Source organism: Ruegeria sp. YTSA072 (assembly GCF_059610285.1).
Genome location: NZ_JBXWNI010000015.1, coordinates 1 through 54,584 on the forward strand (window position 1 = coordinate 1; position 54,584 = coordinate 54,584).

A 54,584-nucleotide genomic window follows, 5' to 3' on the forward strand; every position below is an offset into this window, starting at 1 on the left:
GTCTTGCCGTGGTCAACGTGGCCAATCGTGCCGATGTTGACGTGCGGCTTATTACGCTCAAACTTTTCCTTTGCCATTCCTCAGGCGCCCTTTTGCGATTGGGGGGACCCGTGGTCCCGTGGTTACATCTGCGCGCGCGAGATATTGGGTTCAAAGGAGAAAATCAAGCACATCCTGCGTGAAAAGCTGGTTAAGACGCCGGATTTTGGGTGACCTCGACGGGTTCCAACGGCTGGATCAAGTCGGGACGCTTGTCGAACCAGCCGTTGTCCTTATGTTCCTCGGCCAGCCATTCCTCGACACGATCGGCAACCTTGAGGGCCAAACCGTCCATTTGCTCTTCTCTGGTGCGGGTATGCCCGGATCCTGTAAGTGCGCTTTCACCAGTCGTGTCTTCAAGAACCTGGAACTGTTTGCCTTTAGCCAGAAACTCTTTTTTGCGCACGTCGTAAACATTCACCAGAACGATTGCCGTGCTTTTGGGATTGTAGATCACCGGCACACCCGGAGGGGCCAACATAAACCCCTCAAGACTGATTCCTATGTCGTATTCCTGGGCACCCTCATACCTGCCAAGCCGAATATTGACGGCGTTCTGAATGGCGTCTTCCCACTCTTTGGGCGTCGCTTCCCGTGACACTGGCCCCTTCCGGGCCTTTTCAGCAAAGGCATAATTCACGCGCAATTTGAATTCGCCCAGCGACTCAGGCTCTTCGTAAACCTGTGTCTGCGTACACGCGCCCATCAGGGCCAGTCCGGTAATCAGGGTCAAAGCTCGCAACATGTTCTCGTCTCGATATGCCTGTTTTTCTTTGATCTAGCGCAACGATACGGCTTGTGCCAAGCCGTATCGGCAGAAATCCACTTGCCTGCGCGCTTACTCACGAAAATTTATAGTCGCGCGGGAAACCATAAGGCGCTTTTTTCCCAACGCTGGCCCGTTTGGCCAGCCACTGTGACATGTCCGCCTCGTGCCGGGTCTTGTCACCGCCCATGGACCACCTCAGCCCCTCTTCCCAGTTGAAGGTCGTGATGTCGGACAGGCCACCATCCAGTTCCAGTGTCCCCTGTCGGCCGCGCGCCATATTGTATTTTTGCAGGCGTACGCCCTTACCGCGACCCATTTCGGGCAGCTCTTCCACTGGGAACACCAAGAACTTGCCGTTCTGCGACACAACCGCGACGTGATCGCCCGAAACGGGCTTACAGATCATCGCCGTCTCATCGGCTTTGACGTTCAGCACCTGCTTACCGTTGCGGGTCTGGGCCAACACGTCATCTTCGGGCACCATGAAACCGTTACCCGCGTCTGACGCCACCAACAGCTTGCGCCCTGGTTTGTGGATCAGGATGTCGATGATCTGTGCCTCATTCGGCAGGTCGACCATCAGGCGCAGCGGTTCGCCCATACCGCGCCCACCCGGCAGATTGGCGGCGCTGAGCGTGTAGAATCGTCCGTTCGAGGCAAACACCAGCAAGCGGTCAGTCGTCTCAGCGTGGAATATGAAACGCGGGCCGTCGCCGTCCTTGAACTTTAGCTCGCGCTTCAGGTCGATGTGACCCGTCATGGCGCGAATCCAGCCCATCTGAGAGCAGACAACCGTGATCGGTTCTTTGTCGATCATTGCCTCAAGCGGCACTTCTTCAACCTGCCCGGCTTCGGCGAATTGGGTTCGGCGCGCACCACCTTCATAGTCTTTGCCAAAGGTCTTCTTGGTCGCTTTCAACTGCTCGGCGATTTTGGCCCATTGCAGGGCCGGGTCGGCCAGCAGGTCTTCGAGATTGGCGCGTTCCAACATCAATGCGTCACGTTCGCGAACCAGTTCCATCTCTTCCAACCGGCGCAAGCTGCGCAGGCGCATGTTGAGGATCGCATCGACCTGAACCTCAGACAATTCGCCCTCGCCCGGCTTGGGCGACACATAGTCCGCCTCGCTGGTGGCGCGGATATGGTCGATGCCCCAATCCTCGCGCATCAACGCGGCTTTGGGGTCGTCGTCGTAGCGGATGATGTCGATCACACGATCCAGGTTCAGGAAAGCGACGATAAAGCCTTCCAACACCTCCAACCGGTGGTCGATCTTCGCCATGCGGTGACGCGAACGGCGCAGCAGCACCTCTTGCCGGTGATCAAGGAAAGCGCGCAGCACTTCCTTCATCGAGCAGACCTTGGGCGTCACCCCGTCGATCAGCACGTTCATGTTCAGGCTGAATCGAACCTCAAAGTCCGAGCTGCGGTAGAGCATGCCCATCAAAACCTCAGGGTCCACGTTCTTGGAGCGCGGTTCGAGGATCAGGCGGATGTCATCTGCGGATTCGTCGCGTACGTCGGCAAGGATCGGGATTTTCTTGGTCTGGATCAGTTCCGCGATCTTTTCGATCAGTTTGGATTTCTGAACTTGATAAGGGATCTCGGTGACAATGATCTGCCACTGGCCGCGGCCCAGATCTTCGACCTCGTATTTGCACCGCAGACGGAAAGACCCACGCCCGGTTCGATAAGCCTGCGCAATATTCTCTGGGGGCTCGACGATAATGCCACCGGTCGGGAAGTCCGGACCCGGCACATAGTTCAGCAACGTATCATCGCGGGCATCCGGCACCTTGATCAGACGCAGACAGGCATCACACAGCTCGGCAATATTGTGCGGTGGGATGTTCGTTGCCATGCCCACCGCGATCCCGCTGGACCCATTGGCCAGCAGGTTCGGAAACTGCGCCGGCAGTACGACCGGCTCGGACAGCGTGCCATCATAGTTGTCGCGGAAATCGACGGCGTCTTCGTTCAGCCCTTCAAGCAACGCTTCGGCCACGATGGTCATCCGCGCCTCTGTGTAACGTGAGGCCGCCGGGTTATCACCGTCGATATTGCCAAAGTTACCCTGCCCGTCGACCAGCGGGTAGCGAACGTTGAAATCCTGCGCCAGACGCGCCATCGCATCGTAGATCGCGGCATCGCCATGCGGGTGATAGTTACCCATCACGTCGCCGGAAATCTTCGCGGATTTACGGAACCCGCCCGTTGCGCTGAGTCGAAGCTCGCGCATCGCATAGAGGATTCGCCTGTGCACAGGCTTCAGCCCATCGCGCGCATCGGGCAATGCCCGGTGCATGATGGTGGACAGCGCATAGGTCAGATAGCGTTCGCCAATCGCGCGGCGCAGCGGTTCAGCTATCTCGCCCCCATTGTCGGGGGCCTCCATATTGGGGTCGTCGATCGTATCGTTCATATATGATGTGATACGCCGCAAGCGCGCGCTGGTAAAGCAATCAGCTTAGATTTTGCTGGGGACAAGTCGCGCTTTTTGCAACAGGGGGAGACAAGTCCCGGAATTCCCCCAGTTTTCGACTCGGACCGCGAAATATGGTAGGCTGTCTTCATTAGACTGCTGCCAATTTCTTGTACCTAACGATTGACCTGGGGGATGCGCCATGACGCGCCTTATTATTTTGACTTTCACCGCACTTGGCTGGTGTTTTTACGTTGTGAGCGGCGGACCAGATTTCGAACCGCGCGGCTTGCGGAGCGATCAACCCGTACGCGTTGCTTCTGCATCCCAGCCTGCGGCAGTAGCACCCGCCCGGGTTGAAGAACTTGTGACCAATGTGGCCGTACGGGCCCCAACGGTGCGTGCACAACCCCAACCTGAACCCGAAGAGATCGTGCAGATCGTGGCCGAACCAGCCAGCCTTCAGTCTCTGTCCGGCATCTCGGTGTTCGATGATCAGAGCGCAAACATCACGCTTGCTTCGCTGGAAGACGGCGTGGCGGGATTGCGTCAGACCGATGATGCGCCCCTGCCGGAAACATCAGAGGCCGCGGCGATTCCCGAACCTGAAAAAGACATCCGCGAAATCTCGGGAACGCGGGTGAACATGCGCGATGGACCGGGCACCATATACCCAATTGTCGGCAAAGCGGCCATCGGACAAAAGGTCGAAGTACTGAGCGATTCCGGAACCGGCTGGCTGCGCCTGCGCGTGTTGCCCGCGCAACAGGTCGGTTGGATTTCCGCCTCACTGGTTCGAAAAATTCAAAACTGACGCTGCACCGTCATTGTCCTGACCCACACCTCGCAATAGCTTTGGCCTGAATTGAAGGTCAGGAAGATCATGCAGAAAACCATTCTTATCACCGGCTGCTCATCCGGCATCGGTCTGGACGCGGCACACGGTATGCGTGCGCGCGGCTGGCGTGTCTTTGCGTCCTGCCGCCAGCAGCGTGATTGCGACCGGCTGCGCGCGCAAGGCTTTGAAAGCCCGCGCATCGACTATACCGACGCCGCAAGTATCGCCTCGGGCCTGACCGAAGTGCTTGAGGCTACCGGAGGCACGCTGGATGCGCTGTTCAACAACGGAGCGCACGGCTTGCCCGGCGCAGTTGAAGATCTGCCGACCGAAGGGCTCCGCGTGATATTTGAGGCCAATTTCTTTGGCTGGCATGAACTCACCCGGCTGGTGATTCCGGTCATGCGCGCGCAGGGGCACGGGCGAATCGTTCAGAATTCGTCCGTACTGGGTCTGCTGGCCATCCCATGGCGCGGTGCCTATGTCGCCACGAAATATGCCATTGAGGGTTTGACCGACACGATGCGCCTTGAACTGGCCGACACCGACATCAAAGCGATCCTGATCGAACCCGGCCCGATCACATCGAAAATCCGCGAAAATTCGATCCCTTTCTTTGAACGTTTCATCAATTGGGAAAACTCAGCCCTGCGGGAAAGGTATGAGTCTTCGCTGTTGAAAAGATTGTACGAATCGTCGGGGCCGGACCGGTTCGAACTGCCTGCATCTGCGGTGACAGAAAAGCTGGCCCACGCGGTCGAATCAAAAAGGCCTCGCGCGCGCTACTATGTCACTACGCCAACCTATATCGCCGGATATCTGCGCCGTCTTTTGCCCACCCGCACCATCGACCGCATTCTGTCGGACGTCTGAGGCGAAATTACCCGTTCGCTTTTCAGGTACATGAGGCTAGATGATAGCCAAACGAAACAAGAAACGCGGACGGTGTGCTTATGGACCTTTTGATGGTCATTTTGCTGTTGGCCATGGCGGCGGTCGTCGTCGTGCTGGCGATCGGCATCTCCAATTTCGGCAAAAGCGGCAAAGCTGCTGCGATGAAAAGCAACAAGATGATGCGCCTTCGCATCCTGTTCCAGTTCATTGCTGTGGTGCTGATCGTGCTCTACGTCTACCTGCGCGGACAAGGAACTCAATAAATGGTCGTTCTGAACAAGATTTACACCCGCACCGGCGATGATGGAAAAACTGCGCTGGGCAACGGCGAACGGGTCGCCAAGTATTCTGGTCGCGTGGCCGCGTATGGGACCGTTGACGAACTGAACGCTTTTGTTGGCGTTGCTCGGACCGAGGCGGAAGGCGACGTCGATGCCGCCCTGGCACGCATTCAAAACGACCTGTTCGATCTGGGCGCAGATTTCTGTCGCCCCGACATGGAAAAAGACGCCGAGGCGGACTACCCGCCCCTGCGCATCGTTGCATCTCAGATCGATCGGTTGGAGGCGGAGATTGACGTGATGAACGAAACTCTAGAGCCGCTGCGCAGCTTCATCTTGCCCGGCGGGTCGCGTCTGGCAGCGAATCTGCATGTCTGCAGAACCGTATCCCGCCGCGCCGAACGCCTTGCGGTCGAATTGACCAACATGGAGCCCGTGAACGCAGTCTCAGTGAAATACCTCAATCGTCTGAGCGACTGGTTTTTTGTTGCCGCCCGCTGCGCCAACGAAGACGGCACTGCGGACGTTTTGTGGGTTCCGGGCGCAAACCGCTGAAGTTGGCGCGGGATCCGGCGAACCCTGCAGCGACCAACAAAGCAAAACCCCAGCCAAACGGGTGGGGCCCAAAGCTCTGGCACCGGCCACCAAAGCAACAAAATTTCACGCCGTTGCGTCAAAATACATGAAACGCGACGTCTCAAGTTCATGACGTGACGATTTTGCCCTGTTGCAGCGTGAACTGAGACGCTATTCAGTCCCCCGAGAGCATTGGTGGAGTCGCTTCGCGGCTTACCGTTTTTTGTGAGGAGCAAGCGCAAAATGAAGGTACTCGTGCCTGTCAAACGCGTGATTGACTATAATGTGAAAGTTCGCGTGAAAGCGGACGGTAGCGGTGTTGATCTCGCCAATGTCAAAATGTCGATGAACCCGTTCGACGAAATCGCTGTGGAAGAAGCGATTCGCCTGAAAGAAGCAGGCAAGGCTGACGAAATCGTTGCGGTTTCGATTGGCGTCAAGCAATCGCAGGAAACCCTGCGCACCGCACTGGCCATGGGCGCTGACCGCGCCATCCTGGTTGTTGCCGCCGATGACGTCCATCAAGACATCGAACCGCTGGCCGTTGCCAAGATCCTGGCCAAAGTGGTCGAGGAAGAGCAACCCGGCATCGTTTTGGCTGGTAAGCAAGCGATCGACAACGACATGAACGCTACCGGTCAGATGCTGTCGGCCCTGCTGGGCTGGTCGCAAGGCACCTTCGCATCCGAGCTGGACATCGAAGGCGACAGCGCCAAGATCACCCGTGAAGTTGACGGCGGCCTGCAGACCATCAGCGTCAAGATGCCGACCATCGTCACTGTTGACCTGCGCCTGAACGAGCCGCGCTATGCGTCTCTGCCGAACATCATGAAGGCGAAGAAAAAGCCGCTGGACGAGAAAACCGCCGCCGATTACGGCGTCGATGTCACGCCGCGTCTGGAAATCGTCAAAACCGAAGAGCCTCCGGCACGTGCCGCAGGTATCGTCGTCGGATCGGTTGATGAGCTGGTCGAGAAACTCAAAGAAGCGGGGGCTGTGTAATGGCTGTTCTTCTTCTCGCAGAAGTCAACAACGGCGAACTGGCGATGGACGCCACCGCCAAGGCTGTCACTGCCGCAAAGGCACTGGGTGACATCACCGTTCTGGCCGCGGGCGGTTCTGCCGCTGCTGCCGGTGAGGCCGCCGCCAAAATCGACGGTGTGTCCAAGGTACTGGTTGCCGAAGACGCGTCGCTGGGTCACCGCCTGGCTGAATCGACCGCGGCCCTGATCGTCGGTTTGGCTGATGGCTACGAGCACATCGTTGCTCCTGCCACCACCGACGCCAAGAACGTGATGCCGCGCGTTGCAGCCCTGCTGGACGCGATGGTGATCTCGGATGCATCCGGCGTGGTTGACGGCTCGACTTTTGAGCGTCCGATCTACGCGGGTAACGCGATCCAAACCGTGAAATCGAACGACGCCAAGAAAGTCGTCACCTTCCGTACCGCGTCCTTTGACGCGGCTGGCGAAGGCGGCTCGGCCGCAGTCGAGACCATCTCGGTCGGCGAAAACCCGGGGCTGTCTTCGTGGGTCGAGGACAAAGTTGCCGCGAGCGACCGTCCGGAACTGACTTCGGCTGGCGTTGTTGTCTCGGGCGGCCGTGGTGTCGGCTCTGAAGAGGACTTCAAACTGATCGAAGGTCTGGCTGACAAGCTGGGCGCCGCTGTTGGCGCATCGCGCGCCGCCGTGGACTCGGGCTATGCACCGAACGACTGGCAGGTCGGTCAAACCGGCAAGGTTGTTGCACCCGACCTTTATGTCGCGATCGGCATTTCGGGCGCGATTCAGCACTTGGCTGGTATGAAGGACTCGAAAGTCATCGTTGCGATCAACAAAGACGAAGAAGCGCCGATCTTCCAGGTTGCGGATTTCGGGCTGGTTGCAGACCTGTTCCAGGCCGTGCCAGAACTGACCGAGAAACTCGGCTAACCGCTGGCTTAGCTTTTTCATCGCGAAATTTGGAAAGGCCCGCTTAAAGGTGGGCCTTTTTATTAATGCAGATTGCGTATTGGCCCCATCAAAGCTACCGCAATCGCCCGATGGGCAGCTGGGCCAATCATGTGCTCTGCCATTGGATGTTGCAGTGTACCGAACAACATGTCCTCAATCTCGTCAGACTGGCCGCACACACGGGTTTTGACGTCGACGATATCCGTGCAGGATTTGCCAACGAACAGGATCATCTGATCCGTTACGTCGACATCAGCGAAGTCAATGTGATGCGCGCCCTGCTCTCCTCGAAGGACCTGCAGCCGCAAGAGGATCACCGGGGTTTCCAGGCCTTGCAAAAATTCACCGATCTTCCGAACCCAGTTTCGACGCAGTTCGTCCAGAACAACTTCGATGCGCGCGTCGCGAGCCTTTTGCAGGCAGGTCATCAGGTGGCGCACGAAATGAACCTCGGTGAAGTCAATTTCGGGATACAGGCTGATCAAGTCCTTCGTTGGCGCCAAAAACCGGTCGTTGCGCCTGGAATGAACGCGATAAAAACGATTGGACTGCCCAAGAAGCCCTGGCGCCTGCATGACGCACAGATCTGCGCCTCTTAGCAAATCGCGCACCCCCATGTCATCGCACAACGCGTCAACGCCGCTGAACAGGCATCCAAAGTTCAGAACGCGTCTTTCAAGCCGGTCTTCGAGAATTGCTGAGAATGGCCGGTCGACGAATCGCCCAAATGTCTCATCACCGCCAACGCAAGCTGCGTAAGGTTGATCCAGAACACGCCGAGCACCGCGAAACCACAGCCGCGATCCTTCATATTGGCAAACCTCATGCCCGGGTCCCCCCGAGCCTGTTTGATGATAGCTCATATCACTCACCCATATTTCACCCGATTGCCATCGTGCAGCCGCAAGTCTTGAGAAAATCCTAATGTGCGCATTTGAAGCAAAATCGAACTGTCGGATCCCCTTGCCGCCCGCCCCGATCTGTCGATACTGTCGCCGTATCCCGAGACACAAAGGCACCTGAACATGGATGTAAAATCGGTCGGAGTGATTGGCGCAGGTCAGATGGGCAATGGCATTGCTCATGTTCTGGCGCTGGCAGAGTATGACGTTCTGCTGAACGATGTCTCGCAGGACGCGTTGGACAGCGCCGTGGCGACGATTGAAGGCAATCTGGCCCGACAGGCATCAAAAGGCAAAATCTCGGACGAAATGATGCAAGCCACACTGAGCCGAATCAACACAACCTTGGAGCTGCCCCAGTTGGGTCAGACCGATCTGGTGATCGAAGCCGCGACCGAGCGGGAAGCAATCAAACAGGCGATTTTCGAAGACCTGCAGCCGCATCTTCTGCCCCATACGATTCTGACATCCAACACGTCCTCAATCTCGATTACCCGCCTGGCCAGCCGAACGGATCGTCCGGAACGCTTCATGGGGTTCCACTTTATGAACCCGGTGCCCGTGATGCAGTTGGTCGAGCTGATCCGGGGGATTGCCACGGATGAAGATACGTTCAAATCGTGTAAAGCGGTTGTGGACCGGCTTGGCAAAACCGCAGCTAGCGCGGAAGACTTCCCGGCCTTCATCGTGAATCGCATCCTGATGCCGATGATCAATGAGGCCGTATATACTCTCTACGAAGGGGTCGGCAGCGTGCAGTCGATTGATCAATCGATGCGGCTAGGCGCAAACCATCCAATGGGTCCGCTGGAACTGGCTGATTTCATTGGGCTGGACACATGTCTGGCGATTATGAACGTGTTGCACGACGGGTTGGCAGACACCAAGTATCGGCCCTGCCCACTTCTGACAAAATACGTCGAAGCCGGCTGGCTTGGCCGCAAGACCGAACGCGGGTTTTATGACTACAGAGGTGAAACTCCGGTTCCAACGCGCTAAAGGGGGCCACCCCCCTCGCCCGGGATATTATGAGCCAAATGAAGAGCGGATCAGGAATCGCGTGATTTACCAAGCGCCATTGTGCGTTTTCTGAGCCACGCCATGAAACCGCGCGGATCACTTTCCAGCAGCTTCATATCCTCGTCCGAAATCGGCTCGCCGATCACCGGAGATTGCGGCTTGTTGCAAGAGCGTACGATTTCATGCAGCAGCAGCCCCTGTCTTAGGATCGGCGACAGCTTGTTGGCAATCTGATAGGCGCGTGAATTGCTGCCCGGAAAGAAAATCGGAACCACCTGCGCGCCGGATCGGCGGATCATCTTGGCGGTAAACACATTCCATTCCTGCTCTTGCGCAGGACCGAACCAGTCGTCCGAGGACATCACCACACCCGACGGGAACAGCGCAACCACGCCACCTTCCTTCAGGTGTTCCATCGCCTTGCCACGCATCTCAAGCATTTTGGCTTGCGCTTCGGGGTCGTGTGGAAAAGGAACCGGGATCATGAACGAGGTCGCGGCCTCATCCAGTCCGGTTAGGACCGAGCGGGTCAGGATGCGGTAGTCATTGCGAACCTGCCCGATCAATTCGGCCAGTATCATACCGTCGACCATGCCATGCGGGTGATTGGCCACGACGATTACAGGCCCTTCTTTCGGGATATTTGCATATTGGTCCTGCGGCGTAGTCAGGTTGATTCCCATGACCTCAAGCGCACCGCCCCAGAACCTTTGACCACGATAGTATTCGTTCTTTTTTTCGAACTTATTGACCATCCGCAGAATGGTTAGCTTACCCGTACACCATTCGATGGCGCGGATAGCTGTAGACGTCCAAGCATCGTCGAAGGAATTCGCATAGGTCAGGGTTCTACGATCATAGATTTCGCCCTGATCTTCCGTCCCGTCCACCACCGGGCCTGTCTTGGTCTCGTGCGTCGTTTGCGCCAATTCCTGGTTTTCCCGTTCTTCGTATCGCGACTGGCAGGATTAGAACCCTTCCCCGAACTTTCCGTTCACAAGGGTTTCCAATGCATCCGCCAACGCCTCAGCATCCGGTCCGGACGTCTCGACGTCAATAGTCGTTCCGCGAGACGCTGCCAACATCAAAAGACCCATGATGCTGTCCCCTGATGCAGAAAGTCCGTCTTTGGACACCTCTGCCTGCGCGTCAAACCCCTCAACTACTTCGACCAGCTTAGCCGAGGCGCGGGCGTGCAGGCCTTTTTCATTGATTATTTTCAAGCTTCGATTGGTCATTCTTAATCAATCCGGTCTTAATCTAACGTCACGTTTTGGGCATTGATATATTTGCGTCCAGCCTCCATCGCCCGCCGGACCGCATCCCCGATCGGCAGGTGGCGACTTTTGGCCAATTTAATCAGCATAGGCAGATTTGCACCGTAAAGAATACGCCGATCCTGCGGCGCACAGGCCTTCAGACTTAGATTCGACGGGCTGCCGCCGAATAGATCCGTAACGACAACCACACCGTCGCCGACATCGACACCGTCAGCGGCGGTGCAGATTTCTGACTGCTTGGCTTCCCGGTCGTGGTCAGCCTCAATCGAGATTGCGGCCAGGCCCGGTTGATTTCCGACAACATGCTGCATTGCGGCCAGATATTCCTGAGCCAGCCCGCCATGTGCTACGAGTACGATCCCGATCAATCCAGCCTCTCATTCAACGATCGACGTTCCATTTCGCGGTGCCTAATTGCCACTTGCTGCCCTTCCTGTGCAAGGGCCTTTGCGACCGCTTCTGCAGTTGCGACCGATCTGTGTTGCCCGCCGGTACACCCGAAGGCCACCGAGAGATGCGCTTTGCCTTCGGCGCGGTAGGCCGGAAGCAACAACTTCAGCAGATCGACAACGCGGTCAAAAAACGGCGCGTAATTCGCGTCAGACTGTACATAGCGCGCCACGTCTTGGTTTCGACCATCTTCGGCTCGCAATTCCGGACGCCAGTAAGGGTTCGCCAGAAACCTGCAGTCGAAAACCATATCCAACCCGTGCGGCAAGCCGCGTTTGTACGAAAAAGACTCGATAGACACCGCCAGATGTCGACCGCCTTCCGGAGCGAACCAATGCTCGACCTCCTTGCGTAGCTGGTGAACGTTAATCTGGCTGGTGTCGATTAGAATGTCCGCAATTTCTCGGATCGGGGCCAACAGCTCTTTTTCCTGCAATACACCGGCTTCAGGACCTGCATCGGCCGCAACCGGATGGCGCCTTCGGGTTTCCGAAAACCGCCGCAGGAGCACTTCGTTTTGGCAATCCAAATAGAGAACCGTCAGCTCGACCTGCTCGGTCCGCCGCAGCCGCATAACAAGATCAATGAACCCGATGGTCGAGAAATTGCGATTTCGGGCATCGATACCCAACGCCATTGGCCGATCGTTTTCCGGACCGTCCAACAAGCGCATCAAAAGGCCCATCGGCAAATTGTCGATGGCTTCGAAACCCAAATCTTCAAGAACACGGTTCGCCGTTGTCCGCCCAGCACCCGAAGGGCCGGTGATCAAAACGATCCGGCGCTGTAGTTTCACTTGCTGGGCCATTCCGGGTTCACACGCCCCATTTTCATCAGTTGCATCAATGCTGAAGCCAAGTTGGGGACGCCGCGCCCGCGAAGCAAGGGCACAGTTTGCCTAAGGGCTCGGATCGAGATCGGATCTGGCAAACGTGCTTCTTCCCGCTGGTCCAAATCCAACACATAGAGTAAGCTTACTGGTCCTACGGGTGACGCGCGCAACAATCCGATACCGCGGGCCTCAATAACGCCGCGGATATTTGGGGCCGCATCAGCAGTCACTTTACCGCCGCTATTAAGTAAAGCCACGCGATCATCACCGACAAGTTCCGCGCCCAGAGCCATCATCTGCAAAACCAGCGCGGATTTTCCCGCTCCTGACGCGCCAACAACTAGCAGGCCGCGCCCGCCAACAGCCACGCAGCTGGCGTGGAGTATGGCACTGTCCTGTTTCTCCAGATCGTAGATTGACGGGGGGCTCATGATTTACACGGGCAAGCCAACTACAAAGCGCGCGCCTAGCGGGTCCGAGGTGATATCGGCATCGGTTGGCCGGATGTTTTCGGCCCAGATCACACCACCATGTGCTTCGACAATCTGCTTTGAGATTGCCAGCCCCAGGCCCGAGTTGTTTCCAAAGTGCTCGGCGGGACGCTCGGAATAGAACCTTTTGAAGACCTTGGTCAGGGCCTGTTCCGGAATACCGGGGCCTGTGTCTTCGACCACGACCAGCACCCTGTTTTCGCGCCGCCGGACCCAGACACGGATCGCATCGCTTTCCTCGCAAAACGAGGTGGCATTGGTGATCAGGTTGACAAAGACCTGCGCCAGTCGCGCCTCCAGCCCGTTGATTATAATCGGGTTATCCGGCAGATCGGTTATATAGTCGATCCCCTTGGCCCGTGCATCTTCACCCAGATACTGGCTGATATTGCCAACCAGCTTCACCAGATCAAACGGCTGTTCTTCTTCCTTGACCAGTTCGGCATCCAGGCGGGACGCGTTCGAGATATCGCTGACCAAACGGTCCAGACGGCGAACATCATGTTCGATCACACCCATCAGTTTTTCACGTTGGTCATCGCGTTTGACCATTCGCAACGTTCCCACGGCAGACTGAAGGCTGGCCAGGGGGTTCTTGATCTCATGCGCGACATCAGCGGCGAACTGTTCGTTCGCGTCAATTCGGTTATAAAGCGCGGTGACCATACCTCGCAGCGCGCGACTGAGCAGACCGATTTCATCCGGACGCGCGGTCAGGTCGGGGATGCGGATACGGCCAGGGTTCACTCCGGCACCCCGGTCCTTACCCAGTTCGGCGGCCGCCGCAAGATCCGCCAACGGGTTTGCGATGGTTGACGCGAGAACAAGGCTAAGCCCGATCGACACGAGAAGCGCGACAACAAACATCTGAAGGATGCGCTCCTGCTCGCGACGGGCGAGGGCGTCAATCTCTCCGGATGGACCGGCCATGGCAACGGCCCCTACCGCGACGCCATCCTGCAGGATCGGGGCGGCTGCAACGATAACCGTTTCGCCAAAATCATCCTTGACGGCCTGCACCTGCATCTGCCCCTGTAGCGCGCCGGGAACTATGGTCTGAACCCGTTGCGCCAGTGTAGGCGCTTCGCTGGGTTCTGTGGCAGTGAAAACGCGTGACAATCCCGTCCACACGGCGTTCAACGCGTCGCTGATCAAAGTACTGCCGGTTTGAATCTCGGACTCGGATGCCAACAGCGCCTGCTCGGACGCCGCGCCACGCGCCCATCCAATCAGAGTTCCCCTCGCGTCATAAACAAAGACTTCGCCCCCTTGGGGCAGTGTGAGGCCTTCCAGCGTGTCCTTTACGTCCAGTATGCTGGCATCCCGCGACAGGCCGGATGCTGTCTGACGCAGCTGTGCTTCAAACACGTTGCTGACCAGCTGCGCATCCCCGATCAAATTGCGCGCGGTCTGTTGAACCTGTTCATCACGGGAATCGTCTAGATACAACAACCCGGTGACCAGGATCACCAAGGCGATCAGGTTTAGCGTAATGATTTTGCGCGCCAGCGGCGAGCCACGCATTGCGAACAGGCCACGGCGGCGGCGCGCGTGCCGAAGTTCGGCTGACTCGGGATCCTGCGGGATGACCCAGTCATCCCCCAGAACGACATCACCGTCCCGCAATTCGCTGGTTTCTTCTGTATCGCGCACGAGACCCGGTTACCCCTAGTATATGGCCACGCCTATTCTTCGTTGTACCTGTACCCAATTCCGTACAGTGTTTCGATCGCCGAAAACTCGGAATCTGCCGCGCGCATTTTCTTGCGCAGTCGCTTGATGTGACTGTCGATCGTACGATCGTCAACATAGACCTGATCGTCATAAGCCACATCCATCAGCTGATCGCGGCTTTTGACAAAGCCCGGACGCTGAGCCAACGCTTGCAACAAAAGGAATTCGGTTACGGTCAAAGATACGTCCGAGCCCTTCCAGCTGACCGCATGGCGCAGGGGATCCATCCGAAGATCGCCGCGCTCCATTACCTTGGCGTCACCTGTGTTGGCGGTCGTCACATCGTCAGTTGTCGCCTCTTGCCGGCGCAGCAGCGCGCGGATGCGTTCAACCAATAGACGCTGAGAAAAAGGTTTCTTGACGTAATCGTCCGCGCCCATGCGCAGGCCGAGAACCTCGTCAATTTCGTCATCCTTGGATGTAAGGAAAATCACCGGCATCTGGGTTTTCTGCCGCAGCCGCTGCAACAGGTCCATCCCGTCCATCCGCGGCATCTTTATGTCCAGAACAGCCATATCGGGCAGTTTCTTGTTGAAAGCGTCCAGCGCTGCCTGCCCATCATTATAAGTCTCAACCTCGAACCCTTCGGCTTCGAGCGTCATGGATACGGACGTCAGAATATTCCTGTCGTCGTCCACCAATGCAATCTTCGACATCGGGTTAACCCCTATTCCTGCTCACTCACGCAATAATTCTCTTATTAGTAGGGCATCTTTGTCGTTTTTATGGCAGCGAATCAATCCGTATCTGCGATTCGTGCGATTGTTGTCACACAGATGCGGCAAAAAAGCCGTTAATGCGCGTAAAAGCGCCTTGTTTTCTGGCGGGAAATTAGTGGTGGCGCTAAACTTTGACTTGGTTGCGCTAACTGCGCCAAACCGTCCTGTTCATGCCCCAAACGACCATGTTAAGACCCGCGCATCCGCCGGTTTTTCCCGGTATACTGCCCCAAGAGCGCCCCCGGCCCAACTGCCGGCGCGCCGCCACAGGAGAAGAAACGCATGACATCTGGACGGGTTAACCCGCAATTCCGCCTCGAAGATCAGGGCATCGAGGGTCTGGGCAATGTCTATTACAACTTCATGGAACCGGCGCTGATCGAAGAGGCGCTGAAGCGCGGCGAAGGCACTCTTGGCAATGGCGGAGCCTTCCTGGTTACCACCGGCAAATTCACCGGTCGTTCGCCCAAGGACAAACACGTCGTCAAAACCGACAGTGTTGCGGATACCATCTGGTGGGAAAACAACGCCGCGATGACCCCCGAAGGTTTTGACGCGCTGTATGTCGATATGCTCGAACATATGAAGGGCCGTGATTATTTCGTGCAGGATCTCGTCGGCGGCGCCGATCCCGCCTATTCGATCAATGTGCGCATGGTCACCGAACTGGCATGGCACAACCTGTTTATCCGCCACTTGCTGCGCCGTCCGGATCGCGAAGACCTGGAAGAGTTCATTGCAGATTTCACCGTCATCAACTGCCCTAGCTTCCTGGCCGACCCGGCCAAGCATGGCTGCCACAGCGAGACCGTGATTGCGCTGAACTTCGACCGCAAGATGATCCTGATCGGCGGTACGGAATACGCGGGCGAGAACAAGAAATCGGTTTTCACCCTGCTGAACTACATGCTGCCTGAAAAAGGCGTGATGCCGATGCATTGTTCGGCCAATCACGCCGTTGGCAACCCGGTCGACACCGCCGTGTTCTTTGGCCTGTCCGGCACCGGCAAGACCACCCTGTCGGCAGACCCTGCCCGCACGTTGATCGGCGATGACGAGCATGGCTGGTCGGATCGCGGCACCTTCAACTTCGAAGGCGGTTGCTATGCCAAGACCATCAATCTGAACGCCGAAGCCGAGCCGGAGATCTACGCGACCACCAGCAAATTCGGCACTGTGATCGAGAACATGGTCTTCGACCCCGAAACCAAGGAACTGGATTTCGAGGATGACTCGCTGACCGCCAACATGCGCTGCGCCTATCCGCTGGAGTATATCTCGAACGCCTCGAGCAGCGCGCTGGGTGGGCACCCCAAGAACATCATCATGCTGACCTGTGATGCATTTGGTGTTCTGCCTCCGATCGCGCGACTGACACCAGCACAAGCGATGTATCACTTCCTATCTGGCTTCACGTCGAAAGTCGCAGGAACCGAGCGTGGCGTCACCGAGCCTCAGCCGACATTCTCGACCTGCTTTGGCGCACCCTTCATGCCGCGCCGCCCGGAAGAATACGGCAACCTGCTTCGAGACAAGATCGCTCAACACGGTGCAACTTGCTGGTTGGTGAACACTGGCTGGACCGGCGGCGCCTATGGCGTTGGCAGCCGGATGCCGATCCGCGCAACCCGCGCACTGCTGACCGCGGCGCTGGAAGGTTCGTTGCGCGACGCAGAGTTCCGCAAGGATGCGAATTTCGGCTTTGACGTCCCGGTCTCGGTTCCCGGCGTTGCCGAAGTTCTGCTGGACCCGCGCCGCACTTGGGATGATCAGGCAGCATTTGACAAGCAGGCTGAAAAACTGGTGCAGATGTTTGCCGAGAACTTCGAGCAGTATCTGCCCTTTATTGACGATGACATCAAAGCCGTCGCAATCGGTTGATATCAAAGGGGGCGGTTTTCGCCCCCTTCCTCTTCCCACAGACGAGTAACTTCGCGGTAATCTTTTTGTGGTTGTATAATGCACCTTGCATATACAAATTCATTGCCCGCTGCAGCAGATTGCAGTACTCCACTGTGTCATTATGACGTAAAAGCCCGGCGCTTTCGCACCGGGCGGGAAGTAAAAAGACCTTGGGGACACTCAATGAGCGCGCACTCACATTCGCGATTTGAGCAACCTAATCAGATATCTAGTGTAATCCATCGGGGATGGGTGTCAACATGAGACGTGCTGAAAAAATTCAGTTTCGGCGAGATTCTAACTTTCGCTTTAGCGCGAAAGGCGACAGGGAAAACGACAGGTAAACAAATGACAGAAATCTCGAAACTGACCGAACTTCGCAAATTGATGCAGAGTATGGAACGGACGCTTGGGCTGGAACAACTCTCTCCGGTTGAGCGTGACATTTACTACGCGGCTGAAGAATTGTCGAAAGCCGATCAGGAAGTCCGTACGTTCGGTTTGATCGAGCATACCCTTGTTCAAAGCGTCTCGCGCCCGACATTTTTCCGTGCGCTGAAATCGCTGGTCCAAAAAGGCTATCTGTCCCAAAGCGGCAACGCCAACCGGGGGCGGTATATCGTACATGCGCCCAGGTGACACCGCCAACCTGCGTGTTGATGGCTAATCATCGTGCGCAGATGGGCCTCTGACACTTTCTTCGCCTCACTGGCTTACATAGTTGCTTCATTCCTCACTTTCGAGGTCTTGATGCCGCTGCAAAACGTGTTCTTTCCGGAATATCCAAGCCGGGCCAGCCTGCTGTTCCTACCTCACGGGGTTCGGGTCCTGGCGGCGTGGCTGTTAGGGTGGCGCGCGATTTTCGCATTGTTGCCGGGCGTCTTTGCAGTCTTTGCATTCCTGGGGGGCGCGGATGTCTTTTTACCCAGCCGCTTGTTGGCAATTGTCATCGCGGTCACAACGGTTCCCACCGTGTTCTACTTGCTCAAGTGGGCAGGTTGGGACTTGTTCCCCAGACCCGATCGCAAACCCTGCTGGTTGTGCGTCATGGGTGTCGGCGTGATCACGTCGTTCCTGGCATCCGCTATGACAAACATGAGTTTTGGCAGCGCAGGGGTAGAGTACATCGCCTTTCTGATCGGCGATATCTCGGGGCTGTTTTTCCTGATGCTGGGGCTTTACTTCGCGTTTCGGTTTATGGACCGCAGAACTTAACCCATCAGACCGCGGCGCAGCAAGTTCAACCCAGCGGCCAACAACACAACCAAAGTCACTTTTCGAAACAACGCCTGATCGATTCTCGATTGCAACTGCATGCCCACCCACATCCCGATCACCGCCGGAACGATCAGGGCAGCCGAAAACGGCGCGGTGTCGGCCCGCAGGATACCTGATCCCATATGGGCGACCATCAGGGCAATTGCGCCCAGCCCATAGATGACCCCCTGCACCTGCATTTGCACGGCTTTCGGTGTGTTCAGGGCCGTCAGGTACGCCACCGTTGGCGGCCCCCAAATACCAGACATACCACCGACAAATCCTGCGACGGCCCCTATGAGAACTTCAACACGGGCCGATGGTTCTTTCAGCAACAGTTTTACACCCAGGACCTGGATCAAGGCAAAGAACGTGACTGGAACGCCGATCATCAACAGGAAGGTCGATGTCGGCACCAAAGTGACCAGCTTGGCTCCGGCCAGAAGGAACACCAAGCCCACAATCAGAAATATACGAAACTCCCTGACCGACGACACGGCCGCGGAAACACCCTGTCCCAAAGCCTGAAAGACATTAGTTACCAGTGTCGGAAGGATCAGGCCCGCGATGGCCAGCTCGGGCGGTAGAAAGACACTCAACCCTGAAACCATAACCATCGGCATGGCGAAACCGACGATGCCTTTGACCCACCCAGCCAGAAACGCAACGCTCAGAGCCAGCAGAAGATCCTGTGGAGGTAGTAAAGAAAACAATGTCATGGCCCCCTGATATCATTCCTGACGGGCGCTGCACTGCAAAAACGCTCGAGAAATATTAGAACTTTTTCGCAACGTAATACGTATTTTTGTTGCGCTGCACGTGCAGCATGATATGACCAGACGACACGAGAAAAGGACACGATTCATGGCCCATGACGGACAGGATATGACCCAGATGACGACACCTGCGATTTTGCCCGATCTTCTGAGGCTGACCCGTGCGGCCGCACCCGCCGTTGAAACAGTGTTTGAGCGTGCGCGTGAGTCGGTGCGCGGTATGGTTTCCGCTGATGGCCGTGTATCCGGTGCCTTGATCGAAGCCAATCAAACTGCCGCCCATGGCTTGTCATGGCTGGCCACATATTCTCAGTCCCTGAAACAGATGCAACGCTGGGCCGAGGCGCTGGAGGCCGAAGGCAAGTTCGGTGAAATCGAACAGTTGCTGCTCCAAATCGCCTTTGGCGAATACCTGCACCAGGTTGCGGGCGGCATTCCGATGAACCAGGGCGAAGTCGTGCGCCTGCAGGACATGGGTCTTGGCTGGGACGCGCTTTCCGGTTTTCAGATCCCCGAAATTCAAACGTTGATGGCGCAGGCCAATTCTCAGGCCGCCCGCAGCCGTCTGGTCAAGCTGATGGAAGATCAGGCAGGTGCCACCATGTTCGGTGCCTCGGGTCTGGACGAAGAGCTTGAGATGATCCGTGACCAGTTCCGCCGCTATGCGGTCGAAAAGGTCGAGCCCCACGCTCATGACTGGCACCTCAAAGACGAACTGATCCCGATGGAAGTCATCGAGGAACTGGCGGAAATGGGTGTCTTTGGCCTGACCATCCCCGAAGAATTTGGCGGCTTCGGCTTGTCCAAAGCCTCGATGTGCGTCGTGTCCGAGGAATTGTCGCGCGGTTATATCGGCGTGGGCTCTCTTGGTACACGCTCCGAGATCGCGGCCGAGCTGATCATCGCGGGCGGCACCGATGAACAAAAAGCCAATTGGTTGCCTAAACTGGCCAGCGCCGAAATTCTGCCGACAGCCGTTTTCACCGAACCAAACACTGGCTCGGATCTGGGCAGCCTGCGTGCACGTGCGGTCAAGAACGCGGACGGTGACTATGAGATCACCGGCAACAAAACCTGGATCACCCACGCGGCACGTACCCATGTGATGACCCTGCTGGCCCGGACCAACCCGGACACCACCGATCACCGCGGTTTGTCCATGTTCCTTGCGGAAAAGACCCCGGGCACAGACGAGAACCCCTTCCCCACGCCCGGCATGACCGGCGGTGAGATCGAAGTTCTGGGTTATCGCGGAATGAAGGAATACGAGCTGGGCTTTGACGGCTTCAAGGTCAAGGGCGAGAACCTTTTGGGCGGTGAAGAAGGCAAAGGCTTTAAACAGCTGATGGAAACCTTCGAAAGCGCGCGCATTCAAACCGCTGCCCGCGCCATTGGTGTGGCCCAAAGCGCGCTGGATATCGCGATGCAATACGCGCAGGACCGCAAACAGTTCGGCAAGTCGCTGATCAACTTCCCCCGTGTGTCCGGCAAACTGGCCATGATGGCGGTCGAAATCATGATCGCACGTCAGCTGACATATTTCTCAGCCTGGGAAAAAGACCACGGTCATCGCTGCGACCTTGAGGCCGGCATGGCCAAGCTGCTTGGTGCCCGTGTGGCCTGGGCTGCGGCGGATAACGGTCTGCAGATCCATGGCGGAAACGGTTTTGCGCTGGAATACAAGATCAGCCGCGTTCTGTGTGACGCGCGCATTCTAAATATTTTTGAAGGGGCTGCCGAAATTCAGGCACAGGTTATTGCACGGCGTTTGCTGGGCTAACCGGAATTAGGCATCCCGTTTCCCCAACTAGACCCGGCCTTGTGCCGGGTCATTTTCTTTACTCCGTACCCCAGTTTGAAATTCATGCCGCCTGATCTGTGACAGGATAGAGACCTTTCTGATCCTCAATCGAAAAAACTTCCCCCTTTGCTTTTTGTTGAAACCCCTTTAGGGCACGCTGCGACCCAAACCGGGCCCAAGGATGGTGATGACAGAATGACCCGACTATTTTTTGCGCTTTGGGCGACCGTTGCAGCCCTGATACTGGGCGGATGCGCCACAACCCAGCCTGTGGCGGGCTACACCGAGGTAGACGAGCTGGCACTGGCGATCGAAAACCTTGGACCCCAAGTCGATCCTGCCGAGGCACAAAAGGCCGCCACCATCGCCTACACCTATTCGCAGCAACTGAAGCGGGATTGGAACGTCACAGACCCGGCGATTATCCATAACGCCAAGGTCATCAACGGGTTCCGGGAAAAGGGATTGTGCAACGACTGGGCGCAGGCCATGACCCGCCGCCTGCAGCAGGAAAACTTCCGAACTTTGGACGTGCACTGGGCTACGTCGCCCCCAACCGCCTTTCGGATCATCCACCATTCTGCCGCTATCAGCGCCAAAGGAGACACGATGAAAGATGGCATCATCCTTGACCCATGGCGCAACAGCGGTGCGTTATTCTGGGATCAGGTAAGCGAGGACACCAGATACAACTGGAGGCCACGCCTGGACGTTCGCGAAGAACTTATCAGCGGTGAGATCCCCTACTAATCTGGCTTCGCCGGTTCCCTCGGCACCAGTAAGAAAGTAAGACACCCGAATGATGCGTCTGATCCTGACACTGCCTTTGATTGGCCTGTTTCAATGCGACAGGGACGAATCTGTTGCCGCCTACGGCGCCGCGGACCAGACTTGGGTGCTGCAGGAAATCGACGGACAGCCTTTCCAGGCCAGCGCCATGTTGCGGTTCCCCGAAGAGGGCAAGATTGCGGGGAACGCCCCTTGCAACAGCTATAGCGGCACCCTGAACGCGCCCTACCCCTGGTTCGAGATTTTGGACCTGACGGCAACACGCGCGGCCTGTGCCGGGCTTGAGGCCGAAGGGTTCTATTTCGCTGCGCTGATTGCGATGACGCAGTCCGAAGTATCCGGCGACCTGTTGATACTGCGCAATGATGACGGGCACGAAATGGTGTTCAAAGCCGCCGAGTGAACTGATCCACAAATCTTGCCCGCGCATCCGGCAAGGGGTTATGCCCCAGGGACGGGGCTAGATGGTGTTCCAGAAAGTAACCGGTGGTTTTCAACCCTGCGGCAATCTCAGCGTCCGGCGCTTGCCCCTCACCGCGCAAACAGGGTGGCAGGGGCAACAGCTTATCCGCCCATTCGCCAGCACCATCGGCGCTAACGGCTCGACCAGTCTTGGGGGAGACATAGACCAACCCATCCGCCGCCCCTGTCACAGCACAGGCCGACAGGTCCAGGCCAAAGCCCAGTTCTTCAAGCAACGCCAATTCCCAGCGCAGGTAAGCTAGCGGCCAGATTTCGTCCTGCCCCAGCAGATCCAACAACTGTTCGGTCTGTTTGTAGATCGCTGGATGCGGTTCACGCTCGGGCAGGCAAAAGGACAACAGCGCAACGGACGCGTTCAATCCTGCCAACGCCATCCGACCCGAAAATGCCGCTGCTGCGCGTGAACGCAAAGGTTCAACCTGAAAAGCGCCAAGATGTTCTTCCAACCGCGCCCGCCACAAAACATCAAGCTGCGCACCGGGTTGCAGGATCGGGGCGATCTTGCGGCTGGTGCCGCCGCGTACGACGCCTGCATGACGACCGTGGCCTTCGGTGAAGACCTCGATAATCGCCGCCGTTTCGCCATGCCGACGAGACGTCAGAAGGATGCCGTGATCGCGCCAGTCCAAATCAGGCTCCTTTCGTCTCAGGCTCGCCCCCGGTTTGTAACAGACCGCAAGGCGGAAACATCCGCAAGGGCGCAGGCATCCAACTGGTCTTTGGAATTAGAACCGGGCCCTGAAGGCCACCCCAACCAACGGCGCGGTTTCATAGTTTTGGCGGCTGAGTTCCGTGCCGTTCGCATCATCCAGTGTAAGGCGCCCATCCAATTCAGCACCTGCGAAAACGTTCAGCGAAATGCCGGGATTGGGATTGTAGCCAAAGGAAACCACCACTGGAATACTTTTGTCCTCACCTATCCCGTTTGGGGCCAGCCCTTCCTCGTCAAGCCGGAACCGAATGCGCTCAGAGCGAGCAGAAAGGCCGAGGGTCATCGTGTCATTCAGCGCATAGCTGAGTGTCAACCCCGGCCCCTGCGTTGCGCCAATCCCCGAGCCGGTATTCAGGTTCCAACGGTCATTGATATCCCAATCCACCAGAAGCGCCGGAAAAAAATCGATATCATCGTCTTCGAACTGCGAAAACGCTCCAAACGCAGGGCCGATGGTCAGGCTCTCGCTTAACTTCCAGGCAATACCAGCAAAGACACCATAAGTTCTGCCGTCCGCCGCATCAGCGCCGCTCTGGTAGTCCCAGCGGACCTGCGGTGACACGAAAACGCTTGCAGTATTGCCGGCACGAAATCGAAGTGGAACAGAGATTCTGATGTCGCGGATGTCCTCCCACGGTTGGTTATCCGCCTGACTAAAGTTGTAATCGAACCTGCCGATGCTTGCTGACAGCCCAACCGAGGTTCCACCATTCAGATTATACAAAGCGGTTGTTCGCAAAAACGCGCGACTGGCCGAGAACTCCCCGCCTTCACTCAGGTCCGCGTTGCTTTGATAAGCGGCCAACCCATCGATTTGATAAACCCACCCCAACCTCTGCTGCGCAAAGGTGGGCGAAGTCACCATGCCCAAGACAAGGATCGTTGAACAGCAGGCCAAAGTGAAGGTTTTCATCTTTTTTCAACTCGATAGGGGCAAGGACACATTCTCAGATAGCATTCTGTCGGACACGATCAAATGATTGAAGGGAACTGAATTGTAGAGTGTGACAGCGAAGTCGAAGACAAACCCTGCGTACTGGCTTTTGCTCACCACCGAAACGATGGCCGCCAGAAAAGACCTGAGATTGCGCTGTAACTCCCATCTATGGTCAATATGTTACCAACCTCGTTTCCTTGACAACGCGGGGTTGCCACCCTTTATTTAACAACATAGTTAAACAGGAGGTCACGATGCGAGGCATAACCATTACATATTCCTTCGATGGCAACGAAGCCGAATGGCAGGCCACCATCCGCACATTTATCGAGGCAATCAACGCCGACCCCGAGGCGGCCGGAAAATTCACTTATCAGGTTGCGGTCGCTGATGACGGAAAGTCCCGGGTTCACTGGGGCCGCTGGGACAGCGCCGAGACATTGGCTCATGTGCAGTCGCAACCCTATTTTCAGGCCTTCGCACCCAACGTAAAGCAATTCGCCGGTGAAACATTGACCACCACCGGGCACAACATCACACTTAAAAGCAGCGGCTGGTGACGTCTTGGCGCCGGATCGTGGCGGCTGGTCAAAACGTTAAACCAGCGTGAATCAGGATACCCAGAACCATCAGGACATTCAGCACCATCGAGATACCGTTGCCCACGTAAATAGGCAGCTTGCCGACCACCAGCCCGTAGGCGAACCATAAGAATGACAGCACAGCAAAGAGCGACCATGACAGCAGAGACTGGCCGGTCGCATGTTGTGAATGCGTGAAGTACAGCTTGATCAACTGCGGCAGCGTGGCAAAAGGGCCGACAATGCCAATGAAGACCATGAAGCCTTCAAACCGATGCATCCAATGACCAAGTTCTGAATTTTCAAGCTTTTCAGCGAGTGTTTCGGCCATACATACACCTATTATCTATTCAAACGGTGCGGCGATCCTCGCCGACAGAGTGCGGGTAAAATAGACGTTTTGGTCCGAGCGACCAAGACCCGTTGAACTGCGTGCTAGTCCAATCCCTCTTCGCCCAGCAGATGACGCCCTTGTCGGTCTTCAACCTCGATCACCCAAAGGTCAGGGTCAAAGCTGCGTTGCCGGGTGATGGCGTCGTCGACCTCTGTCTCGGCACCGGAGGAAAGCTCGACCCATTTGCGCTCACCGCTCATCAGATCAAAGCTGCGCTGAAATGCGGCCGCTTGCCCATCCAAGGTGTTTAGTTTGACCAACACCGCGCCCGCTGTGTCGTCGCCATGTGCCACGACAAAAGCAGGGATTTCCTGAAACCGTAACCGCGCCAAATAGGCGTGGACCCAAAAATCAGCCGTTAGGCGAGTCATGCATTACCGTCTTTGAAATCCAGACCCATTTCAGAGTAACGCTCGGATTCCTCCAGCCAGTTCGGGCGCACTTTGACCTGCAGGAACAGATGTATCTTGCGGTCCAGGAACTCTTCCAGTTCGGCGCGCGCGGCTTGGCTGACCGCCTTGATCGTCTCGCCCTTTTTGCCCAGCACTATGCCCTTGTGACCGTCGCGCATGACATAGATGATCTGGTCGATCTTGGCAGAGCCGTCTTTGCGCTCTTCCCAGTTTTCGGTCTCGACCGTCAGTTGATAGGGCAACTCCTGATGCAGGCGCAGTGTCAGTTTCTCGCGCGTCATCTCAGCCGCGATCATGCGCAGGGGCAGATCGGCGATCTGATCCTCGGGATACAGCCAAGGGCTTTCGGGTAGTTCCGCAGCCAGCCATTTTCGCAGATCGTCAACGCCATAGCCCTTTTCCGCGGAAATCATGAAGGTTTCGGAAAAGGGGTAGCGTGCGTTCAGGTCGCTTGTCAGGGCCAGCAGCGCCTCGGACTGGACCTTGTCGATCTTGTTGATCGCCAGCGCAACCTTTCGGCCCTGCCCGATCTCTTCCAGACCTTCGAGGATACGCTCGACACCTTCGGTGATGCCGCGATGCGCCTCGATCATCAGAACGACGACATCTGCATCCGCCGCCCCGCCCCAGGCCGCGGCAACCATGGCGCGATCCAAACGACGACGCGGTTTGAACAGGCCGGGTGTGTCTACAAAGACCAGCTGCGCATCGCCTTCCATTGCCACACCGCGAATGCGGGTACGGGTCGTCTGAACCTTATGCGTCACGATCGAAACCTTGGCCCCGACCATACGGTTCAGCAGGGTGGATTTTCCTGCGTTGGGCTCTCCGATCAGGGCGATAAATCCGGCGCGTGTGGTCATGTGTCTGGCGTTCCTGGTTGCAAGTGCGCACCCCTATAGCAGAAAGGCCGCGCGGGCCAGAGGGATTTGTCGCATTGCGGTCATGCAAAATCGGTGGCACGCCTATTCCAAGCCGCGCCAAATCCAGCCAGGCAACCATCGGAAAATGAGGCAAGACATGAAACGTCGCGAGTTTCTTTTGGGCAGCGGGGCCGCTGCCGGCGCGCTGGGTCTGGGCGGTTTCGGGTTGGCGCAGGGGACGCCGGAGTTAACCATTCAACCAGCAAGCTTTGCCTTGCGGAATAAGGTGACGACCGGAATGGTCAGCCTGTCCCCTAACGCACCGCCGCCGGTATTGTATGGCAAGCAAGGGGAAGTGATGCGGTTACCCGTGCGCAATACGCTGTCGGAATACACGGCAATGCACTGGCATGGGATGCGGATCGCGAACAACATGGACGGAGTACCTTACCTGACCCAAATGCCATTGGGTGAAGGTGAGGTCTTTAACTATGAATTCACTCCGCCCGATGCAGGCACCTATTGGTATCATCCACATTGCATGACGATGGAGCAGATGGCCCACGGTTTGACGGGCGTCATGGTGATTACAGAACCCCAAGACCCCGGATTTGACAGCGAACAGGTGATCAACTTGCGCGACTTTCGTTTGGATGAAGATGGCGCGTTCCTGCCGGCCTATACCCAGCGCGGCGCTGCACGGGCCGGGACCTTTGGCAATGTCCACACCGCCAACTGGGTGCAGGGTGCTGTCTACGATCATGCCGCAGGCAGCCTGGTGCGACTGCGAGTCGTAAATACGGACACAACGCGTATCTACAAACTGCATCTTGAGGGCGGCGATGCACGGATTATCGCGTGGGATGGCCATCCGCTTGAGATTAACATCCCGATGCCCAGCGCAGATGAGCCACTTCTGATGGGACCAGGTCAGCGCGTGGATTTTGCGGTTGCAATGCCCGGCGACGACGGGCGCAGCGTTGCGCTGATGGCCAAACTGCCCGGTCAGCCACACAGACCCATGGCGCAGCTGCGCTCGATTGGATCATCGGTGGCACGGGACCTGCAAGAATTGCGCCCCCTGCCTTTAAACCCAGTCTCCAAACCCGATCTGACCAACGCCGAACTGCACGAGTTTGTTTTTGGTTGGACCCCTGAGGGAGGTCAGCCCAACAATGGATTCTGCGGCTCGCTGGGGTATAACTTCTGGTCGATCAACCGCAAGCCCTGGCCCGGTGACGCGGCAAAGGGTGTCGGTCCGCTCGCAACGTTGGAAATGGGCAAAACCTATGTCTTGCGACTGCGAAATGAATCCCCGAACCTGCACCCGATCCACCTGCACGGGCTGGCCTTTGTTCCGCTACGGTCGAACCTGCGCAAATTGCCGCCCCTGATGACCGACACGATGCTGCTGCTGAAGGACGAGGTGGCCGAGATCGCGCTGGTCGCCGATAACCCGGGCGACTGGGCATTTCACTGTCATGTCATCGAGCACCAAAAGACCGGGCTGACTGGATTTATCCGGGTGGTCTGAGGGGCGTGCTAGACGCCCCCCAGGCATTTCATGCGTTCTGGCGATCAATCAAGCGCAAGACGGCAACCATGACGATCCCGTAAAGAACATGCCCGATTAGTGCGACCCAAGTGATCGCCGAGAAGTTCAAGAAGGTCGGCAGACCGGACAAGGTCGTGATACCACCCAAAGCAAAAACCCAGAGACCAAACCCGTAAATAGCCGAGGCCACAAACATATGAACGGGGCCAAGTACCTTAACCCATACCGGTTTGAAGATCAGAAACCACCCCAGCGGATAGGCTATCAGGCCCACAAGATAGAAATGCACGAAAAAGCCCAGAAACGCATTGCTGGGCAGGCCGAGACTGGACAACAGGCTCTGGGCCAGCCCTTCCGGTGAAAGATTGGCCCAGCCGATGCCGGGGCTGACAACCTGCCCCCAGAAATCGAAGGCGATCGTGGCGATAAAACCGGCGATGAACAAAAAGCCGATATTCACTGTGGTCAGTTTTGCGCTTTGCATTTGAATGCCTCAAATCATTGTATCTGTTTCGCTTTGCTCGCTTGTTCTTAGACATGCGCCAAAGCGGATGATGTTCAGATACGCCCGCGACCCGAGGTCCGCCATAGGCCTCAAGTTAGATTGAGAATTGTGACATGTTCGGGCTGTCGAGGGTTGCTATTTCAACTGATCCAGCAGCGCCTTTGCGGCGGCTTGTTCAGCCTGACGTTTCGACCCTGCCGTTGCCTGCGCTTCGGTTCCGTCCTGCAACCGAGCCGCAATGGTAAACACCGGGGCGTGATCCGGGCCGCTACGTTTGACCTCGACGTAAGCCGGCGGTTTTTGCCCACGCGCCTGCGCCCATTCCTGCAGCGAGGTTTTGGCGTCGCGCGCATCCGCTTCAACGTTGTGGACGCGATCCCCCCACAGTCGCAGAATGACGTCGCGCGCAGCCTCGAAACCGGCATCGCGATAGATTGCGGCGATTACAGCCTCCATCGCATCACCCAGCAAGGCCTGTTTGCGGCGCCCACCTGACAGCATCTCGGACCGGCCCAGTTTCAGCACCACGCCAAGATCGATCTGCCGGGCCACATCAGCGCAGGCCTCTTTGCGGACCAACGCGTTGAACCGAGGGGCCAACTGCCCTTCGGATGCTTTTTTGTCGGCCTCCAGCAAGGCGGTGGCCATGACAAGACCCAGAACCCGATCGCCCAGAAACTCCAACCGCTGATTGTCGGGTCGTGTCGAGGACGAGACCGATCCATGGGTCAGTGCGCGCACCAGCAGTTCAGGGTTCGAGAATTCGTACCCCAGACGCTGCTGGAACGCCTTTATCTCGGTCGAAAGCTTCAATTGACCGCCTTGAAGAAGCGATCCCCGCGCCATGTCCAGAAGAACAGCATCGACCGGCCAGCGGATGAGAAGAGGATGCGATCAGCCCGCCCGATCAGGTCTTCGTAAGGCACATAGCCTACGCCACCTGCAGATTGCGGCACGCGGCTGTCGCTGGAGTTGTCGCGGTTGTCCCCCATGAAGAAGTAATGCCCTTCGGGAACCGTGTAGATGCCGGTATTGTCAGCCGCCTGGTTGCCGATGTTCAGCACTTCGTAGGACACACCGTTTGGCAGTGTTTCGATCATACGCGATTTTTCGCAGACACCGCCAAAGCCGACAGGACCGTTTTCGCAGCGTGGGCGCAAACCTTGCGAACCTTGTGGTTCGGCGACTTCGGTGAATACGCCATCAGGTTCTTGTTGTACGGGCGCACCGTTCAGAATGATCTGACCGTCCCGCACCTGAATGCGGTCCCCGGGCAGACCAATCAGACGTTTGATATAATCACGACCGCTGACCGGGTGGCGGAAAACAATGACGTCACCGCGTTCGGGGTCACTACCCCAGATACGGGTGTTTTCATCGCTTTGCATCCAGCCGCAGAGGTCTTCGGCGTCAACATTCAAACCGACGCTTGGGATGATCAGGCTGGGACAGGACGCGTAAGAATAACCGTAAGACATTTTGTTGACGAACAGGAAATCCCCGATCAACAAGGTGGGCTTCATCGAGCCCGACGGAATCCAGAACGGCTGAAACAGGATCGTGCGGAAGACGCCCGCGATCAGCAAGGCATAGACGATGGTTTTGATCGTCTCCCAAACGGCGTTACCTGTTTTGGCTTCCTCGGCCATACTGCTCTCCGGTCGTTTATTCGTTGGGGTGCTACATGCGGGTCAGTTAAGGGCAAGTCAAGGCTGCGCGGGGCCATCGTGAAGCGGACGCGCCTCGATCACCACGAATGCCTGTGCCCAGGGGTGATCGTCGGTCAGGGTGACGTGGATGATGGCCTCACACCCTTCGGGCGTCATCTCTTTCAGTCGATCTGCCGCCCACCCGGTGACATGCATCACAGGCTGACCGGTGCGTAGATTGGTGACCGACATGTCCTTCCACGCGATGCCCATGGCAAGACCGGTGCCCAGCGCCTTAGAGCAAGCCTCTTTCGCGGCCCAGCGTTTGGCGTATGTTCCAGCAACATCTGCGCGACGTTCCGCTTTGCTCTGTTCGATTTCGGTGAAGACACGATTGCGAAACCGGTCGCCAAACCGGTCGAGTGTGCCCTGAATGCGGTCGATATTTGCAAGATCTGTGCCGATGCCGAGTATCATGACAGCCGCACAGTCAAAATCTTGTAACTCGCGACCCCAAAGAACCCGGCAAAGGCGAAGTCGAACCACCGGCGAGCACGGCGGTAGGCCTGCACCATACGCTCGGAGGAAAAGAGGAAGGCGTAGCCGATGAAGATCAACAACGATCCGGCGTAAAGCATGGCGAAATAGCCCAGCAACATCGAAAGGCTGGCATCATTCGGGGCGACGATGGCATAGATGGACCCCCAACTCAGAATCGCCTTGGGATTTGTCAGGTGAATGGCCGCGCCCTTGGCAAAGATTGTGCGAAAAGAGCCGGTGACAGGGTTGCCCATAGCAACCTCATCAGATGTCACCGCCCGGCGCAGCGCCTTGATCGCCAGCCAGCCCAGGTAGGCCACCCCTATATAGCGGATGACCTCGAATACCCAAACATTGGCCAGCATGATTGCTGATAGGCCCAACGCCGCGGCAATACCCCACGCTGCAGAGCCTGCACAAATTCCAAAGGCAAACACCAGACCGGCGCGGCGACCTTCGTTCATTGCCGTTCCGGCAATCCCCATTGTTGCAGGCCCCGGAGAGCCACCGGCCATCAACCAGGCAAACCAGATCGCAACAAATCCGGGTGTGATCATCCGCGCGCCTCATCCATTAGACGCCGCATCTCGGCCATGGCAGGTGTGAGGCCGCGAAAGATGGCCTCGCCAATAAGGAAATGGCCGATATTCAGCTCGCGCACTTCTGGGAACGCCGCAATTAGTTGTACGGTGTCATAGGTCAGGCCGTGGCCCGCGTGGACCTCAAGGCCCAATGAATGGGCAAAAGCAGACATTTCGCGCAGGGCTTCCAACTCACTGTTGGCCTTGTCCGCGTGGCCTTCGGCCATGGCATCGCAATATGCACCGGTGTGCAGCTCGATCACTTCGGCGCCGATACGGTGCGCGGCCTCGATCTGGCGCTGATCAGCAGCGATAAAGATCGACACACGACACCCGGCATCACGCAGCGGCGCGATAAAATGAGCCAGCTTGTTTTCCTCGCGCGCGACCTCCAGCCCGCCTTCGGTGGTGCGTTCTTCGCGCTTTTCAGGGACGATGCAAACGGCATGCGGCTTATGGCGCAAAGCAATTTTCTGCATCTCGGGCGTCGCAGCCATCTCAAAGTTCAACGGCACCGACAGAACCTCCATCAGGCCATCGATATCGGCGTCCGAGATATGGCGACGGTCTTCGCGCAGATGCGCGGTAATCCCGTCAGCCCCAGCCTCTTCTGCCAACTTGGCGGCACGCAGCGGATCAGGATAGGCCCCGCCCCGCGCGTTGCGAACCGTGGCCACGTGGTCGATATTCACGCCAAGACGCAGGTGGTTGTCAGACATCGCTCGAATCCTTCTTAAGGCCCTGATCTGAACCTAGGGCATTCATCAATGGAACGGCAGGCTTTGTTTCGGCCAAGCGTTTGATTTCGTCAAACTTTGCCTTGATCTTGTCGCGACGGCGTTGCTGATAGGTGCGGATCAGCGGCAAACTGAGATAGGAGCAGATTACACCCGCCAGAATGCCCGGAAGAACGCCGCCAATCATGTAGGGAAAGAACACTTCGTTATAGAAGATGCTGAGCCCATGCCAGTCCGCGACACGGTCGGTGAACATGGCAATAAAATTGTTCTTCAGATCACCCATTGCATCTGTGAACTTGCCCATCAGCCCATGTGTATCACCCTTGTGGAATTTGGTTCCCAGCAGGAAATGCCCGGTCTGCAGGCAAACCACGCCGATTGGCACATAGGTGAGTGGGTTGCCGAAGAATGTTCCACTCAGAGCCGCCAGAATATTGCCGTTCAGCAGGCGCGCCACCACGGCAGCAACAAGAAAATGCAATCCGTAGAACGGAGTGAATGAGGCAAAGACGCCTGCACCGATGCCACGCGCAATGCGCTCGGGGGAATCCGGCAGCCTACGAACACGATGCTTGACGTAGTGAAAGGCCCGCGTCCATCCACCACGGGGATAGACGAATTCAGACGCGATCTGGACAGGCGAGCGTCGGTCTCGGCGCTTAAATACCACTCCTGATCACCCCTTCTCAGCCAGCCGCAACTGCGGTTTTTGCCCTGTCCCGATACCGTTCCACTGCCGCCACGTCGCTTTCGGCCTCGAGCATCAGCATGAGCGAATGCAGCTGCTCCAGGTCACGCAGTTCGACATTGATCAGCAAGCGGTAAAAATCCGGTTTGCGGTCGACGAATTCGAGGTTCGAGATATTGGCCTTTTTCTCGCCGATCAACGTGCAAATGCGTCCCAGAACACCGGCATCGTTACCAATGGTCATATCCAGCGTCGCACCATAGACAGCCGGGTGCGTTCCTGAGTGCCAGTGCAAATCGACCCAGCGATCAGGTTCGCTTTCGAATTCGGACAGGCGGTCGCAGTCGATCGCATGCACGACAACACCTTTGCCGCGATAGGTTATGCCGACGATGCGTTCGCCCGGCAAAGGCTGGCAACAGGGGGCGCGGTCAAATTTTTGGCCGGCCTCAAGGCCGATCACCGCGCGGCGTGGGGAAATGGCGTCCCCTTCATCCTGTGTCAGTTCCGGGTAGACCGCGCTGACAACGTCATGGGCCGTCAATTCCGCACTGCCGAGACGCGCCAACAATTCATGACGATCCTTCAGGCGCAGGTGTTTCGCAGCGGTATCTAGCGCCTTATCGGTAGCCTTTCGACCGACATGTTCGAAACCGGAACGCGCAAGTTCCTTGCCCAGCTTGATGAACCGCTCGCGGTCGACCTCGCGCAGCGCACGCCGAATGGCGGTCCGGGCCTTGCCGGTCACTGCAATCTCAAGCCACGTTACCTGAGGCGTCTGACCGTCAGCGGTAATTACATCCACCGACTGACCATTCTTGATCCGCGTCCACAGTGGCACACGGATGCCGTCCACCTTGGCGCCAACGCAGGCATGGCCAATGCGGGTATGGATCGCATAGGCGAAATCAATCGGCGTTGCCCCGCGCGGCAGCTTGACAACATCACCCTTGGGCGTGAAGCAAAACACCTGGTCCGAGTACATTTCCAACTTGACCGCTTCGAGGAAATCTTCGTGATCTTCCTCACTGTCGAACTGTTCAGTAAGGTTCGCAATCCACTTGGCCGGATCAACGGCAAAAGGGTTTTCCGAGCGGACACCGTCGCGGTACGACCAATGCGCTGCAACGCCGGTTTCTGCCACATCATGCATCTGACGGGTGCGGATCTGAACCTCGACCCGTTTCCCGTCGCGGCCGGAAACTGTTGTGTGGATCGAGCGATATCCGTTCGATTTCGGCTGACTGATGTAATCCTTGAACCGACCCGGCACCGCGCGCCAGCGCTGGTGGATCGCACCCAGCGTCCGGTAACAATCTTCCTCGGACCGGGTAATGATGCGAAAACCGTAGATGTCGGACAGGCGCGAAAAGCCCTGATCCTTTTCCTGCATCTTACGCCAGATCGAATACGGCTTTTTGGCGCGACCAAACACTTCGGCTTCGATGCCCGCCTTTTCCAGCTCGTGCCGCATGTCGCCGGTGATCCGGTGAATCACGTCGCCGGTTTCACGTTGCAAGGTGATAAAGCGGCGAATGATCGACTGGCGACCTTCGGAATTCAGAACGCGGAAAGCAAGATCCTCAAGCTCTTCGCGCATCCACTGCATACCCATGCGACCCGCGAGCGGCGCATAAATATCCATCGTCTCGCGTGCCTTCTGCACCTGCTTTTCCGGGCGCATTGCCTTGATAGTGCGCATGTTGTGCAGACGGTCAGCGAGCTTGACCAGAATAACCCGCAGATCCTTGGACATGGCCATGAACAGCTTGCGGAAATTCTCGGCCTGTTTGGTCTCGCGGCTGGACAGCTGCAGATTGGTCAGCTTGGTGACGCCATCGACCAGCTTGGCAACCTCTTCCCCGAACAGTTCGGACACTTTGCCATAATTGGCCTTGGTGTCTTCGATCGTGTCATGCAGCAACGCCGTAATGATCGTCGCATCATCAAGACGCTGTTCGGTCAGGATGGCGGCCACGGCAACAGGATGCGTGAAATAGGGTTCGCCTGAATGGCGAAACTGACCGTCATGCATCTGCTTTCCGAACTCATATGCTCGGGCGATGCGGTCAGCATTAGTCTTGGGGTTGTAGTTGCGGACCAGCGCAATCAGGTCGTCTGCAGAAATCATCCGGTCCGCACCTTTATCTTTGGGGATTACCCCTGGCCTTGAGCCTCCATCAGAGCGCGCAGCAGCTTCTCTTCCGACATATCGTCATCGGCAGGTTTGTCCGACTCCGCACCCATCAGCAGAGCCATCTGATCTTCTTCCGGCTCGTCGACCTCAATCTGGGTCTGGTTGGCCTCGATCAGGCGCTCGCGCAGTTCATCCGCGCTTTGAGTTTCGTCCGCAATCTCGCGCAGCGACACGACGGGATTCTTGTCATTGTCACGGTCGACGGTGATCGGGCCGCCGGCAGAAATCTCGCGCGCGCGATGGGCGGCAAGCATCACCAGTTCAAACCGGTTAGGAACCTTGTCTACGCAATCTTCAACCGTCACGCGGGCCATGGGGCGCTCTCCGTTACTGAATCCATGTCAGGAAGAGGTTTATCTAAGGGCGAATCCCTGCCTTGACAAGCAAGAAATGCTGCAAATGCACCGTTCACACAGCCGTGACCTTTGCAATATCCGCCGCGGGCAGGTCTGCCAGCATTTCGGTTACCGTCCGGCCCAGTACAGGATGCCGCCAATCCGGGGCTACGTCCGCCATCGGAACAAGTACAAAAGCACGATCCTGCAGACGCGGATGTGGAATAATCAGTCGGTCCGGCGCCTTTTGCGTCTGTTCCTGTGCTGGCAGGGTCAGCCAGCTGTCATATACGGTGCGATCCGGCAGAACCAAATCATCATAGCACACCAGATCAAGATCCAGCGTTCGCATACCCCATCGCTGCACCCTTTCGCGGCCAAACTGATGCTCAATCTGGTGAAGCAGGTGCAACAAATCGGCTGGTGTCCTGTCCGTTTCGATCACTGCAGCCGCGTTAATATAGTCGGGCCCGGCACCTGCCGGGAAGCACGGGGTCTCAAAAAAACGGCTGACGGCACGAATCACCACTCCTTGACGCAACATCGCGTCAAGTGCGCTTTGAAGTGTCACCTTGGGGCCAATACCTCTCAATTTGAGATTTGCGCCCAGCGCAATAACCGCTTTTGACATAGATTTGTACGTTCCATTCACTATATTCGGCGAATTGCATGCTTGCGATACGACCGAAATGGCCTAATTATAGAAGATCAGCGCGCCGCATATTTCCAAATACCCACTCACGTAACACCACGGCGTCCTGTATTGTACCGGAAGGACCTATTTATGTTCTATAAAGACGAACGGCTAGCGCTGTTCATCGACGGCTCGAATCTTTATGCGGCCGCAAAAGCACTGGGGTTTGACATCGACTACAAATTGCTGCGCCAGGAGTTTATGCGCCGCGGCAAGATGCTTCGGGCTTTTTACTATACGGCGCTATTGGAAAACGACGAGTATTCCCCGATCCGCCCCTTGGTTGACTGGCTGCATTACAACGGCTTCACCATGGTGACAAAACCGGCGAAGGAATACACCGACAGCATGGGGCGTCGGAAAGTCAAAGGTAACATGGATATCGAACTGACGGTCGACGCCATGGAACTGGCACCACGTGTCGATCATATCGTGTTGTTCTCGGGCGATGGGGATTTCCGCCCGCTGATTGCCAGCTTGCAACGTCAGGGCGTGCGCGTTTCGGTGGTTTCGACCATCCGCAGCCAGCCGCCGATGATCTCGGACGAGCTGCGCCGCCAGGCTGACAACTTCATCGAACTTGAAGACCTGCGCGACGTGATCGGGCGACCTCCGCGTGAAATGCCCATGGAGCCACGCAGCGTTGCTGCGGGTGGACAGTAAGACCCGGCCACTCACCAAGCCCGGGGGAAGAAATTAGCGCGGTCAGGCTGTACCAACCTGGCCGCGCTTCTTTAACTAAAAGCAGGTACTGAAACACCTGCTGGCTAGCAGTGATTCATGTCAGATCAATGACAATGTCCTGTCTGGACCATAGCCGGGAAAAGACTTACCTGTGGCCTATGGAGACCAAGACATGACCAAGCCGCCCCTTACCCTTTACCTTGCCGCACCACGCGGGTTCTGCGCCGGTGTCGACCGGGCGATCAAGATCGTTGAAATGGCGCTGCAGAAATGGGGTGCCCCGGTCTATGTGCGGCATGAGATTGTGCACAACAAATTCGTCGTAGATGGTCTGCGCGCCAAGGGGGCCGTTTTTGTCGAAGAGCTGGACGAGTGTCCTAACGACCGACCCGTTATCTTTTCAGCGCATGGCGTACCGAAATCCGTTCCCGCGTCGGCGGCCCAGCGGGAAATGATCTACGTCGATGCCACCTGCCCGCTGGTCTCCAAGGTCCATGTCGAGGCGCAGCGCCATGCCGAGGCCGGGTTGCAGATGATCATGATCGGGCACAAGGGCCATCCAGAAACCATCGGCACCATGGGCCAATTGCCTGACGGCGAAGTGCTGCTGGTTGAAACCGTTGATGACGTGGCCTCGGTTCAGGTGCGCAATCCGGAAAAGCTGGCATTTGTCACCCAGACTACGCTTTCAGTGGATGACACCAAGGACATTATCGCGGCCCTCGAAGCCCGGTTCCCGGCCATCGTTGGCCCGCATAAAGAGGACATTTGCTACGCCACCACGAACCGGCAAGAGGCTGTTAAGGCCGTGGCTCCGAAATCGGATGCTTTGCTGGTTGTAGGCGCACCGAACTCGTCGAACTCACGTCGGCTGGTCGAGGTTGCTGCGCGCGCCGGGTGCAACTATGCGCAATTGGTGCAGCGCGCCCACGATATCGACTGGCGGGCGCTGGAAGGCATCTCAACCATCGCCATTACCGCAGGCGCGTCAGCACCCGAAGTGCTGGTGAATGAGGTGATTGACGCTTTCGACACCCACTATGACGTGACGGTTGAACTGGTCGAAACCGCCGTTGAAAATGTCGAATTCAAAGTGCCCCGCGTCCTGAGGCAAACCGCATGAGAGGCGTCCCCAGGGCGCCGTTGGTTCTGGCGCTGGCGGGGTTGATCCCGTTCATTTGGGGCGCGCTGACCTCCTTGAACGGCGATTTGCAGGATTGGGGCAGGCAAGAGTTTGGGTCGCGGTTCGTCGGACCGTATATTCAACTGTTCTACGGCTCGGTGATCTTAAGTTTTATGTCCGGTGTTCTGTGGGGGTTCGCCACCAAGACCTCGGGCAGCAAGGCAGCGACATGCTATGTGCTGTCAGTCCTCCCCGCGCTTTGGGCGTTTTTCATGACCGGCGGTGGACCTGTCGAGGCGGGCATCAACCTGATGTATGGCTTCGCCGGTTTGCTGATGTTGGATGCGATATTTGCATATTGGCGGCTGACCCCAACATGGTGGCTAAGGCTGCGCGTTCTGCTGACAGTCATCGTCCTGATATGCCTTGCCGTAGGAGTGTACCTGTGACCGATCGCAAGACAATTGATGCCTACACCACGCGTGTTGCCGAGTATCTGAGCGTCCCATTGCCGCCCGAACAGATCGAGGCCCGCATGGCCTTTGCCGAAGCGGTTGCGCCGGGCGGCTATGTGCTGGATCTCGGCTCAGGCCCCGGGGCGGACAGTATGTTCTTCATGCGTGAGGGGCTGCGGGTTCGGGCATTGGATGCGACGCCGGCCTTTGTGGAACACGCCCGCGAAAATGGTGTAGATGCGCATGTCGGTACATTTGACGATGTGACCGTAACGGCCACGTTTGACGGCATCTATGCCAGCTTTTCGCTGCTGCATGCGCCGCGCAAGGATTTCCCGCGCCATTTGGCGGCCATCCACCGGGCACTCAAGCCTGAGGGTATCTTTTTCCTTGGTCTGAAACTGGGAACCGGTGAACACCGTGACGACATTGATCGCTATTACACCTATTTCTCACAGACCGAGATCGAAGAGGCGCTGGCCGAGGCAGCGTTCACAATTGACCGGATTACAACCGGAGTGGGCAAAGGTCTGGCCGGGTCTTATGACGGCTTTATTCTGGTGATCGCCCATGCCTGAGTTGTTTGCCTATACTGATGGTGCCTGTTCGGGCAATCCTGGCCCCGGGGGCTGGGGCGTGCTGATGCGCGCGATGGACGGCGAAAAAGTCCTGAAAGAACGCGAGCTGAACGGCGGCGAGGCTGAAACCACCAACAATCGCATGGAATTGCTGGCAGCGATCAGCGCGCTGGAAACGCTGGAGCGGGCCTCGAAGATCACCGTGGTAACCGACAGCGCCTATGTGAAGAATGGCGTCACCGGCTGGATTTTCGGCTGGAAGCGCAACGGCTGGAAAACCTCGAACAAGAAGCCGGTCAAGAATGTCGATCTGTGGCAGCGACTGGACGAGGCGCAGGCGCGCCATGACGTGACCTGGGAATGGGTCAAGGGCCATGCTGGCCATCCCGAAAACGAAAAAGCCGACGAGCTGGCCCGCGCGGGCATGGCCCCGTTCAAACCCAAAAAGGCGCAAACGTGAGCGGTCTGGCACTGCTCGACTATGCCTCAGTTCTGGTTTTTGCCCTGACGGGTGCATTGTTGGCTAGCCGGGCACAGCTGGATTTGGTGGGTTTTGCCTTTATGGCCTGCCTGACTGCTTTGGGCGGCGGAACCGTCCGCGACCTGCTGCTGGACCGGCACCCGGTGTTCTGGGTCGGTCAACCGGACTATATCCTGATCGCCACAGCGGCCGCTGTGGTGGTGTTTTTCACCGCCCATTTGGTGGAAAGCCGATACAACTTGCTGGTCTGGCTGGACAGTTTCGCTCTGTCGATTGCCGCGGCAGCAGGTGCTGGCGCAGCCTTGTCGCTGAACCAATCCGGTGTCATTGTTGTGCTGATGGGCGTCACAACTGGCTGCCTTGGCGGCTTAATGCGGGACGTCGTCTGCAACGAAGTGCCACTGGTTCTGAAACAGGGTGAGCTCTATGTCTCTTGCGCGTTTGCCGGGGCTTTTGCCGCTGTGATCGCGACCCGACTTGGTTTCGACGAGCTGGCCACACTGGCCGCATGTGCGTTGATCTGCTGGTCATTGCGGGCGGGATCATTGGTGTTTGGCTGGCGGCTTCCGGTTTACAAGGCGCGCCCGCCGCGGCAATAAATGGGTGCAAAATGTTCGATCTGCATTTCCTGTGCCGCAGAAGTGAGAACTGAAATGAAATTCACTTTCCCCGTTTTTGTCGCCTCACTAGCTCTTCTGGGTGCGTGTGCAGAGCGATACGACGCGGTCAGCTTCGTTGTACAGGGCGACGAAATCGTTGCTTCGGGGGCTATTGATCACACGACACTCAGCGCTTTTGAAGAAATCACTGCGGCCAATCCCGAGATCAAGACACTTGTACTGCAGAACATCGAAGGCTCGGTCGATGATGATGCAAATGTCGTTTTCAGCCGCGTTGTTCGGGACGAAGGGTTCGATACTGTGGTGCCCTCAAACGGCTTGGTCGCCTCTGGTGGCACCGATCTGTTCCTGGCAGGCAATCGTCGCACTCTGGAACCTGGCGCATGTGTCGGGGTTCATAGCTGGGGCGGCGGCGGATATGTGGCTGCCAACCTGCCCGAAAACCACCCCGAGCACGATCGCTATCTCAACTACTTCAATGATATTGGTGTCGACCCGGCCTTTTATTGGTTCACGCTTGATGCAGCGTCCGAGGACGAAATGCACTGGATGTCAGCAGAGGAAGCCAATCGCTTCAATATGGCGACGCGCAATTCGAAATCGTTGGGATCAACAGTGATTTGCGACGAGCGGTAGCCACGCTCAACGTCGTAGATAGGTCTGCCAGATCCAGATCACCAGCAGAGCCCCCAGAACGGCACCCACAAAACCGGACAACCATCCTGCCACGGTGATCAAAGCCCGCAACAGAAATCCGCCAACCAGTGCACCAACGATGCCAATCAACATGGTTGTGGGGATGTTGGCCTCGATCCGCATTAAACGGGTGGCCAGGAACCCTGCGGCGGCTCCGATAACGATCAGGGCGATGACAGGCATGTCACTTCCTCCAATGGGTCGGCACGATGATCAGCGCGCCGACGGATGATACAATAGCGTTCAATCCCGGGGACCCAAAAGCAAGGTTAAACCCGAACATCCTGCCAAACATGATCTGAGCAAAGAAAAATAGAAAGGCACCGCCGATACAAATGATGATAGATTGCAGATAACCGTTTCGGGTAAACCCGGTTTTTTCCGCGAGGCTTCCAACGACGGCTGCGATTAACACCGTCCCCATCAAAGTCATGTACAAGTCTGTTATTCCTTCTAAATCCGGCTTCCTTTGGCCACAGGCCAGCCCCGCAGAAAGGTTTCCTTATCCTGTGCGCCTTTGCCCGCCCGTTGCAGGCGCAACAGATCAACGGCACCCTCGCCGCAAGCTATTGTCAAGGCATCGTCCAGAGCTTCGCCGGGTACGCCCTGCCCCTCGGCCAGACGCGACGCCAGTAGTTTCACGCGGTCTCCGTCAATCTCGATCCAGGCACCGGGGAATGGGGACAGAGCGCGGATCTGCCGATCAACCTCAGTTGCGGGCCGCGACCAGTCAATCCGTGCCTCTGATTTGTCGATCTTGGCGGCATAGGTGACACCGACCTCGGGCTGCGGCTCGGGCGTCAGATGCGGCAGATCGCGCAAAGCTTCGGCAATCAGTTTTGCGCCCATTATCGACAGGCGGTCATGCAACTGGTCGGTGGTTTCCTCGATCCCGATATCGGTTGCTTCGCGCATAAGAACCGGGCCTGTGTCCAACCCGGCCTCCATCTGCATGATGCAGATACCGGTTTGCGCATCACCGGACATGATGGCCCGATGGATCGGGGCCGCCCCGCGCCAACGCGGCAACAGGCTGGCGTGGATATTCAGACATCCCTGGGCAGGCGCGTCCAGAATAGGCTGCGGCAGGATCAAACCATAAGCGACCACCACAGCCACATCTGCATTCAGTGCAGCAAAGGCATCCTGTTCTTCGGCCAATTTCAGAGACGTCGGATGGCGGACAGTGAGCCCCAGCGCCTCGGCCCGTGCATGAACCGGAGTCGGACGGTCTTTTTTGCCGCGACCGGCCGGGCGCGGCGGCTGGCAGTACACGGACACGATGTCATGCCCCGCTTCGACTAGCGCATCCAGCACCGGAACCGAAAAATCGGGCGTACCCATGAATACAACGCGCATCTCTACCCCAGCTTTTTAGCTTTGCGCAGCAGCATGTCCCGTTTGATCTTGCTGAGCCGGTCGAAATACATCTTCCCGTTCAGATGGTCGATCTGGTGCTGTACGCTTGTGGCCTCGATCCCTACAAAGTCGCGGCGATCCACCATGCCCTGTTCGTTCAGAAACTTGACCGTCACCGCGCGCGGGCGCTTCACCTTGGCCGAAACACCGGGCAGGTTCGGGCTGGCCTCATCATGTTCGCGCAATTCGATTGAGCTGTGCAGGATTTCTGGGTTCGCCAAACGCACAGCCTTACCGCGTTCGACCGAGCCGTCCACCACAGCCAGCCGCAACATGACACCGATCTGCGGCGCGGCAAGGCCAACACCGGGCATAGCTTCCATCGTGTCGATCATGTCGTCCCAGATGGCTCGGATTTCATCGGTGATCTCGGCGACGTCCTCCGCCTTGGTGCGCAGGCGTTTATCGGGCCATGGCAGGCAGGTGCGAGCGGTCATGCGCGGGCCTGCTCGCGCTTTAGTTTTTGCATCTTCCGCGTGATCATCTGCCGTTTCAGCGGCTTGAGATAGTCGATGAACAGCTTGCCGTTCAAATGGTCGATCTCATGCTGAACACAGGTCGCCCACAGGCCGTCGAATGTTTCCTGTTGCAAGTTCCCATCCTGGTCAATCCACGTGACATCAACCACTTTGGGGCGCGTGACTTCGGCGAATTGCTCGGGGATCGACAAGCAGCCTTCTTCGTAGACATTGGTCTCATCGGACGAGGCGATAACCTCGGGGTTGAACATGATCAACGGACGCGGGGCTTCGCCCTCTTCCTTAATGCAGTCCAACACGATCAACCGATCCAGCACGCCGATCTGAGGCGCGGCCAGACCAACGCCAGGCGCGTCATACATCGTCTCCAGCATGTCGTCTGCCAGCTTGCGCAGCTCGTCGCTGATATCTGCCACAGGCGCGCAGACCTTTTTCAGGCGGGGGTCGGGATGGATCAGGATATTACGTTTCATGGGGTTGATTTAGGCCATCCCGCACTGCACCGCAACGCCCCCCTTGCACCCGCTGGAATTGTAGCTAGCTTTCGTCCGGACAGATGGAGCAGACATGACTTTCAACGACCTGATCGACCGCCGGGGAACCAACAGTTCAAAATGGGATAAGATGGAGCAAATCTACGGTGTGCCCCCGCAGGACGGGCTGGCCATGTGGACGGCAGATTCCGATTACCCAACAGCGCCTTGCGTAATTGATGCGGTTCGAAAAACGGCTGACCATGGGGTCTTTGGGTATTCGTGGATTCACCCGGAATATCTGGCATCGATTCAGTGGTGGATGAAGAACCGCCATAGCTGGGACATCGACACCGATTGGGTGCTGACCTCGCAAGGGTTGGGCAATGCCATCGCCTTGTGTCTAGATGTCTGGAGCGAACCGGGCGACGGCGTCGTCATCTTCAGCCCTGTCTACCATGAGTTTGCTCACAAGGTGAACAAATCAGGTCGCCGTGTGGTGGAATGTCCGCTGGCGCGACAAGGCAAAACCTATGGCTTGGATTTGGACGACGCCCAATCGCGTCTGGACGGGTCGGAAAAGCTGTTGCTGTGGTGTTCGCCGCAAAACCCTTCGGGCCGGGTGTGGACACCGGATGAACTGCGCACCGTGGCCGCATTCGCCGATCGCAATGGGTTGATTTTGGTGTCGGATGAGATCCACCACGATCTGGTCTATCCCGGCAATACGTTTGTGCCAATGGATGTCGCCGCGCCGGATGCGCGGCCGTGGACCGTGACGCTGACCGCGGCGTCCAAGACATTTAACATCGCTGGTCAGCGAACCGGTAACATGATCATTCCGGACCCCAAACTGCGCGCGGGCATGCGGCACCGCATTCAGACGTTGGACTATGATCCCAGCGCTTTGGGCGTGGCGATGATAACTGCCGCCTATTCGCCCGAGGGTGCGGCATGGGTTGACCAACAGGTCGCGCATCTGGCGGGCAACTGCCAAGTCTTTGACGCAGCAATCGCCGAGATCCCTGGTCTGTGGTCCATGCCGTTGCAGGCTACTTATCTGGCTTGGGTAGAATTCTCAGGAACCGGCATGCCCCATGAAGAGTTTGTCCGCCGCCTGCGCGAAGATGCCAAAATCGCAACGTCCTCAGGCCCCGGTTTCGGCGCAGGGGGTGAGACCTTCGAACGGTTTAACCTGGCCACACAGCGTGCACGGGTCGAAGAGGCATGCGCCCGGCTAAAGCATGCATTTGCTGATTTGCAGTGAACGAGGCAGCCAACGGCGATGTCGTTGGCCCTGCCCTCAATCCTTGTGCCCAAGTAACGCAATCGGCGCGTCCGGCGCGCGGTAGAAATCCAGCGGAGCCTTGTCGGCAGCGGCCGTGCTGCGCTTGAATTCGTATCGCATTTCGCCTGCTTCATCCTCATCCGCGATGATCAGACATTGGTACAGGTGGTTGGCGCCATCATAGATGTCGACGAGCCCGCGCAGTCGCGGCGTGGTTTCAGCTTCAACCGTAAAGCCATCTTTCCACAATCGAAGAATTTTATAGGAATTGTCGCCAATTTCGACACGCAGGCGGCTGGTTTTCTTCAAACCGGCGATTCGGGCCGCATCCAATTCGGCAGTAATTTCCTTTGAAACATACGTACTCATAAAAATTTCCCCCAACAGAGTACTCTATTGTGAGGCGCAAATTGTAAAAATCCAGTGAACCCGGTCACAGTCAGCGCCGAGAAATCAATTTGTTGCACAGAAATCCCAATCCAACTTGTGCGTGTGCGCAGGCAGATTGCGCGCGTCCTCGCATAGGAACGGCACTTGCGACCGCCTATGTTTGGCTAAATCGCTTTTCGGAGGGCATGAGATGGGCCTGTTGGTCGACGGTAAATGGCACGACACTTGGTATGACACCAAATCTACTGGCGGCGCGTTCAAACGCAGCGCCGCGCAGTTCCGCAACTGGCTGACGGCAGATGGCAGCGCCGGACCATCGGGCAAGCGTGGCTTCAACGCTGAAACCGACCGGTACCACCTCTATGTTAGTCTGGCCTGTCCATGGGCGCACCGCACTCTGATCTTCAGGGAACTGAAAGGTTTGAACAAGCACGTCTCAGTCTCGGTGGTACACCCCGACATGCTGGACAAAGGCTGGACCTTCGAGACTGATGACCATGGGGCGACCGGGGACACACTGTACGGCCTGGGCTTTGCCCACCAGATTTACACCAAGGCCGACCCGACATATTCGGGCCGTGTCACAGTGCCGATCCTGTGGGACAAGAAACAGCAGACGATCGTTTCGAACGAAAGCTCGGAAATAATCCGCATGTTCAATTCAGCCTTTGACGGGATCACCGGCAACACCGACGATTATTGGCCCGAAGCGATGCGCGATGAGATCGAAGAGGTGAATGCGCGCATCTATTCCAACGTCAACAACGGCGTCTACAAATCCGGTTTTGCCACCAGCCAACAAGCTTATGACGCCGCCGTGGACCCGCTGTTTGAAACGCTCGACTGGTTAGAGGATCGTTTGGCTTCAAACCGTTATCTGATGGGGGATCGCCTGACTGAGGCTGACTGGCGGTTGTTCACGACGCTGATCCGGTTCGATCCCGTCTATCATCTGCATTTCAAATGCAATCGGCGGCGGCTGATCGATTATCCGAATCTTTGGGCTTATACTCGCGAGTTGTATCAATGGCCGGGCGTCGCTTCGACGGTGAACATGCATCACATCGTGCGCCACTATCACTATAGCCACGAAAGCATCAATCCGCATCGGATCATCCCGACCAACCCGGTTTTGGACTACATGGAACCGCACGGGCGTGGTCAGCGGCCCGCCGCGTAATGTTCAACCATCGCCGCCAGATCTTCTGGCGGCGTGCCGCTTTGCACATAAGCGCACGCGTTTGGACTGTGGGCAAAGATCGAACCGTCTGAAAAAAAGGTGGTGTTGGTAACAAAGATCACTCGCGCCTCGGGGCGGCGATAGCTGGCGAAATCAGCCACTGCCAACGCACTGCCATTTTCCAGCACCAGATCCAACACGATGATATCGAATTCCGTGCCATACAACGCAAGGATCGCAGCCTCTTGCCCGGCAACAAGCGTCACTTCGGCGCCTTGCCGTTCCAGATGTCTTTTCCAGACCCGACCAAGGTCGGGGTTACTCTCAACAATCAGTACATTCATTTGCAACAACCTCGGCACTTGGTAGAGTGTGCGGTGCCGACCCCCGTGGTTTGTGATCACGCTTATTCCTTAACAAAGTGTTAACGGTGCCGGTCAACCGGGCCGATCACGCGGATTTGCTTGTGTAAGCGGCAAAAATCCGCTTGAAGCACCGGAAACACGCAATTCCGACGAGAACACCGATGGCAAGCCCAAACGCAGATTTGAACCCCCGTGCCGTGCGCGACCATGGCGGCGGGCTGGACGGCGCTATCGCCCGGTTCGGCGGGGCACGCGACAATTGGCTGGACCTGTCCACCGGCATCAACCCACACCCGTATCCGGTGTCGGGACTGACCCCGTCGGATTGGGCCGCGCTGCCGGATCACGGTGCGTTTGAACGGCTGTCTGCCGCAGCACGCCAGTTCTGGTCTGTTCCAGATGGTGCCGCGATTCTGCCCGCGCCCGGCGCATCAGCAGTAATCGCCCGCATGCCTGCGCTTGCTGCGACGGGTCGGGTTCAGATCACAGCCCCCACCTACAACGAACACGCGGCAGCTTTCGCCGCGCAGGGTTGGACAGTTCAATCGAACGTTCCAGCCGAGGCGCGCGTCCTTGTGCACCCGAATAATCCGGATGGACGTATCTGGACCGTAGAGGACGCCGATGCTCCCCTGACCGTGATTGATGAGAGTTTTTGTGACGTTTGCCCTGACGCATCCCTAATTCATTTGGCCAAGCGGCCCGGTGTGATCGTGTTGAAAAGTTTCGGCAAGTTCTGGGGTTTGGCCGGGCTACGACTGGGATTTGCGATTGGCCGCCCTGACCTGATCTCAAAGCTGAACGATCTGACCGGGCCGTGGTCTGTCTCTGGCCCTGCCCTTCGGATCGGGGAACGGGCGCTGCGGGACACGGACTGGGCCAAAGCAAACCGTCAGCAGTTGGCGGCAGCGACAGAACAGCTAGACCGGATCATGACCGGCAAGGGGGCAAAACTGGTCGGCGGCACAACATTGTTCCGCCTTTATGACGTCGACGATGCCGCCGCTTGGCAGGCCAAGCTGGCCCGCGCCCATATCTGGAGCCGCATATTCCCCTACTCAAACACCTATCTGCGCCTTGGCTTGCCGCCGGCAGACGGGTGGCGTCAGCTTGAGGCCGCGTTGTGAGCACAGCTTTTCTGCTGGTTTGCGCCATGTGTCTGGACGCGGCGCTTGGAGAGCCAGATTGGATCTGGTCGCGCATTCGTCATCCGGCAGTGATGATCGGCACTGTCATCGGCTGGCTGGACCAGCGCCTGAACCACGGAACGAATAGACGCCTGAAAGGCGTGGCTGTCGTGGTGATGCTGATCTTTGGCGCATTGATTCTGGGCCGCACGCTGACCTTGTTTGGGCCGGTGATCGAAATCATCCTTGCCGCAATTCTGCTGGCACAGAAGTCACTGGTGACCCATGTCCGCGATGTTGGTGACGGGCTTCGCTCCTCCTTAACCGAGGGCCGCGCCAAAGTCGCCATGATCGTTTCACGCGATACGCGGGACATGACCGAGGCGCAGGTCGCGCGATCTTCGATTGAGAGCGCTGCCGAAAATCTCAGCGACGGAGTAATTGCGCCCTCCTTCTGGTTTCTGGTCGCGGGCCTGCCGGGGTTGCTGATCTACAAGGCGGTCAACACTGCCGATAGCATGATCGGCTACCGGTCGGAAAAGTACCGCGACTTCGGCTGGGCCGCGGCGCGTCTGGACGATGTGTTGAACCTCATCCCCGCCCGAATGACCTGCGTAATGATCGTGGCATTGTCCGGCCAATGGGCGCGTTGGCCCGAAATGGTCGCGGATGCGCGCCGCCATATCTCTCCCAACGCCGGCTGGCCCGAAGCTGCCATGGCGCGCGCTCTGAACGTCGCCCTTGCCGGGCCACGCAGCTATGATGGTCAGGTCCGCGATCTGGCCTGGGTCAACGGGGATGCGCGACATGACATAGGCGCGCCGGAGGTTTTCCGCGCATGTGACATGCTTTGGCGGGTTTGGGGGCTTGCGCTGGGGCTCGTGTCGGTGTGGGTTGGGGCAAACTTCATTTTCTGAGGGACCTAAAAATGCGTTTTCTCTCCGGCATCATTGCCGCCACCCTGTTTGCCCCTCCCGCCCTGGCCCAATGCGGCGGCGGGTTCACTTCCTTCGTGAAGGGTCTGAAGGCCGAGGCCGTTCAGCAAGGGTTCGACAAATCCACAGTGAACAGCTTTTTCAAAGGTGTTCAGCAGGACAGCGCGGTTCTAAAGGCGGATCGGGCGCAAGGCGTATTCCAAATACCGTTCATCGATTTTTCCCGCCGCCTGATCTCGCAGAACCGGATAGATCGCGGCAAATCCATGTCTCGCAAATACGATGCGGTGTTTGACCGGATTGAGCGGGAATATGGCGTGTCGCGCGGTGTACTGCTGGCATTCTGGGCGTTCGAGACCGACTATGGCGCGGTACAAGGTGACTTCAACACCCGCAACGCTCTGGTCACTCTGGCGCATGACTGCCGCCGTCCCGAGCTGTTCCGACCACAGGTTTTTGCAGCCATCGAGCTCTACAGCCAAGGGGATTTTGACCCCAACCGCACAACTGGTGCCTGGGCAGGTGAGATCGGTATGGTACAGATGTTGCCCCGCGACATTCTGGAAAATGGCGTGGACGGGGATGGCGACGGCAAGGTCTCGCTAAAAACCTCAGCCCCGGATGCGCTGATGTCGGGCGGCAAGATGCTGTCTCATCTGGGCTGGCGTCCGGGTGAACCCTGGCTGCAGGAGGTAACTGTTCCCGCCCAGATGGACTGGTCCTTGTCTGGCCCCGGCAAGTCGCGGTCCGTATCTGAGTGGCAGGCGATGGGCGTTCAAGCGCGCAGCGGATCTCTGGCCAATCTGCCCGCGTCGCTGATCCTGCCACAGGGTCGCAACGGCCCTGCATTTTTGGCCTACCCAAACTTTGACGTCTATTTCGAATGGAACCAGAGCTTTGTTTATGTCCTGACCGCCGCCTATTTCGGTACGCGGTTGGAGGGCGGCCAAATCTATGACGCAGGTTCCCCGCCACAAGGCCTGTCGGGCGCGCAGATGAAGCAGTTGCAGACAAAGTTACAAGCGCGTGGGCATAACGTGGGCAAGATCGACGGCATCCTTGGTGCGGGAACGCGCGCAGCTGTTCAGGCGGAACAAGCCAGGCTGGGGCTGCCTGCGGATGCATGGCCGACGGCAGAGTTGTTGAAAAAGTTCTAAATCTCCTCCGTCGTCACATCAGACTCAGATCACGGTATCTTCGCTGTGTCGTCAAACTTACCAAAAAAACGACGCGTTTGGGCTGATTGTTGGTCTTACGGGAACCGCTTTTTCCCATCGCCTTCACGTGATGTAGTAGTAGGGAAGGCAGATCCACTCGAAGCACTGCTAAAGATCCTGTTCTTTTGAAATTGTAATTCGAAATCGTGACAATAAGATTGGTTATGTCAAACGAAGGCGCAGCCTTAACGGTTGCATTTCGAAAAATTGAGGAGCGATCAGGAGCCCCCGAATTTCTGCATCTCAACTCTTGGAGCGATATAGGTCCGACTGCGTCGAACGACCGTAAGCGTTGCATCTAGCCATAGAGCTCTTCGGCGAACTGGCGGGGATTGCTTGTGTTGAGAAGACCCCCGAACCACGAAAGCCGCCCTGTGGCTTGTTTGACAGCACTGGTTGCGGGAGCAGGATTTGGCCTTTCCCAAACGTCGGCGGAACTAATAATTTAACAGGCCAACTTTACGCATGCCCTGGCTGTTTGAATTAATGACCGCATTGGGACGGATGGCTGACCCCGCGTTGAAAAGCGCTGAAGATGTCTTGCGGATTTTTTCGCCATTGGCCCGCTTGCGCCGGAGGGCCGCAGACAGCCCAAAGCGGACCATAGAATCCAAGCAAGGTGATTTCCGAGATGCGGACACAGCCGCCTTTTGCTCACGCCGCTTTTGCTAACGCAGAAACTCCTCGCGGGAGCGGCACGCTATATGTTGTGTCGCAGAGAATTTCCCGATTGCGGTCATTCATCGGTGTAAAATTCGGCTAATTCCAAACCGCCTCTTCGCTGCGGCTCGGGCCAACAATCGGGGAGCGGACAATCCTGCCGTTCCCAGCGTAGAACTCAGTTGCAGCTCGCGAACCAAAGCTGACCTTGCGTGTTCGCAAATCGAGCCGGAACGGGCTAAAAAAATCGTTTGAGTACCAAAAGTACAGCCAAGTAGGGTTCTGATCCGGATTTGTGCTTTGAACAGCTCAAGCCGGGTTGCCTACTAGCTCTTTTTGATAACCAAAAAGTGCGGGCAACCCACCCGTGTGCAGTAGAACGACTTTCTCACCTGACTTGATCTTCCCACTTTCGACCAGGTTCAGCAAACCAGCGAACGTTTTCGCAGAATAAACAGGGTCAAGGAAAACCCCTTCCGTCCGGGCCATCTTTTCTAATGCAGCGCGCGTTATTGCATTCACTTTGCCATAACCCGGCGGCAAGGCTTCGTCGAAAACATCGATCTTGTCCTGTAGAAGTCCTGCGTCGATATCCAGCAAGTCCGCAAGCTTCTGCAAAACGACCTTCATTCGGGCCTGCTGCTTTTCACGATCTCTGCGCACGCAAATCCCAAACACCGAGGCAGTGCTTTCTTCTAACGCCAGACCGGTCAGCAGTCCGCCATGTGTGGCACCGCTACCCGAGGGGACGACGACCGCGTCGAAGTCCGGCATCTGCTGATACAATTCCTGTCCGGCCACGACGTAGCCCAGGGCACCCAAGGGCGGATGGCCCAGCCCCAGATGAATAACGTACGGTTTGTGACCTTTGGCTTTCAATTCAACTGCGCGCGCATGCAGCGCTGCGTCGGCTCCCGCTTCGTCTTCACCTTCAGGGTAACCCATATGCTCGGCACCAAGGATTTGTGCCAGCAGCACATTCCCGGACGAATAGTACTCCGCCCCCATGTCAGGGACACGCTCTTCCAACTGAAGCACGGATTGCATGCCCAGTTTGGCTGCGGCAGCGGCCGCAGACCGAACGAAATTGGATTGAACGGCGCCGGTGATCAGTATGGTATCAGCACCCTGCTGACGCGCATCTCCGAGATAGAATTCTAGCTGCCGTGTTTTGTTGCCACCAAAACTAAGCCCATTCAGATCATCACGTTTCAGCCAAAGGTCGATATCCAGTTCTGCCGACAAGTTGTCCAAACGCTCCAAAGGGGTTGGACCCGACATAAGTGTGGCACGTGGAAACCTGTGCAGATTGTTGTTTCGTGTCATCTTGTGACCTTTAAGGTTAAGCCATTGAAAAAGCCCGATGGAACAGAACGCAGCAGGCAATCAAGGATACCACGCGGATCACTGCGATGACGATCGGCTGTGGCAAATAAGGGCCTGCTGCACGACCAATTATGCTGCCGATCAGAGTGATCGCAACGAACCCTATTAACTGCGGTTCATATGAGATTGCTTGGGCTTCGGACAAATTGTGCAACAAAAAAGCTATGCCGTATGCCACCAACGCTATCGGTTGAACCAGTTTCGCTACTTCTTTGGCGGAACGGCCTTTAGCTATCAAACCGAACACCATAAGAGGGCCCGGTGTCGCCGCCCAAACAGTCGCAAGCCCAGACAGTCCTGTAACGACTGAAAACCCAGCGTTGCCAATGGATCCCCGCAAGGGGAGCAAGGTCGTAATCAACCCGATCAGCAATAGACACGCCGTCAGGGCAAGAACAAAGGCTTCGCTCAAAAAAGGATACACAACAAGGCCGGCGGCAACTCCGACACAGCATCCAATGACCGCGGAGCGGATTAGTTGACGGTTGTTTTTCAGAACATGCCGGTCGGTCGCTACCACTGATACAAACGTGTTCAGCAAAAGCAAAACGGGAACCGCTGTCGACGTGCCAAGCAAAATCATCATGGGCGGTCCCGCGATGATGCTGAACCCGATACCAACTCCGACTTGCAGCATTGCGCCAAGGCAGATGGCAATCATCAGGATGGACAGGTCAACGGACACTCAACACTCCTATGGACCAAAGCAATGTCGCAAGGCCTCAGATATCCTGAGTTCCCGGCCAGGGTCCATTCTATTTCTCTTTCATTGACTGTTTTGGCACGGTCAGCGCTGCCACGGCATCAGTCCCAAGTATGGCACCCGGGTCGTCACAGCGTGCGCCATTTGCGCCAATGTGGTCAGGTCAAAGACAGGAAGCTGTAGTTCTTCCTGAAGCCGCGATGCGTAAGGCGGCAGATCCGTGCATTCCAAAACCAACGACCGAATGTCCGGAGCTTCAAGAACCAGAGTACGGGCCGCATCCATGACCTCGGTCTCGATCAGGTCCGTGTCCATCCGGGTCCGCGTGTTCCGCAAGATCACTTCGGCGAATTCTGTGCTATCTTCCAATCCCTTCACGGCCACAGGAACACCTGATGCACCGACACCTTCGAAATGCCGGGGCGTCAATGCGGATGCATCCGCGGTTAGCACGCCCACTGGCGCGTTGGCACCGGTCATGTGAAAGGCCAGCGGCACCTGGATTAGGCTGGAGGCAAAGACAGGCACTGAAACCGCAGCAGCCAATTCTTTTTGAAACAAGGCTAGAAAGCCGCAACTGCCAGTTATGGCGCGCACGCCTTCAGCCTCAAGCCGCTTGGCGCCTTCGATGAACGGTGCCAGTAACTCGGGCGAAGGGTTGTTCAGCAAGGTTGGTACCGTCACACCGTCGATCATCTCATACAGAACCGGAAATGGCAGGCTGGAAGGGTTCTTGATATGGCCCGGTGGTTTTGGAAAATAGCTTTCAAGGCACAGAACACCAATTGACGCCCCGCAAATGTTCTGACCACCGTTGTAGATTGGCATAGTCATCGGATCCTTCTGATTTGAAACATTAAAACCGGGCCAGAGAAAACGGGGCCAGATCGATGTTTGGGCTGCAACCGGAAACCAGATCGGCCACAAGCTCGCCGGTCTTTGGGGCCATCATCAGCCCATAGTGAGAATGCCCGAACGCGGTATAGAGCCCTTCCCGCCCGTTAACTGGTCCGATCGCCGGCAAACTGTCCGGAAAGGACGGGCGTCGACCCATCCAAAATTGTGCCTCGCCTGTATTGAGGCCTGGCACCATGGCCTTGGCTTGTTCGGTCAGGATTTTTTTCTTGCGAGGATCAGCGGGCGCGTCGACGCTACCAAATTCAGCCGTGCCAGCGACTCTCAGACCGTCCTGCATTGAACTTGCGACCACCTTTGCGTCTACATCCATGACAGAATTGTTCAATTGGGCCGAGGGCTTAGGGAATTCGACGTGGTAACCCCGCTCGGCCACAAGCGGCACAGGCATCCCCAGTGGTTTCAGCAGGTCGGCGGACCACACACCGGCCGCGAGGATGATGCTGGCGACACGCAACGTGCCCTGCGAGGTTGTAATCTGCCAACCACCATCTTCAGCCGGTGTCAGTTTGGTGACTTCGGTTTGTACTATTTCGGCGCCTTGCGAGCGCGCTTTTTCAGCCAGTACCGCCCCCACACGTCCTGGTGAGGTTACGCGTGCCTGACCTTTGATCACGATCGCGGCTTTGAATTCCTCTGACAGTGCAGGTTCCAGGCCGCGCAACTCGGCACCATCGACAAGCTCCAGATCGCCTCCTTTTTCCTGGCGGATCAGATATCCAAGCCCATTCAGATCAGCCTGCTTCCGGTGGCGAAAAGCGTGAATATAGTAGCTGTCAGTGATCAGGTTTTCGTGCCCGGTGCCTTGAAGATGACGACGATACAGGTCGATAGAAGGGCGGCACAAAAGCTCCATCGCGTCCGAGATTTCACGCACCGACCTTTCGCCGGAGTTTCCCAAAAACCGCAGGCCCCAGGGGATCATTTTTGGCCAGTAACTGGTTCTGACCGAAAGCGCGCTTTTGGGGTCCAGTAGCATCTGGGGCAGTGATTTCCATATGCCCGGCATCGCTTGCGGAATGATTGACCACGGCGACACTACACCTGCATTCCCGAAAGAGGTTTCCTGCCCTGGTTGACCGCGGTCAATCAGCCGAACCGGAATGCCGCGCTCCTGTAGCGACAAAGCGCAACAAATACCGACGATCCCTGCGCCGATGATAGTCACTTGTTCTGTCATCGATTCAGGCCGGTGAGTGACTGCGATTGCGGGCGATTAGTTGGGTGACGATGACCGGCGAGGCCACAGCCAGCGCGATCAGATCTGCCGTCAGACTAGGCGCGACAAAGATGATCCCAGCGATGGCCAACAGAATACGCGATGCGATATTCAGCGGACTCAACCAATACCCAACCACAGCCGCCGACAGGGCAATAACCCCGGCGATGCAACTGGTCGCGGTATAGGTGAATTCCCATAGGTTGAACCCGGTTGACGACACGAACAGCAGGACCGGCGCATAGACAAAGGCCATGGGCGCAATCACTTTGCCCAATCCAAGGGTGAAGGCAGAAAGACCAGTTCGGAACGGGTTCGAGTTCGCAATGGCAGCCGCGGCATAGGCTGAAGTACAGACCGGTGGTGTAATCTCGGACACCACACCATAGTAGAGCACGAAAAGGTGGCTGGCGATGGGTGGAACACCCAGTTGCGCCAGCGCAGGCTGCGCCACTGACACCAGCATGATATACAGCGCGGTGGTCGGAATGCCCGCGCCCATCAGGATACAGACGACGGCGATGAACACCAATGAGATGAACAATTGTAAGTCTTCCATCGCAAAGAACTGGAAGCTGCCGAACGAGATCATGTTGTACA

At 57.1% G+C, this 54,584-nt stretch carries 66 protein-coding genes (1 of these 66 running past the window's edge); 28 read left to right on the forward strand and 38 right to left on the reverse strand.

Translation table 11 applies throughout. The features are described 5' to 3' along the window. A partial coding sequence (locus AC2FIB_RS19205; protein WP_282169893.1) for a hypothetical protein occupies positions 1-213 on the forward strand: 213 nt, incomplete at its 5' end. Here the strand turns inward: AC2FIB_RS19205 and AC2FIB_RS19210 are convergent. Then, a complete protein-coding gene (locus tag AC2FIB_RS19210) occupies positions 191-784 on the reverse strand; it encodes a hypothetical protein (RefSeq protein WP_496737216.1) in 594 nt (197 codons plus the stop codon). The genes AC2FIB_RS19205 and AC2FIB_RS19210 overlap by 23 nt on opposite strands. Before the next feature lie 97 nt (positions 785-881). Further along, positions 882-3,230: a DNA topoisomerase IV subunit A gene (locus AC2FIB_RS19215; RefSeq protein ID WP_496842622.1), complete on the reverse strand. Its 2,349-nt coding sequence runs from the start codon at positions 3,228-3,230 to the stop codon at positions 882-884. Between the two features lie 202 nt (positions 3,231-3,432). On the opposite strand from AC2FIB_RS19215, the gene AC2FIB_RS19220 reads away from it, so the two are divergent. The 6 genes from AC2FIB_RS19220 to AC2FIB_RS19245 all read left to right on the forward strand — a co-directional run bounded on the left by AC2FIB_RS19220 (position 3,433) and on the right by AC2FIB_RS19245 (position 7,750). Then, positions 3,433-4,044, forward strand: a complete 612-nt coding sequence (locus AC2FIB_RS19220; RefSeq protein WP_496842623.1) for an SH3 domain-containing protein — start codon at positions 3,433-3,435, stop codon at positions 4,042-4,044. Positions 4,045-4,113: 69 nt separating this feature from the next. Then, on the forward strand, positions 4,114-4,941 hold the full coding sequence (locus AC2FIB_RS19225) for an SDR family NAD(P)-dependent oxidoreductase (protein WP_496737212.1): 828 nt from the start codon (positions 4,114-4,116) through the stop codon (positions 4,939-4,941). Positions 4,942-5,021: 80 nt separating this feature from the next. Then, positions 5,022-5,225: a twin transmembrane helix small protein gene (locus tag AC2FIB_RS19230; RefSeq protein WP_496737211.1), complete on the forward strand. Its 204-nt coding sequence runs from the start codon at positions 5,022-5,024 to the stop codon at positions 5,223-5,225. Then, a complete protein-coding gene (locus AC2FIB_RS19235; protein WP_496737209.1) occupies positions 5,226-5,798 on the forward strand; it encodes a cob(I)yrinic acid a,c-diamide adenosyltransferase in 573 nt (190 codons plus the stop codon). A gap of 264 nt (positions 5,799-6,062) precedes the next feature. Then, positions 6,063-6,821, forward strand: coding sequence for an electron transfer flavoprotein subunit beta/FixA family protein (locus AC2FIB_RS19240; protein ID WP_496737207.1), 759 nt, complete (start codon positions 6,063-6,065; stop codon positions 6,819-6,821). Continuing rightward, a complete protein-coding gene (locus AC2FIB_RS19245; protein WP_496737205.1) occupies positions 6,821-7,750 on the forward strand; it encodes an electron transfer flavoprotein subunit alpha/FixB family protein in 930 nt (309 codons plus the stop codon). Before AC2FIB_RS19240 ends, AC2FIB_RS19245 begins: the two co-directional genes overlap by 1 nt. A gap of 62 nt (positions 7,751-7,812) precedes the next feature. On the opposite strand, the gene AC2FIB_RS19250 is transcribed toward AC2FIB_RS19245, so the two are convergent. Further along, positions 7,813-8,634, reverse strand: coding sequence for a DUF6473 family protein (locus AC2FIB_RS19250; protein WP_496842624.1), 822 nt, complete (start codon positions 8,632-8,634; stop codon positions 7,813-7,815). A 162-nt stretch (positions 8,635-8,796) separates the two neighbouring features. Between AC2FIB_RS19250 and AC2FIB_RS19255 the strand changes: the two genes are divergently transcribed. Continuing rightward, positions 8,797-9,672 (forward strand): 3-hydroxybutyryl-CoA dehydrogenase, encoded by an 876-nt coding sequence (locus AC2FIB_RS19255; RefSeq protein ID WP_496737202.1) that lies wholly within the window; start codon positions 8,797-8,799, stop codon positions 9,670-9,672. Between the two features lie 50 nt (positions 9,673-9,722). On the opposite strand, the gene AC2FIB_RS19260 is transcribed toward AC2FIB_RS19255, so the two are convergent. From AC2FIB_RS19260 to AC2FIB_RS19290, 7 genes are read right to left on the reverse strand one after another with little or no spacing between them, the layout of a single operon-like run. Then, positions 9,723-10,622, reverse strand: a complete 900-nt coding sequence (locus AC2FIB_RS19260) for a lysophospholipid acyltransferase family protein (RefSeq protein ID WP_109312295.1) — start codon at positions 10,620-10,622, stop codon at positions 9,723-9,725. A 39-nt stretch (positions 10,623-10,661) separates the two neighbouring features. Then, the gene (locus AC2FIB_RS19265) at positions 10,662-10,931 is read right to left on the reverse strand and encodes an HPr family phosphocarrier protein (protein WP_058273259.1); all 270 of its coding nucleotides are present in this window, start codon (positions 10,929-10,931) and stop codon (positions 10,662-10,664) included. Between the two features lie 17 nt (positions 10,932-10,948). Further along, entirely contained in the window at positions 10,949-11,341 is a 393-nt protein-coding gene (locus tag AC2FIB_RS19270; RefSeq protein ID WP_108861263.1) for a PTS sugar transporter subunit IIA, read from the reverse strand. Beyond that, positions 11,338-12,231, reverse strand: a complete 894-nt coding sequence (rapZ, locus tag AC2FIB_RS19275; protein ID WP_496737200.1) for an RNase adapter RapZ — start codon at positions 12,229-12,231, stop codon at positions 11,338-11,340. The genes AC2FIB_RS19270 and rapZ overlap by 4 nt, the downstream gene beginning before the upstream one ends. Beyond that, positions 12,216-12,686 (reverse strand): HPr kinase/phosphorylase, encoded by a 471-nt coding sequence (locus AC2FIB_RS19280; protein ID WP_496737198.1) that lies wholly within the window; start codon positions 12,684-12,686, stop codon positions 12,216-12,218. The genes rapZ and AC2FIB_RS19280 overlap by 16 nt, the downstream gene beginning before the upstream one ends. A 3-nt stretch (positions 12,687-12,689) precedes the next feature. Then, entirely contained in the window at positions 12,690-14,399 is a 1,710-nt protein-coding gene (locus AC2FIB_RS19285) for a sensor histidine kinase (RefSeq protein WP_496737197.1), read from the reverse strand. 32 nt (positions 14,400-14,431) lie between these two features. Further along, positions 14,432-15,136, reverse strand: a complete 705-nt coding sequence (locus AC2FIB_RS19290) for a response regulator transcription factor (RefSeq protein WP_496737195.1) — start codon at positions 15,134-15,136, stop codon at positions 14,432-14,434. 345 nt (positions 15,137-15,481) lie between these two features. On the opposite strand from AC2FIB_RS19290, the gene AC2FIB_RS19295 reads away from it, so the two are divergent. From AC2FIB_RS19295 to AC2FIB_RS19305, 3 genes are all read left to right on the forward strand, one after another. Beyond that, positions 15,482-17,080, forward strand: a complete 1,599-nt coding sequence (locus AC2FIB_RS19295; protein WP_496737193.1) for a phosphoenolpyruvate carboxykinase — start codon at positions 15,482-15,484, stop codon at positions 17,078-17,080. A 369-nt stretch (positions 17,081-17,449) separates the two neighbouring features. Then, on the forward strand, positions 17,450-17,740 hold the full coding sequence (locus AC2FIB_RS19300) for a hypothetical protein (RefSeq protein WP_058273655.1): 291 nt from the start codon (positions 17,450-17,452) through the stop codon (positions 17,738-17,740). Between the two features lie 111 nt (positions 17,741-17,851). Continuing rightward, entirely contained in the window at positions 17,852-18,316 is a 465-nt protein-coding gene (locus AC2FIB_RS19305) for a hypothetical protein (protein ID WP_496698571.1), read from the forward strand. Here AC2FIB_RS19305 and AC2FIB_RS19310 read toward each other — a convergent pair. After that, entirely contained in the window at positions 18,313-19,077 is a 765-nt protein-coding gene (locus AC2FIB_RS19310; RefSeq protein WP_496737191.1) for a sulfite exporter TauE/SafE family protein, read from the reverse strand. The genes AC2FIB_RS19305 and AC2FIB_RS19310 overlap by 4 nt on opposite strands. A gap of 145 nt (positions 19,078-19,222) precedes the next feature. Between AC2FIB_RS19310 and AC2FIB_RS19315 the strand changes: the two genes are divergently transcribed. The 3 genes from AC2FIB_RS19315 (at position 19,223) to AC2FIB_RS19325 (ending at position 22,127) form a co-directional block, all read left to right on the forward strand. Beyond that, positions 19,223-20,914 (forward strand): acyl-CoA dehydrogenase family protein, encoded by a 1,692-nt coding sequence (locus tag AC2FIB_RS19315; RefSeq protein ID WP_496737189.1) that lies wholly within the window; start codon positions 19,223-19,225, stop codon positions 20,912-20,914. Positions 20,915-21,130: 216 nt separating this feature from the next. Further along, positions 21,131-21,685 carry a hypothetical protein gene (locus AC2FIB_RS19320; protein ID WP_496737188.1) on the forward strand — a complete coding sequence of 185 codons (555 nt, stop codon included), beginning with the start codon at positions 21,131-21,133 and terminating at the stop codon, positions 21,683-21,685. 49 nt (positions 21,686-21,734) lie between these two features. Further along, complete coding sequence (locus AC2FIB_RS19325) at positions 21,735-22,127, forward strand: META domain-containing protein (RefSeq protein ID WP_496737187.1); 393 nt, start codon at positions 21,735-21,737, stop codon at positions 22,125-22,127. On the opposite strand, the gene recO is transcribed toward AC2FIB_RS19325, so the two are convergent. Together recO and AC2FIB_RS19335 are read right to left on the reverse strand one after the other, a co-directional pair. Next, positions 22,111-22,836, reverse strand: a complete 726-nt coding sequence (gene recO, locus AC2FIB_RS19330; protein ID WP_058273270.1) for a DNA repair protein RecO — start codon at positions 22,834-22,836, stop codon at positions 22,111-22,113. The genes AC2FIB_RS19325 and recO overlap by 17 nt on opposite strands. A gap of 96 nt (positions 22,837-22,932) precedes the next feature. After that, a complete protein-coding gene (locus AC2FIB_RS19335; protein ID WP_496737186.1) occupies positions 22,933-23,832 on the reverse strand; it encodes a hypothetical protein in 900 nt (299 codons plus the stop codon). A 278-nt stretch (positions 23,833-24,110) separates the two neighbouring features. Here AC2FIB_RS19335 and AC2FIB_RS19340 point away from each other — a divergent pair, with 278 nt between their 5' ends. Next, on the forward strand, positions 24,111-24,416 hold the full coding sequence (locus AC2FIB_RS19340; protein ID WP_496737184.1) for an NIPSNAP family protein: 306 nt from the start codon (positions 24,111-24,113) through the stop codon (positions 24,414-24,416). A 28-nt stretch (positions 24,417-24,444) separates the two neighbouring features. On the opposite strand, the gene AC2FIB_RS19345 is transcribed toward AC2FIB_RS19340, so the two are convergent. The 3 genes from AC2FIB_RS19345 to era all read right to left on the reverse strand — a co-directional run bounded on the left by AC2FIB_RS19345 (position 24,445) and on the right by era (position 26,107). Further along, positions 24,445-24,768 carry a SemiSWEET transporter gene (locus AC2FIB_RS19345; protein ID WP_496737183.1) on the reverse strand — a complete coding sequence of 108 codons (324 nt, stop codon included), beginning with the start codon at positions 24,766-24,768 and terminating at the stop codon, positions 24,445-24,447. A 104-nt stretch (positions 24,769-24,872) separates the two neighbouring features. Then, on the reverse strand, positions 24,873-25,202 hold the full coding sequence (locus AC2FIB_RS19350) for a DUF1491 family protein (RefSeq protein ID WP_109312284.1): 330 nt from the start codon (positions 25,200-25,202) through the stop codon (positions 24,873-24,875). Then, entirely contained in the window at positions 25,199-26,107 is a 909-nt protein-coding gene (gene era, locus AC2FIB_RS19355) for a GTPase Era (RefSeq protein ID WP_496737181.1), read from the reverse strand. Before era ends, AC2FIB_RS19350 begins: the two co-directional genes overlap by 4 nt. Before the next feature lie 157 nt (positions 26,108-26,264). Between era and AC2FIB_RS19360 the strand changes: the two genes are divergently transcribed. Then, a complete protein-coding gene (locus AC2FIB_RS19360; protein WP_496737179.1) occupies positions 26,265-27,641 on the forward strand; it encodes a multicopper oxidase family protein in 1,377 nt (458 codons plus the stop codon). 28 nt (positions 27,642-27,669) lie between these two features. Here the strand turns inward: AC2FIB_RS19360 and AC2FIB_RS19365 are convergent, their stop codons facing one another. The 10 genes from AC2FIB_RS19365 to folK all read right to left on the reverse strand — a co-directional run bounded on the left by AC2FIB_RS19365 (position 27,670) and on the right by folK (position 35,528). Further along, complete coding sequence (locus AC2FIB_RS19365) at positions 27,670-28,146, reverse strand: hypothetical protein (protein ID WP_496737177.1); 477 nt, start codon at positions 28,144-28,146, stop codon at positions 27,670-27,672. Positions 28,147-28,302: 156 nt separating this feature from the next. Beyond that, positions 28,303-28,980, reverse strand: coding sequence for a ribonuclease III (gene rnc, locus AC2FIB_RS19370; RefSeq protein WP_058273658.1), 678 nt, complete (start codon positions 28,978-28,980; stop codon positions 28,303-28,305). Beyond that, positions 28,977-29,816: a signal peptidase I gene (gene lepB / locus AC2FIB_RS19375; protein WP_496737175.1), complete on the reverse strand. Its 840-nt coding sequence runs from the start codon at positions 29,814-29,816 to the stop codon at positions 28,977-28,979. The genes rnc and lepB overlap by 4 nt, the downstream gene beginning before the upstream one ends. Before the next feature lie 57 nt (positions 29,817-29,873). Next, entirely contained in the window at positions 29,874-30,293 is a 420-nt protein-coding gene (gene acpS, locus AC2FIB_RS19380) for a holo-ACP synthase (protein WP_496737174.1), read from the reverse strand. Beyond that, positions 30,290-30,913: a LysE family translocator gene (locus AC2FIB_RS19385; protein WP_496737172.1), complete on the reverse strand. Its 624-nt coding sequence runs from the start codon at positions 30,911-30,913 to the stop codon at positions 30,290-30,292. The genes acpS and AC2FIB_RS19385 overlap by 4 nt, the downstream gene beginning before the upstream one ends. Further along, complete coding sequence (locus tag AC2FIB_RS19390) at positions 30,910-31,656, reverse strand: pyridoxine 5'-phosphate synthase (protein WP_496737171.1); 747 nt, start codon at positions 31,654-31,656, stop codon at positions 30,910-30,912. The genes AC2FIB_RS19385 and AC2FIB_RS19390 overlap by 4 nt, the downstream gene beginning before the upstream one ends. After that, entirely contained in the window at positions 31,649-32,347 is a 699-nt protein-coding gene (locus AC2FIB_RS19395) for a DUF2062 domain-containing protein (protein WP_058273282.1), read from the reverse strand. The genes AC2FIB_RS19390 and AC2FIB_RS19395 overlap by 8 nt, the downstream gene beginning before the upstream one ends. Before the next feature lie 16 nt (positions 32,348-32,363). After that, a complete protein-coding gene (locus tag AC2FIB_RS19400; protein ID WP_496737170.1) occupies positions 32,364-34,496 on the reverse strand; it encodes a RelA/SpoT family protein in 2,133 nt (710 codons plus the stop codon). Positions 34,497-34,522: 26 nt separating this feature from the next. Next, positions 34,523-34,876, reverse strand: a complete 354-nt coding sequence (gene rpoZ, locus AC2FIB_RS19405) for a DNA-directed RNA polymerase subunit omega (RefSeq protein ID WP_010437681.1) — start codon at positions 34,874-34,876, stop codon at positions 34,523-34,525. Positions 34,877-34,970: 94 nt separating this feature from the next. Continuing rightward, positions 34,971-35,528 (reverse strand): 2-amino-4-hydroxy-6-hydroxymethyldihydropteridine diphosphokinase, encoded by a 558-nt coding sequence (gene folK / locus AC2FIB_RS19410; RefSeq protein ID WP_496842626.1) that lies wholly within the window; start codon positions 35,526-35,528, stop codon positions 34,971-34,973. Between the two features lie 153 nt (positions 35,529-35,681). Between folK and AC2FIB_RS19415 the strand changes: the two genes are divergently transcribed. The 7 genes from AC2FIB_RS19415 to AC2FIB_RS19445 all read left to right on the forward strand — a co-directional run bounded on the left by AC2FIB_RS19415 (position 35,682) and on the right by AC2FIB_RS19445 (position 40,168). Beyond that, positions 35,682-36,254, forward strand: a complete 573-nt coding sequence (locus AC2FIB_RS19415) for a LabA-like NYN domain-containing protein (protein ID WP_058278950.1) — start codon at positions 35,682-35,684, stop codon at positions 36,252-36,254. A 193-nt stretch (positions 36,255-36,447) separates the two neighbouring features. After that, positions 36,448-37,398 (forward strand): 4-hydroxy-3-methylbut-2-enyl diphosphate reductase, encoded by a 951-nt coding sequence (gene ispH, locus AC2FIB_RS19420; RefSeq protein WP_496773861.1) that lies wholly within the window; start codon positions 36,448-36,450, stop codon positions 37,396-37,398. Further along, a complete protein-coding gene (locus tag AC2FIB_RS19425) occupies positions 37,395-37,847 on the forward strand; it encodes a DUF3429 domain-containing protein (protein WP_496842628.1) in 453 nt (150 codons plus the stop codon). Before ispH ends, AC2FIB_RS19425 begins: the two co-directional genes overlap by 4 nt. Continuing rightward, the gene (locus AC2FIB_RS19430; RefSeq protein ID WP_496842629.1) at positions 37,844-38,431 is read left to right on the forward strand and encodes a class I SAM-dependent methyltransferase; all 588 of its coding nucleotides are present in this window, start codon (positions 37,844-37,846) and stop codon (positions 38,429-38,431) included. Before AC2FIB_RS19425 ends, AC2FIB_RS19430 begins: the two co-directional genes overlap by 4 nt. Further along, on the forward strand, positions 38,424-38,891 hold the full coding sequence (rnhA, locus tag AC2FIB_RS19435; protein WP_108861286.1) for a ribonuclease HI: 468 nt from the start codon (positions 38,424-38,426) through the stop codon (positions 38,889-38,891). Before AC2FIB_RS19430 ends, rnhA begins: the two co-directional genes overlap by 8 nt. Then, on the forward strand, positions 38,888-39,511 hold the full coding sequence (locus AC2FIB_RS19440; protein ID WP_496737164.1) for a trimeric intracellular cation channel family protein: 624 nt from the start codon (positions 38,888-38,890) through the stop codon (positions 39,509-39,511). Before rnhA ends, AC2FIB_RS19440 begins: the two co-directional genes overlap by 4 nt. A gap of 54 nt (positions 39,512-39,565) precedes the next feature. Beyond that, positions 39,566-40,168 carry a COG3904 family protein gene (locus tag AC2FIB_RS19445; RefSeq protein ID WP_496842630.1) on the forward strand — a complete coding sequence of 201 codons (603 nt, stop codon included), beginning with the start codon at positions 39,566-39,568 and terminating at the stop codon, positions 40,166-40,168. A 6-nt stretch (positions 40,169-40,174) separates the two neighbouring features. Here AC2FIB_RS19445 and AC2FIB_RS19450 read toward each other — a convergent pair whose 3' ends face one another. The 5 genes from AC2FIB_RS19450 to def (AC2FIB_RS19470) are packed head-to-tail and all read right to left on the reverse strand — an operon-like array spanning position 40,175 to position 42,599. After that, positions 40,175-40,411, reverse strand: a complete 237-nt coding sequence (locus tag AC2FIB_RS19450; protein WP_058273291.1) for a GlsB/YeaQ/YmgE family stress response membrane protein — start codon at positions 40,409-40,411, stop codon at positions 40,175-40,177. Position 40,412: 1 nt separating this feature from the next. Further along, entirely contained in the window at positions 40,413-40,667 is a 255-nt protein-coding gene (locus AC2FIB_RS19455; RefSeq protein ID WP_058278955.1) for a hypothetical protein, read from the reverse strand. A 14-nt stretch (positions 40,668-40,681) separates the two neighbouring features. Next, positions 40,682-41,587: a methionyl-tRNA formyltransferase gene (gene fmt, locus AC2FIB_RS19460; RefSeq protein ID WP_496737160.1), complete on the reverse strand. Its 906-nt coding sequence runs from the start codon at positions 41,585-41,587 to the stop codon at positions 40,682-40,684. Positions 41,588-41,589: 2 nt separating this feature from the next. Beyond that, positions 41,590-42,084: a peptide deformylase gene (def, locus tag AC2FIB_RS19465; protein WP_496737158.1), complete on the reverse strand. Its 495-nt coding sequence runs from the start codon at positions 42,082-42,084 to the stop codon at positions 41,590-41,592. Then, on the reverse strand, positions 42,081-42,599 hold the full coding sequence (def, locus tag AC2FIB_RS19470) for a peptide deformylase (protein WP_058278958.1): 519 nt from the start codon (positions 42,597-42,599) through the stop codon (positions 42,081-42,083). The genes def (AC2FIB_RS19465) and def (AC2FIB_RS19470) overlap by 4 nt, the downstream gene beginning before the upstream one ends. A 94-nt stretch (positions 42,600-42,693) precedes the next feature. Here def (AC2FIB_RS19470) and AC2FIB_RS19475 point away from each other — a divergent pair, with 94 nt between their 5' ends. Then, a complete protein-coding gene (locus AC2FIB_RS19475) occupies positions 42,694-43,866 on the forward strand; it encodes a MalY/PatB family protein (protein ID WP_496842631.1) in 1,173 nt (390 codons plus the stop codon). A gap of 36 nt (positions 43,867-43,902) precedes the next feature. Here AC2FIB_RS19475 and AC2FIB_RS19480 read toward each other — a convergent pair whose 3' ends face one another. Continuing rightward, complete coding sequence (locus tag AC2FIB_RS19480; RefSeq protein ID WP_496737154.1) at positions 43,903-44,256, reverse strand: hypothetical protein; 354 nt, start codon at positions 44,254-44,256, stop codon at positions 43,903-43,905. Positions 44,257-44,467: 211 nt separating this feature from the next. Here AC2FIB_RS19480 and AC2FIB_RS19485 point away from each other — a divergent pair, with 211 nt between their 5' ends. After that, a complete protein-coding gene (locus AC2FIB_RS19485; RefSeq protein WP_496737152.1) occupies positions 44,468-45,457 on the forward strand; it encodes a glutathione S-transferase family protein in 990 nt (329 codons plus the stop codon). On the opposite strand, the gene AC2FIB_RS19490 is transcribed toward AC2FIB_RS19485, so the two are convergent. Beyond that, the gene (locus tag AC2FIB_RS19490; RefSeq protein ID WP_496842632.1) at positions 45,439-45,801 is read right to left on the reverse strand and encodes a response regulator transcription factor; all 363 of its coding nucleotides are present in this window, start codon (positions 45,799-45,801) and stop codon (positions 45,439-45,441) included. The genes AC2FIB_RS19485 and AC2FIB_RS19490 overlap by 19 nt on opposite strands. A gap of 182 nt (positions 45,802-45,983) precedes the next feature. Between AC2FIB_RS19490 and AC2FIB_RS19495 the strand changes: the two genes are divergently transcribed. Genes AC2FIB_RS19495 through AC2FIB_RS19505 form a run of 3 tightly spaced genes read left to right on the forward strand, consistent with a single transcriptional unit; the run spans position 45,984 to position 49,041 of the window. Beyond that, entirely contained in the window at positions 45,984-46,949 is a 966-nt protein-coding gene (locus AC2FIB_RS19495) for a threonine-phosphate decarboxylase (protein ID WP_496737150.1), read from the forward strand. Beyond that, a complete protein-coding gene (cbiB, locus tag AC2FIB_RS19500; RefSeq protein ID WP_496737148.1) occupies positions 46,946-47,866 on the forward strand; it encodes an adenosylcobinamide-phosphate synthase CbiB in 921 nt (306 codons plus the stop codon). The genes AC2FIB_RS19495 and cbiB overlap by 4 nt, the downstream gene beginning before the upstream one ends. 11 nt (positions 47,867-47,877) lie before the next feature. Next, positions 47,878-49,041: a lytic murein transglycosylase gene (locus tag AC2FIB_RS19505; RefSeq protein WP_496737146.1), complete on the forward strand. Its 1,164-nt coding sequence runs from the start codon at positions 47,878-47,880 to the stop codon at positions 49,039-49,041. 1,029 nt (positions 49,042-50,070) lie between these two features. On the opposite strand, the gene AC2FIB_RS19510 is transcribed toward AC2FIB_RS19505, so the two are convergent. From AC2FIB_RS19510 to AC2FIB_RS19530, 5 genes are all read right to left on the reverse strand, one after another. After that, positions 50,071-51,087, reverse strand: a complete 1,017-nt coding sequence (locus tag AC2FIB_RS19510) for a D-cysteine desulfhydrase family protein (RefSeq protein ID WP_496737144.1) — start codon at positions 51,085-51,087, stop codon at positions 50,071-50,073. Between the two features lie 16 nt (positions 51,088-51,103). Continuing rightward, complete coding sequence (locus tag AC2FIB_RS19515) at positions 51,104-51,832, reverse strand: TSUP family transporter (RefSeq protein WP_496737142.1); 729 nt, start codon at positions 51,830-51,832, stop codon at positions 51,104-51,106. A gap of 102 nt (positions 51,833-51,934) precedes the next feature. Continuing rightward, positions 51,935-52,684: an aspartate/glutamate racemase family protein gene (locus AC2FIB_RS19520; protein ID WP_496737140.1), complete on the reverse strand. Its 750-nt coding sequence runs from the start codon at positions 52,682-52,684 to the stop codon at positions 51,935-51,937. 22 nt (positions 52,685-52,706) lie between these two features. Further along, the gene (locus AC2FIB_RS19525; RefSeq protein WP_496737138.1) at positions 52,707-53,945 is read right to left on the reverse strand and encodes an NAD(P)/FAD-dependent oxidoreductase; all 1,239 of its coding nucleotides are present in this window, start codon (positions 53,943-53,945) and stop codon (positions 52,707-52,709) included. 4 nt (positions 53,946-53,949) lie between these two features. After that, positions 53,950-54,584: the end of a TRAP transporter permease gene (locus tag AC2FIB_RS19530; protein WP_496737136.1), read on the reverse strand. Its footprint extends 1,579 nt past the window's final position; the window shows 635 of its 2,214 coding nt (coding positions 1,580-2,214); its start codon lies off the right edge, out of view; its stop codon occupies positions 53,950-53,952.

Bases quoted from the DNA above. Each gene is read 5' to 3' on its own strand.
- AC2FIB_RS19360 (WP_496737179.1), top strand. From the start codon at position 26,265: ATGAAACGTCGCGAGTTTCTTTTGGGCAGCGGGGCCGCTGCCGGCGCG.
- folK (WP_496842626.1), bottom strand. From the start codon at position 35,528: ATGTCAAAAGCGGTTATTGCGCTGGGCGCAAATCTCAAATTGAGAGGT.
- AC2FIB_RS19305 (WP_496698571.1), top strand. From the start codon at position 17,852: ATGCCGCTGCAAAACGTGTTCTTTCCGGAATATCCAAGCCGGGCCAGC.
- AC2FIB_RS19315 (WP_496737189.1), top strand. From the start codon at position 19,223: ATGGCCCATGACGGACAGGATATGACCCAGATGACGACACCTGCGATT.
- AC2FIB_RS19415 (WP_058278950.1), top strand. From the start codon at position 35,682: ATGTTCTATAAAGACGAACGGCTAGCGCTGTTCATCGACGGCTCGAAT.
- fmt (WP_496737160.1), bottom strand. From the start codon at position 41,587: ATGCGCGTTGTATTCATGGGTACGCCCGATTTTTCGGTTCCGGTGCTG.
- AC2FIB_RS19350 (WP_109312284.1), bottom strand. From the start codon at position 25,202: ATGACTCGCCTAACGGCTGATTTTTGGGTCCACGCCTATTTGGCGCGG.
- AC2FIB_RS19495 (WP_496737150.1), top strand. From the start codon at position 45,984: ATGGCAAGCCCAAACGCAGATTTGAACCCCCGTGCCGTGCGCGACCAT.
- AC2FIB_RS19390 (WP_496737171.1), bottom strand. From the start codon at position 31,656: ATGTCTGACAACCACCTGCGTCTTGGCGTGAATATCGACCACGTGGCC.
- AC2FIB_RS19345 (WP_496737183.1), bottom strand. From the start codon at position 24,768: ATGGCCGAAACACTCGCTGAAAAGCTTGAAAATTCAGAACTTGGTCAT.
- AC2FIB_RS19475 (WP_496842631.1), top strand. From the start codon at position 42,694: ATGACTTTCAACGACCTGATCGACCGCCGGGGAACCAACAGTTCAAAA.
- AC2FIB_RS19245 (WP_496737205.1), top strand. From the start codon at position 6,821: ATGGCTGTTCTTCTTCTCGCAGAAGTCAACAACGGCGAACTGGCGATG.
- AC2FIB_RS19385 (WP_496737172.1), bottom strand. From the start codon at position 30,913: ATGATCACACCCGGATTTGTTGCGATCTGGTTTGCCTGGTTGATGGCC.
- AC2FIB_RS19400 (WP_496737170.1), bottom strand. From the start codon at position 34,496: ATGATTTCTGCAGACGACCTGATTGCGCTGGTCCGCAACTACAACCCC.
- AC2FIB_RS19240 (WP_496737207.1), top strand. From the start codon at position 6,063: ATGAAGGTACTCGTGCCTGTCAAACGCGTGATTGACTATAATGTGAAA.
- AC2FIB_RS19325 (WP_496737187.1), top strand. From the start codon at position 21,735: ATGATGCGTCTGATCCTGACACTGCCTTTGATTGGCCTGTTTCAATGC.
- AC2FIB_RS19485 (WP_496737152.1), top strand. From the start codon at position 44,468: ATGGGCCTGTTGGTCGACGGTAAATGGCACGACACTTGGTATGACACC.
- AC2FIB_RS19335 (WP_496737186.1), bottom strand. From the start codon at position 23,832: ATGAAAACCTTCACTTTGGCCTGCTGTTCAACGATCCTTGTCTTGGGC.
- AC2FIB_RS19300 (WP_058273655.1), top strand. From the start codon at position 17,450: ATGACAGAAATCTCGAAACTGACCGAACTTCGCAAATTGATGCAGAGT.
- AC2FIB_RS19425 (WP_496842628.1), top strand. From the start codon at position 37,395: ATGAGAGGCGTCCCCAGGGCGCCGTTGGTTCTGGCGCTGGCGGGGTTG.
- AC2FIB_RS19520 (WP_496737140.1), bottom strand. From the start codon at position 52,684: ATGACTATGCCAATCTACAACGGTGGTCAGAACATTTGCGGGGCGTCA.
- AC2FIB_RS19525 (WP_496737138.1), bottom strand. From the start codon at position 53,945: ATGACAGAACAAGTGACTATCATCGGCGCAGGGATCGTCGGTATTTGT.
- acpS (WP_496737174.1), bottom strand. From the start codon at position 30,293: ATGATACTCGGCATCGGCACAGATCTTGCAAATATCGACCGCATTCAG.
- AC2FIB_RS19210 (WP_496737216.1), bottom strand. From the start codon at position 784: ATGTTGCGAGCTTTGACCCTGATTACCGGACTGGCCCTGATGGGCGCG.
- AC2FIB_RS19230 (WP_496737211.1), top strand. From the start codon at position 5,022: ATGGACCTTTTGATGGTCATTTTGCTGTTGGCCATGGCGGCGGTCGTC.
- AC2FIB_RS19490 (WP_496842632.1), bottom strand. From the start codon at position 45,801: ATGAATGTACTGATTGTTGAGAGTAACCCCGACCTTGGTCGGGTCTGG.
- AC2FIB_RS19450 (WP_058273291.1), bottom strand. From the start codon at position 40,411: ATGCCTGTCATCGCCCTGATCGTTATCGGAGCCGCCGCAGGGTTCCTG.
- AC2FIB_RS19225 (WP_496737212.1), top strand. From the start codon at position 4,114: ATGCAGAAAACCATTCTTATCACCGGCTGCTCATCCGGCATCGGTCTG.
- AC2FIB_RS19365 (WP_496737177.1), bottom strand. From the start codon at position 28,146: ATGCAAAGCGCAAAACTGACCACAGTGAATATCGGCTTTTTGTTCATC.
- AC2FIB_RS19510 (WP_496737144.1), bottom strand. From the start codon at position 51,087: ATGACACGAAACAACAATCTGCACAGGTTTCCACGTGCCACACTTATG.
- AC2FIB_RS19265 (WP_058273259.1), bottom strand. From the start codon at position 10,931: ATGACCAATCGAAGCTTGAAAATAATCAATGAAAAAGGCCTGCACGCC.
- AC2FIB_RS19250 (WP_496842624.1), bottom strand. From the start codon at position 8,634: ATGAGCTATCATCAAACAGGCTCGGGGGGACCCGGGCATGAGGTTTGC.
- def (WP_058278958.1), bottom strand. From the start codon at position 42,599: ATGAAACGTAATATCCTGATCCATCCCGACCCCCGCCTGAAAAAGGTC.
- rpoZ (WP_010437681.1), bottom strand. From the start codon at position 34,876: ATGGCCCGCGTGACGGTTGAAGATTGCGTAGACAAGGTTCCTAACCGG.
- AC2FIB_RS19290 (WP_496737195.1), bottom strand. From the start codon at position 15,136: ATGTCGAAGATTGCATTGGTGGACGACGACAGGAATATTCTGACGTCC.
- ispH (WP_496773861.1), top strand. From the start codon at position 36,448: ATGACCAAGCCGCCCCTTACCCTTTACCTTGCCGCACCACGCGGGTTC.
- rapZ (WP_496737200.1), bottom strand. From the start codon at position 12,231: ATGGCCCAGCAAGTGAAACTACAGCGCCGGATCGTTTTGATCACCGGC.
- AC2FIB_RS19340 (WP_496737184.1), top strand. From the start codon at position 24,111: ATGCGAGGCATAACCATTACATATTCCTTCGATGGCAACGAAGCCGAA.
- AC2FIB_RS19255 (WP_496737202.1), top strand. From the start codon at position 8,797: ATGGATGTAAAATCGGTCGGAGTGATTGGCGCAGGTCAGATGGGCAAT.
- AC2FIB_RS19480 (WP_496737154.1), bottom strand. From the start codon at position 44,256: ATGAGTACGTATGTTTCAAAGGAAATTACTGCCGAATTGGATGCGGCC.
- AC2FIB_RS19235 (WP_496737209.1), top strand. From the start codon at position 5,226: ATGGTCGTTCTGAACAAGATTTACACCCGCACCGGCGATGATGGAAAA.
- AC2FIB_RS19215 (WP_496842622.1), bottom strand. From the start codon at position 3,230: ATGAACGATACGATCGACGACCCCAATATGGAGGCCCCCGACAATGGG.
- AC2FIB_RS19280 (WP_496737198.1), bottom strand. From the start codon at position 12,686: ATGAGCCCCCCGTCAATCTACGATCTGGAGAAACAGGACAGTGCCATA.
- AC2FIB_RS19295 (WP_496737193.1), top strand. From the start codon at position 15,482: ATGACATCTGGACGGGTTAACCCGCAATTCCGCCTCGAAGATCAGGGC.
- rnhA (WP_108861286.1), top strand. From the start codon at position 38,424: ATGCCTGAGTTGTTTGCCTATACTGATGGTGCCTGTTCGGGCAATCCT.
- AC2FIB_RS19505 (WP_496737146.1), top strand. From the start codon at position 47,878: ATGCGTTTTCTCTCCGGCATCATTGCCGCCACCCTGTTTGCCCCTCCC.
- era (WP_496737181.1), bottom strand. From the start codon at position 26,107: ATGACCACACGCGCCGGATTTATCGCCCTGATCGGAGAGCCCAACGCA.
- AC2FIB_RS19320 (WP_496737188.1), top strand. From the start codon at position 21,131: ATGACCCGACTATTTTTTGCGCTTTGGGCGACCGTTGCAGCCCTGATA.
- AC2FIB_RS19310 (WP_496737191.1), bottom strand. From the start codon at position 19,077: ATGACATTGTTTTCTTTACTACCTCCACAGGATCTTCTGCTGGCTCTG.
- AC2FIB_RS19220 (WP_496842623.1), top strand. From the start codon at position 3,433: ATGACGCGCCTTATTATTTTGACTTTCACCGCACTTGGCTGGTGTTTT.
- lepB (WP_496737175.1), bottom strand. From the start codon at position 29,816: ATGGCCGAGGAAGCCAAAACAGGTAACGCCGTTTGGGAGACGATCAAA.
- AC2FIB_RS19445 (WP_496842630.1), top strand. From the start codon at position 39,566: ATGAAATTCACTTTCCCCGTTTTTGTCGCCTCACTAGCTCTTCTGGGT.
- def (WP_496737158.1), bottom strand. From the start codon at position 42,084: ATGACCGCTCGCACCTGCCTGCCATGGCCCGATAAACGCCTGCGCACC.